General features: G+C 53.5%; 62 protein-coding genes (1 of these 62 cut by a window edge). 41 read left to right on the top strand and 21 right to left on the bottom strand.

Features of this window, described 5'->3' with window-relative positions:
- From GOX61_RS15070 to GOX61_RS15060, 3 genes are all read right to left on the bottom strand, one after another.
- On the bottom strand, positions 1-421 hold the 5' portion of the coding sequence (locus GOX61_RS15070) for a hypothetical protein (protein ID WP_170335045.1). 365 nt of this gene lie to the left of the window's left edge; 421 of the gene's 786 nt are visible here — the first part of the coding sequence; it begins with the start codon at positions 419-421; its stop codon lies beyond the left edge, outside the window.
- Positions 422-531: 110 nt separating this feature from the next.
- Complete coding sequence (locus tag GOX61_RS22550; protein WP_302478301.1) at positions 532-990, bottom strand: putative quinol monooxygenase; 459 nt, start codon at positions 988-990, stop codon at positions 532-534.
- 31 nt (positions 991-1,021) lie between these two features.
- A complete protein-coding gene (locus tag GOX61_RS15060; protein WP_170335042.1) occupies positions 1,022-2,764 on the bottom strand; it encodes an amidohydrolase in 1,743 nt (580 codons plus the stop codon).
- A 158-nt stretch (positions 2,765-2,922) separates the two neighbouring features.
- On the opposite strand from GOX61_RS15060, the gene GOX61_RS15055 reads away from it, so the two are divergent.
- From GOX61_RS15055 to GOX61_RS15035, 5 genes are all read left to right on the top strand, one after another.
- Complete coding sequence (locus GOX61_RS15055) at positions 2,923-3,867, top strand: helix-turn-helix domain-containing protein (RefSeq protein ID WP_170335040.1); 945 nt, start codon at positions 2,923-2,925, stop codon at positions 3,865-3,867.
- Positions 3,868-4,172: 305 nt separating this feature from the next.
- Complete coding sequence (locus tag GOX61_RS15050) at positions 4,173-4,724, top strand: GNAT family N-acetyltransferase (RefSeq protein WP_254436888.1); 552 nt, start codon at positions 4,173-4,175, stop codon at positions 4,722-4,724.
- A 1,654-nt stretch (positions 4,725-6,378) separates the two neighbouring features.
- Positions 6,379-6,516, top strand: coding sequence for a hypothetical protein (locus GOX61_RS15045; protein ID WP_170335038.1), 138 nt, complete (start codon positions 6,379-6,381; stop codon positions 6,514-6,516).
- Positions 6,516-7,205, top strand: a complete 690-nt coding sequence (locus GOX61_RS15040; protein ID WP_170335036.1) for a hypothetical protein — start codon at positions 6,516-6,518, stop codon at positions 7,203-7,205. The genes GOX61_RS15045 and GOX61_RS15040 overlap by 1 nt, the downstream gene beginning before the upstream one ends.
- Before the next feature lie 74 nt (positions 7,206-7,279).
- Positions 7,280-7,528 carry a ParB N-terminal domain-containing protein gene (locus tag GOX61_RS15035; RefSeq protein WP_170335034.1) on the top strand — a complete coding sequence of 83 codons (249 nt, stop codon included), beginning with the start codon at positions 7,280-7,282 and terminating at the stop codon, positions 7,526-7,528.
- Here the strand turns inward: GOX61_RS15035 and GOX61_RS15030 are convergent.
- From GOX61_RS15030 to GOX61_RS14995, 8 genes are all read right to left on the bottom strand, one after another.
- A complete protein-coding gene (locus tag GOX61_RS15030; protein WP_367646975.1) occupies positions 7,520-8,509 on the bottom strand; it encodes a fatty acid desaturase in 990 nt (329 codons plus the stop codon). The genes GOX61_RS15035 and GOX61_RS15030 overlap by 9 nt on opposite strands.
- Positions 8,510-8,605: 96 nt before the next feature.
- Positions 8,606-8,812 carry a cold-shock protein gene (locus GOX61_RS15025; protein ID WP_170335032.1) on the bottom strand — a complete coding sequence of 69 codons (207 nt, stop codon included), beginning with the start codon at positions 8,810-8,812 and terminating at the stop codon, positions 8,606-8,608.
- 438 nt (positions 8,813-9,250) lie between these two features.
- A complete protein-coding gene (locus tag GOX61_RS15020; RefSeq protein WP_170335030.1) occupies positions 9,251-9,490 on the bottom strand; it encodes a hypothetical protein in 240 nt (79 codons plus the stop codon).
- Positions 9,487-10,167 carry a hypothetical protein gene (locus GOX61_RS15015; protein ID WP_170335028.1) on the bottom strand — a complete coding sequence of 227 codons (681 nt, stop codon included), beginning with the start codon at positions 10,165-10,167 and terminating at the stop codon, positions 9,487-9,489. Before GOX61_RS15015 ends, GOX61_RS15020 begins: the two co-directional genes overlap by 4 nt.
- Positions 10,167-10,454, bottom strand: coding sequence for a hypothetical protein (locus GOX61_RS15010; RefSeq protein ID WP_170335026.1), 288 nt, complete (start codon positions 10,452-10,454; stop codon positions 10,167-10,169). Before GOX61_RS15010 ends, GOX61_RS15015 begins: the two co-directional genes overlap by 1 nt.
- A gap of 373 nt (positions 10,455-10,827) precedes the next feature.
- Positions 10,828-11,130 (bottom strand): hypothetical protein, encoded by a 303-nt coding sequence (locus GOX61_RS15005; protein WP_170335024.1) that lies wholly within the window; start codon positions 11,128-11,130, stop codon positions 10,828-10,830.
- Positions 11,131-12,021: 891 nt separating this feature from the next.
- Entirely contained in the window at positions 12,022-12,687 is a 666-nt protein-coding gene (locus tag GOX61_RS15000; RefSeq protein WP_170335022.1) for a helix-turn-helix domain-containing protein, read from the bottom strand.
- Positions 12,688-13,017: 330 nt separating this feature from the next.
- Positions 13,018-13,278: a helix-turn-helix transcriptional regulator gene (locus tag GOX61_RS14995; protein WP_254436886.1), complete on the bottom strand. Its 261-nt coding sequence runs from the start codon at positions 13,276-13,278 to the stop codon at positions 13,018-13,020.
- An 86-nt stretch (positions 13,279-13,364) separates the two neighbouring features.
- Here GOX61_RS14995 and GOX61_RS14990 point away from each other — a divergent pair, with 86 nt between their 5' ends.
- The 8 genes from GOX61_RS14990 (at position 13,365) to nusG (ending at position 17,579) form a co-directional block, all read left to right on the top strand.
- On the top strand, positions 13,365-13,604 hold the full coding sequence (locus GOX61_RS14990; protein WP_170335018.1) for a hypothetical protein: 240 nt from the start codon (positions 13,365-13,367) through the stop codon (positions 13,602-13,604).
- Positions 13,605-13,713: 109 nt separating this feature from the next.
- Positions 13,714-14,178: a hypothetical protein gene (locus GOX61_RS14985; protein ID WP_170335016.1), complete on the top strand. Its 465-nt coding sequence runs from the start codon at positions 13,714-13,716 to the stop codon at positions 14,176-14,178.
- Between the two features lie 33 nt (positions 14,179-14,211).
- Complete coding sequence (locus tag GOX61_RS14980) at positions 14,212-14,739, top strand: DUF1937 family protein (protein WP_170335014.1); 528 nt, start codon at positions 14,212-14,214, stop codon at positions 14,737-14,739.
- Positions 14,736-15,023 carry a hypothetical protein gene (locus tag GOX61_RS14975; RefSeq protein WP_170335012.1) on the top strand — a complete coding sequence of 96 codons (288 nt, stop codon included), beginning with the start codon at positions 14,736-14,738 and terminating at the stop codon, positions 15,021-15,023. Before GOX61_RS14980 ends, GOX61_RS14975 begins: the two co-directional genes overlap by 4 nt.
- The gene (locus GOX61_RS14970; RefSeq protein WP_170335010.1) at positions 15,023-15,505 is read left to right on the top strand and encodes a hypothetical protein; all 483 of its coding nucleotides are present in this window, start codon (positions 15,023-15,025) and stop codon (positions 15,503-15,505) included. The genes GOX61_RS14975 and GOX61_RS14970 overlap by 1 nt, the downstream gene beginning before the upstream one ends.
- Positions 15,502-16,119, top strand: coding sequence for a hypothetical protein (locus tag GOX61_RS14965; RefSeq protein WP_170335008.1), 618 nt, complete (start codon positions 15,502-15,504; stop codon positions 16,117-16,119). The genes GOX61_RS14970 and GOX61_RS14965 overlap by 4 nt, the downstream gene beginning before the upstream one ends.
- 219 nt (positions 16,120-16,338) lie before the next feature.
- Positions 16,339-16,932: a hypothetical protein gene (locus tag GOX61_RS14960; protein ID WP_170335006.1), complete on the top strand. Its 594-nt coding sequence runs from the start codon at positions 16,339-16,341 to the stop codon at positions 16,930-16,932.
- Entirely contained in the window at positions 16,932-17,579 is a 648-nt protein-coding gene (gene nusG, locus GOX61_RS14955; protein ID WP_170335004.1) for a transcription termination/antitermination protein NusG, read from the top strand. The genes GOX61_RS14960 and nusG overlap by 1 nt, the downstream gene beginning before the upstream one ends.
- Before the next feature lie 247 nt (positions 17,580-17,826).
- On the opposite strand, the gene GOX61_RS14950 is transcribed toward nusG, so the two are convergent.
- Positions 17,827-18,507, bottom strand: coding sequence for a hypothetical protein (locus GOX61_RS14950; RefSeq protein WP_170335002.1), 681 nt, complete (start codon positions 18,505-18,507; stop codon positions 17,827-17,829).
- A 191-nt stretch (positions 18,508-18,698) separates the two neighbouring features.
- On the opposite strand from GOX61_RS14950, the gene GOX61_RS14945 reads away from it, so the two are divergent.
- From GOX61_RS14945 to GOX61_RS14825, 25 genes are all read left to right on the top strand, one after another.
- Positions 18,699-19,316 carry a hypothetical protein gene (locus tag GOX61_RS14945; protein WP_170335001.1) on the top strand — a complete coding sequence of 206 codons (618 nt, stop codon included), beginning with the start codon at positions 18,699-18,701 and terminating at the stop codon, positions 19,314-19,316.
- A complete protein-coding gene (locus GOX61_RS14940; protein ID WP_170334999.1) occupies positions 19,316-21,343 on the top strand; it encodes a phage terminase large subunit family protein in 2,028 nt (675 codons plus the stop codon). The genes GOX61_RS14945 and GOX61_RS14940 overlap by 1 nt, the downstream gene beginning before the upstream one ends.
- A complete protein-coding gene (gene gpW / locus GOX61_RS14935) occupies positions 21,333-21,545 on the top strand; it encodes a gpW family head-tail joining protein (protein ID WP_170334997.1) in 213 nt (70 codons plus the stop codon). The genes GOX61_RS14940 and gpW overlap by 11 nt, the downstream gene beginning before the upstream one ends.
- Positions 21,542-23,140, top strand: a complete 1,599-nt coding sequence (locus GOX61_RS14930) for a phage portal protein (protein WP_254436885.1) — start codon at positions 21,542-21,544, stop codon at positions 23,138-23,140. Before gpW ends, GOX61_RS14930 begins: the two co-directional genes overlap by 4 nt.
- A 4-nt stretch (positions 23,141-23,144) precedes the next feature.
- On the top strand, positions 23,145-24,536 hold the full coding sequence (locus tag GOX61_RS14925; protein WP_170334995.1) for a S49 family peptidase: 1,392 nt from the start codon (positions 23,145-23,147) through the stop codon (positions 24,534-24,536).
- Between the two features lie 56 nt (positions 24,537-24,592).
- Positions 24,593-24,961 (top strand): head decoration protein, encoded by a 369-nt coding sequence (locus GOX61_RS14920; protein ID WP_170334993.1) that lies wholly within the window; start codon positions 24,593-24,595, stop codon positions 24,959-24,961.
- Between the two features lie 61 nt (positions 24,962-25,022).
- The gene (locus GOX61_RS14915; RefSeq protein WP_170334991.1) at positions 25,023-26,051 is read left to right on the top strand and encodes a major capsid protein; all 1,029 of its coding nucleotides are present in this window, start codon (positions 25,023-25,025) and stop codon (positions 26,049-26,051) included.
- 87 nt (positions 26,052-26,138) lie between these two features.
- Positions 26,139-26,330: a hypothetical protein gene (locus GOX61_RS14910; RefSeq protein WP_170334989.1), complete on the top strand. Its 192-nt coding sequence runs from the start codon at positions 26,139-26,141 to the stop codon at positions 26,328-26,330.
- On the top strand, positions 26,330-26,632 hold the full coding sequence (locus GOX61_RS14905; RefSeq protein WP_170334987.1) for a head-tail joining protein: 303 nt from the start codon (positions 26,330-26,332) through the stop codon (positions 26,630-26,632). Before GOX61_RS14910 ends, GOX61_RS14905 begins: the two co-directional genes overlap by 1 nt.
- A gap of 1 nt (position 26,633) precedes the next feature.
- The gene (locus GOX61_RS14900; protein WP_170334985.1) at positions 26,634-27,272 is read left to right on the top strand and encodes a DUF6441 family protein; all 639 of its coding nucleotides are present in this window, start codon (positions 26,634-26,636) and stop codon (positions 27,270-27,272) included.
- Position 27,273: 1 nt separating this feature from the next.
- Positions 27,274-27,714, top strand: coding sequence for an acyl-CoA transferase (locus GOX61_RS14895; protein WP_170334983.1), 441 nt, complete (start codon positions 27,274-27,276; stop codon positions 27,712-27,714).
- A gap of 23 nt (positions 27,715-27,737) precedes the next feature.
- Positions 27,738-28,694 carry a phage tail tube protein gene (locus GOX61_RS14890; RefSeq protein ID WP_170334981.1) on the top strand — a complete coding sequence of 319 codons (957 nt, stop codon included), beginning with the start codon at positions 27,738-27,740 and terminating at the stop codon, positions 28,692-28,694.
- 9 nt (positions 28,695-28,703) lie between these two features.
- Entirely contained in the window at positions 28,704-29,213 is a 510-nt protein-coding gene (locus GOX61_RS14885) for a hypothetical protein (protein WP_170334979.1), read from the top strand.
- Between the two features lie 32 nt (positions 29,214-29,245).
- Entirely contained in the window at positions 29,246-29,428 is a 183-nt protein-coding gene (locus GOX61_RS14880) for a DUF7697 family protein (RefSeq protein WP_170334939.1), read from the top strand.
- Between the two features lies 1 nt (position 29,429).
- Positions 29,430-31,517, top strand: a complete 2,088-nt coding sequence (locus GOX61_RS14875; protein ID WP_170334977.1) for a phage tail tape measure C-terminal domain-containing protein — start codon at positions 29,430-29,432, stop codon at positions 31,515-31,517.
- On the top strand, positions 31,514-32,104 hold the full coding sequence (locus GOX61_RS14870; RefSeq protein ID WP_217353882.1) for a hypothetical protein: 591 nt from the start codon (positions 31,514-31,516) through the stop codon (positions 32,102-32,104). Before GOX61_RS14875 ends, GOX61_RS14870 begins: the two co-directional genes overlap by 4 nt.
- Complete coding sequence (locus GOX61_RS14865; RefSeq protein ID WP_170334976.1) at positions 32,101-32,658, top strand: hypothetical protein; 558 nt, start codon at positions 32,101-32,103, stop codon at positions 32,656-32,658. The genes GOX61_RS14870 and GOX61_RS14865 overlap by 4 nt, the downstream gene beginning before the upstream one ends.
- The gene (locus tag GOX61_RS14860; RefSeq protein WP_170334974.1) at positions 32,646-33,050 is read left to right on the top strand and encodes a DUF6950 family protein; all 405 of its coding nucleotides are present in this window, start codon (positions 32,646-32,648) and stop codon (positions 33,048-33,050) included. The genes GOX61_RS14865 and GOX61_RS14860 overlap by 13 nt, the downstream gene beginning before the upstream one ends.
- A gap of 1 nt (position 33,051) precedes the next feature.
- Positions 33,052-36,168 carry a phage head spike fiber domain-containing protein gene (locus GOX61_RS14855; RefSeq protein WP_170334972.1) on the top strand — a complete coding sequence of 1,039 codons (3,117 nt, stop codon included), beginning with the start codon at positions 33,052-33,054 and terminating at the stop codon, positions 36,166-36,168.
- The gene (locus GOX61_RS14850) at positions 36,168-36,878 is read left to right on the top strand and encodes a hypothetical protein (protein ID WP_170334970.1); all 711 of its coding nucleotides are present in this window, start codon (positions 36,168-36,170) and stop codon (positions 36,876-36,878) included. Before GOX61_RS14855 ends, GOX61_RS14850 begins: the two co-directional genes overlap by 1 nt.
- A complete protein-coding gene (locus tag GOX61_RS14845; RefSeq protein ID WP_170334969.1) occupies positions 36,879-37,238 on the top strand; it encodes a hypothetical protein in 360 nt (119 codons plus the stop codon).
- Positions 37,235-37,822, top strand: a complete 588-nt coding sequence (locus GOX61_RS14840; RefSeq protein WP_170334967.1) for a hypothetical protein — start codon at positions 37,235-37,237, stop codon at positions 37,820-37,822. Before GOX61_RS14845 ends, GOX61_RS14840 begins: the two co-directional genes overlap by 4 nt.
- Positions 37,823-37,883: 61 nt before the next feature.
- Positions 37,884-38,564, top strand: a complete 681-nt coding sequence (locus tag GOX61_RS14835; RefSeq protein WP_170334965.1) for an NlpC/P60 family protein — start codon at positions 37,884-37,886, stop codon at positions 38,562-38,564.
- 23 nt (positions 38,565-38,587) lie between these two features.
- Positions 38,588-38,788 carry a hypothetical protein gene (locus tag GOX61_RS14830; protein ID WP_170334963.1) on the top strand — a complete coding sequence of 67 codons (201 nt, stop codon included), beginning with the start codon at positions 38,588-38,590 and terminating at the stop codon, positions 38,786-38,788.
- The gene (locus GOX61_RS14825) at positions 38,785-39,015 is read left to right on the top strand and encodes a hypothetical protein (RefSeq protein ID WP_170334961.1); all 231 of its coding nucleotides are present in this window, start codon (positions 38,785-38,787) and stop codon (positions 39,013-39,015) included. Before GOX61_RS14830 ends, GOX61_RS14825 begins: the two co-directional genes overlap by 4 nt.
- A 228-nt stretch (positions 39,016-39,243) precedes the next feature.
- On the opposite strand, the gene GOX61_RS14820 is transcribed toward GOX61_RS14825, so the two are convergent.
- From GOX61_RS14820 to GOX61_RS14795, 6 genes are all read right to left on the bottom strand, one after another.
- Positions 39,244-43,920, bottom strand: coding sequence for a calcium-binding protein (locus tag GOX61_RS14820; protein WP_170334959.1), 4,677 nt, complete (start codon positions 43,918-43,920; stop codon positions 39,244-39,246).
- Positions 43,917-44,438, bottom strand: coding sequence for a hypothetical protein (locus tag GOX61_RS14815; protein WP_170334957.1), 522 nt, complete (start codon positions 44,436-44,438; stop codon positions 43,917-43,919). Before GOX61_RS14815 ends, GOX61_RS14820 begins: the two co-directional genes overlap by 4 nt.
- A 6-nt stretch (positions 44,439-44,444) precedes the next feature.
- Entirely contained in the window at positions 44,445-44,789 is a 345-nt protein-coding gene (locus tag GOX61_RS14810) for a hypothetical protein (protein WP_170334955.1), read from the bottom strand.
- A gap of 1,292 nt (positions 44,790-46,081) precedes the next feature.
- Complete coding sequence (locus GOX61_RS14805; protein WP_170334953.1) at positions 46,082-46,447, bottom strand: hypothetical protein; 366 nt, start codon at positions 46,445-46,447, stop codon at positions 46,082-46,084.
- Between the two features lie 77 nt (positions 46,448-46,524).
- Complete coding sequence (locus GOX61_RS14800; RefSeq protein WP_170334951.1) at positions 46,525-47,187, bottom strand: SOS response-associated peptidase; 663 nt, start codon at positions 47,185-47,187, stop codon at positions 46,525-46,527.
- Between the two features lie 539 nt (positions 47,188-47,726).
- Positions 47,727-48,158: a hypothetical protein gene (locus GOX61_RS14795; RefSeq protein ID WP_217353881.1), complete on the bottom strand. Its 432-nt coding sequence runs from the start codon at positions 48,156-48,158 to the stop codon at positions 47,727-47,729.
- A gap of 399 nt (positions 48,159-48,557) precedes the next feature.
- On the opposite strand from GOX61_RS14795, the gene GOX61_RS14790 reads away from it, so the two are divergent.
- A complete protein-coding gene (locus tag GOX61_RS14790) occupies positions 48,558-49,880 on the top strand; it encodes a tyrosine-type recombinase/integrase (RefSeq protein WP_170334947.1) in 1,323 nt (440 codons plus the stop codon).
- A gap of 50 nt (positions 49,881-49,930) precedes the next feature.
- Here the strand turns inward: GOX61_RS14790 and GOX61_RS14785 are convergent, their stop codons facing one another.
- The 3 genes from GOX61_RS14785 to GOX61_RS14775 all read right to left on the bottom strand — a co-directional run bounded on the left by GOX61_RS14785 (position 49,931) and on the right by GOX61_RS14775 (position 54,186).
- Positions 49,931-51,952: an ATP-binding protein gene (locus GOX61_RS14785; RefSeq protein WP_367646970.1), complete on the bottom strand. Its 2,022-nt coding sequence runs from the start codon at positions 51,950-51,952 to the stop codon at positions 49,931-49,933.
- A 494-nt stretch (positions 51,953-52,446) separates the two neighbouring features.
- Positions 52,447-53,142 (bottom strand): hypothetical protein, encoded by a 696-nt coding sequence (locus GOX61_RS14780; protein WP_170334945.1) that lies wholly within the window; start codon positions 53,140-53,142, stop codon positions 52,447-52,449.
- A gap of 399 nt (positions 53,143-53,541) precedes the next feature.
- A complete protein-coding gene (locus GOX61_RS14775; RefSeq protein ID WP_170334943.1) occupies positions 53,542-54,186 on the bottom strand; it encodes a recombinase family protein in 645 nt (214 codons plus the stop codon).
- A gap of 972 nt (positions 54,187-55,158) precedes the next feature.
- Here GOX61_RS14775 and GOX61_RS14770 point away from each other — a divergent pair.
- Both GOX61_RS14770 and GOX61_RS14765 read left to right on the top strand, forming a co-directional pair.
- Positions 55,159-55,752: a hypothetical protein gene (locus GOX61_RS14770; RefSeq protein ID WP_170334941.1), complete on the top strand. Its 594-nt coding sequence runs from the start codon at positions 55,159-55,161 to the stop codon at positions 55,750-55,752.
- Positions 55,753-56,088: 336 nt separating this feature from the next.
- Positions 56,089-56,773 (top strand): M12 family metallopeptidase (locus GOX61_RS14765; RefSeq protein ID WP_217353880.1); only part of this gene is annotated, 685 nt, incomplete at its 3' end.

Below are 56,773 nucleotides of genomic sequence, written 5' to 3'. Positions count from 1 at the left end.
CTGCACCTTGCAAGGCGTCATTCGTGTGCGTTGGCAAGGAAACTTGCAGGCCGTAGCCCAGTGCGATTCCGCTTTCTCCCGGCGTAGGTGAATAAAATGCCTGAACCGTGGAATCACCGATGCCCCAAGTCAGATCATTTTCTTCCGAAGGATCGACAATTCCAGGCGGCAATACGGCGCCCGGCTGGACACCCTGAATCGGCACAATCCCCCGAAGCACCAATGTCGCGTCTGTCAGTGGAACTGAATAGACGGGCTGTAGCTGAAAGTTGTAGCTGTCGTCGTCGTTCGTCCCGGTTCTGAAGGCGATTGTATTGTCGGTGATCAGCGCTTTTGTGTCCGCAAGCGGGTTCGCGGCCTTCCGCGCTGCCTGACAAGCCGCGTCACAAGCTTGAGCTTCATTGGGTTGAAAACTCAGCATCCCAACGAAGAAGACAGCACAAGTGCAAAGTCGGCATTTCATCATATGCTCCCGGATTCCGCTTAGAATTATCTGTAGGCTTTTTTTAAACCTTCCTTGCCATTGCGCATTCATTTGGATGGTCCTTGCGCTGCCGCGGCAATTGGTTGGCCAATCTCTGCCCCAATGCTTTGGAACAATTCCTGATGATCATCTGTAAGCTGCGATAGGGTGACAATCTTCTTGAACTGCGCCAACTCAACCAACTGCGGAATGAAGGGCTCGATCAACGCTTCGTGCCGGGCGTGGGCAGCCGCATCCACATAGCGTTCATAGCCGTACACCGTCTCGCCGACCCGGGCGAACTCGTAAATCAAAAGCCCGTCATCGGTGGCAGATGCCTCAACCATGTCTCTGGCCAAAGCATCAAAAGCCTGTGCGTTTCCAGCCGGAACGTTCAATATCGCAATGAATGCGACTTCCTCCGCGTGCGCATACGCCGGCGCAAAAAGGGATGTCGCTATCAAAGCGGCTTTGCAACAGATCAGTCGTTTCAATTCTGGTTTCCTTCCTGAAGCGGCGAGGGGCATTGTGTGCCCCCAGCCGAAACGGCCTCTGAAGTCAAATACCGTCCCGATGCGTGAAGCGCCCATCCATAAGCGTGCCCAACACCCTTATGTCCGAGATTTCACGCGGTTCGACGGCAGTTATGTCCTGATCGAGAACAACAAGGTCGGCATATTTTCCCACTTCGATGGAGCCTATTTTGTCCTCCATCGCTTGCTGCGCGGCAGGATAGATCGTGACTGCTTTCAAAGACTCTTCCAATGAGGCCGGTTTGCGGGACAACGGGAACGGCTTGCTGTCCGGATTCAGTGGGTCCTGCAAAGTCATCGCAATCTCAACATTTAGTAGCGGACCAATCAGATCAATCGGCGAGGATGGCACGTCCGAAGATATCGATACGTTGTGTCCGAGTGCCATCAGCGAGGAATAGCGGGCAAAAATCGCCTCGACCTTTGCACGACCCAACAAGTCCAATGCGTTAACATCTTGGTTTTCCCAATCAACGTGGAAAATAGGCGTCGTATTTACCATGATGTCATTCTCAATGACTGTTTCATGGTCTTGATCTGATACCCAAAAGTAGTGATGCAATAGATTGTTGGGAACGTCATAACCAGCGCCGCGCGCGGTCATGATCGCGTCCACCGTATTACGCACTGTTTGTGATCCATCCACGTGAGTGCCCACCGGAAGCCCGTTCTGATTAGCATGCAGATAGACCGAAGTTATCATTGGGCCTTCAATGGCAGCCGCACCGCGCGTTGCAGACCCATCGGCGTAATCGTCCAGCATCCAGGCCGTCTTTGAACTCCAGTTCCCTTCTGGATGGATTTTGATGCCCCAGATGCGCAGCATGTCGCTGTCGTATTGCTCGCGTAACTCAAGTGTGTGTTCTACTATTTCGTCAGCAGTGGCGGTCGGGTCCTTGAACCCCGTCGCAACAAAGGTTCGGATCGTTAGCTCACCGTTCTTTTCCAGTTCATGTAGGTGGGCCAGCGCGAGTTTCTCGTCATCTTTCACAAGAGACAGATCGGTAACTGTCGGCATAGCCATCAGAGGCACGTGTACCGCTGTGATTCCGGTTTTAACGGCCTGATCGTAGAGATTTTTCTGGATGTCAGGAATTTCACCTGCTGGATCCCATGCGCCTGCATTTCGAAAGGCCGCAGCCCACTGGAACTCAATCCCGATTCCGGTCTGATTGCCTTCCGAGTCACGCTGCCAGAACATAACGCCCGGCACCTGATCCTCTTCGTCGGGGCTGACCTGACCCGCTTCAAAGGCTTTGGAGTTCATCCAAACATCGTGGATTGTGAAGTCGAGGATAAAGGCCGGACGGTCAGAAACCACCGAATCCAAATCTTCTTTTGTAGGCCAACCACCATAAGCCACTTGATTGAACCCATATCCAAGGATCAACTCCTCGTCAGGGTTTGCATCGGCGTACTCCTTGATTGCCGCCAAGGCCTCATCAAGCGTTTCTATTCCGAACAGACTTACACCGCGCGACGTCCAACCCGATGCAACGATGTGATCGTGACCTGACACAAAGCCCGGCAACAGGGTATCCCCGCCCAAGTCCAGAACTTCGGTATTGTCACCTATCAGAGGCTCTGCTCCCGCGACATCGCCAACATAGGTTATCTGGTTGCCCGTGACGGCAACGGCCTGCGCGGTCGGCGCATCGTCATTCATGGTAAGAACAGAAGCGTTGGTAAAGACCAGATCGGCGGCCTGCGCGTACAGAGCAGTTGACGATACCAATAGCGCAGCAAGGGAAAGTGTCAGTTTTTTCATGAGGCACTCCGAGGACATTGACAGGTTTTCTGTGTTCGAGATCGATAGTGTAACCTGAGTTTGTGACTGGCTATCCGAATCGTGCAAACTATTATGAATAATTGAAGTTCAATGTGCTGCTGCCAGAGCCGGTCGCAGTAAGGGTTAACTGAGGCGCTATGTTACTGTCCAAGAAAATACGTTCAGTGGATCACCTGCCTGATTACACTGGCGTCCAACTCGAAGCGCTCGCTCTCTCTCCACAAGGTCCGAAGCTGAATTGGCGCATGGCCCAACACAATGGTTTTAGCCTTTATTGCGAGGAATATTTTTCGCGTATTCGTTTCCAAGAAGTTCAACACGGCGACACAGTCTTCCTCGGTTTAGTCTTGCCCAACGGCGAACCGGTTCGATTTCAGGGAACTCTATATGAGGATCCGTTTCTTGTGTTCTGGCAAGGGCAAGAGCCAACAGAGTATGACTACGTGGCCGAAGCTGGCACTCAGATATACCTGCTGGAAGTTCCGTGGCTACAGGTCGAGAAGCGTGGATGGGCAACATTTGAAACACCCATCCGCATTACTAGATCTGGCCGTCTGAATGCTTTTGTTCAGCGCATTGAAATGTGTCTTTGCCACAAACAAACTACCGTGGATGCGGAAGATGCTTGGATGTTGAATGACGTTCTCGAGAACCTCGAAAACTTGGCAGGTGAATTTCTTTACTGTGCCGAACCACAAATGCCCGCAGAAAAAGCGAGCCATAGTCAGTGGAAGATCGTTTTGGCGGCAGAAGAGTTTTTTTCAGAAAACCCGGCTGGCACAAAACTAACGGTTCAAGAACTGTGTCGCGAACTCGTGGTATCCAGGCGTTCACTCTTTCTGGCCTTTGAAAAACAGCTTGGTGTTGGCCCAAGCAAGTTCCAATCGATTGTCCAGCTACACCGGCTAAGGTCGCTTCTGCTGGGATGCACCTATGAGAAAGGTGTCGTTTCGAAACTCATCGGCGAAGCCGGTTTTAGTCATCTGGGCCGGACGTCAGTTGCCTACCGTCAATTCTTCGGTGAGACGCCGATGGAAACGGCGAGTCGACCAAAAAACGGTTCGGCTGCAGGGGATTCGTAAGACGAGAGTCCGCTTGGGCTCATGGCGGCCATTCGCCGCGTCCTAGCTTAGTGTCTATTATGGGCTCACTGCAGCCGTTCTCTGCGGTGAGACAGAACAGTCCTTTGAGCCCGGAGCTGCCGTTGATCCTCTTTCCGCCTTTCGCACATGCAGCGGACCGCAAACGCGCGAAAGCGGACGTTCAAGTTCAAGTATCTGATTGTTGGTGAGCGGACAAACTGACCTTTCGCCGTAAATGCGCAAGCATCCGCTTCCGATTTGCCTTCATCAATGCCCAAACATAGGATAGTGCAGCCACTATCAAGATGAGGCTGATGAAGGTGAGAAATCACAGTTCTCTGGTCGAACTTCGCGACCCTGTAGATGCAGATGCATTGGTACATTTCTCCTATGCTCCAAGCGCCGAAATTGTTCGCATGTATGGCGGTGAAACAGACAACCTGCCGAAACCCGATATGGAACGATCAAAACGTTGGCTTGAGTGGCTGCGTGACCACCCGTATTCCAAGATTATCGTCAATGGGGGTGAGCCAGTCGGGCAAGTTAGGCTGCACAGTTTAGACAAACCGGACAAACGTGCGCGCCTTGCAATAGGGCTTCTTGGTGAAGCCCATCTTGGGCGCGGCATTGGGCGCGAAGCTATTACCCAAACCCTCGACCATGCCTTTGCAGAAATGGGACTACATCGCGTAGACTTGCGAGTCTTATCGTACAACAAGCGCGCAATTCGCTGTTATCTGTCATGTGGTTTTGTTCATGAAGGAACAGAACGAGAAGCAGCTTGGGTAAGCGGTGCGTGGCATGATGATTGGATAATGGGGATTCTTGCGCACGAGCATAGTGAGCGTAGCAATTGAACAAGTCTTGGTTTGCGCTCTGACATTGTAAGCGGCCATTCGTTCGAACCACGGCACCTCGCACTATGGGCTCAAAACGGTCGTTTTCTGCGGCAAGCATAGACAGGCAGGATGAGCCCTTAGCGGTCATTGCCTCGCAATTGGGCTGCTGCAGTTGCATTGGGCAGCTCGCAGCCCAAAACGGACATTCACAATTAGACTTTGCAATTCCCGAGAAGCGTAACAGATCAACCATTTGCTCGCGCTGCTAGTGCTTGCACAGCATCAGTTCGCAGGAGCGGCACGAATGTCTCTGCGTTGCTGCTGATGGCGTCAGGCCAGTCATTCATAGCCACGAGGAAACCTTGATCACGTACCGCTCTTTCGCCGCACCCAGGCCTGACAAGAGCGATGCGGAATAAAGCTGGTATTCGCTGCTGGTCCGGCCTCAAAATCTCTATAACGACAGATTAATGCCAGATAATTTCTTTCGGTGGTTCACCAGGCAACTTGGTCACCGGCAGTTTCAAATACTACTAGCCTTAGCGGTGCTACCATTGCGACGAGGGAAACTTCCTTGACTCTATGCTGGCTAAGAACCACAAAAGTGTATTGGTGAAATTTACTCGTCGCCGCGATGCTGCCGGTTACGATAATCCAATAGCCTTCAGACTAACTGTAGCATGTGCCCCAGCATAGGAACGGGTTTCGCTGGGGTCTTCGCTATGAGCTCGTTCCTCGCAAGCATTTGAAACTGTCACCCGACATGCACCAGTCATCGCGTGACCCATGAAAGAAGGCGCCGTATGAACAGCACATGGCTCATAAATTGCGTGCTTGATGACTGATAGATCAGGTCTCAGGCTCCGTTTCAATCAGTCATTCATCGTGTTTACGCGCTGCATTCTTTGTTTGATCCCGGCACTCTTGGTGTTGCTCTCAGGAACGCAGCTTCCTGCTCAAATCGCAGGCACTGTCGATGGATCGGTTTGTGACGAAGGTTTCGAAAACAAGAACGGATCCTGCCAAAGAACAGACTTTCCAGAAAACGCATATTTGACGGGTAGCTCCTTTGGTAGCGGCTGGGAATGCAATCACGGTTTTCAGAATGTCGGAGAACTCTGTGAGGAAATAAGGGTTCCTGAAAATGCCTATCTTGCATCAACCGGAGATAAGTGGGAGTGCAATCGGCTGTTCCAGCGTGTCGGGGAAGAGTGCCAAGAACTGATTGCACCTCAAAATGGATACGTCGAATCTCGGTTTGGCGTGCAGGAAATACACTGCAACTGGGGATTTCGTAAAGAGAACCAGGATTGTATTGCAATACAAGTCCCAAAAAACGGTCGTCTGAGCGACAAAAAAAGCTCGGATGGTTGGGTATGCCTAAGGGGTTACAGGGCAGCGGAGAGCGGCTGCGAGCCCGTGGCTGTTCCGAAGCATGCATATCTTGCCCCTGAGACTTATTCCGGGTGGAAATGCGAACGTGGTTTTCGCGCCAACCGGCACAGGTGCGTTGCGATCCTTGTCCCTTCAAATGCTCACTTAAATCGTAGGGGTGATGGTTGGGAATGCAATCGGCCGTTCACACGACAGAACGATACGTGCACCGAAAATGTGCCGCGACAATAGGTTGGTGGAAATCAATAGTGCCCGACATATCCAGAAGGACTAAGCCGTGAACCATAACTCGATTGATGAAAACCTGGGTAAAAGCATCAAAGCCGAAAAGGCTCGTCGCCGGTCCTACGGGATTAAAGTATCTGTGGCGTCGGCGGTGTTTGTTGCGGTGATTATTGTAGTGGTGTTTCTCTGATGCGTAAAAATACCCCTCAAGTAACCCTCCCGGACTCAAAGATGTCAGCTCATGGTCTGGAACAAAGAGCATTTCAGGACCGCAGCGTTCGTAAGACGCGGAACGCTGACGTATCAGGTGTGGTTGAAGTGGAGTTTGGGAAGTACTTGATTAAAGCTGGCATTCTGAGCGGTAACAGCGTTGCGCGCGCATTCCCCAAGCCACCAGCGAAAACGCAGGCAATGATTGCCGATGCAGTCGGCGAAACACCGGCATTGGCCATTGAAGCCTTAAAAGAAATTCTCGAAGAACGAGACAGGAAGCGTAGCGGTCAACGCCGCTTGGAGGGAAACTCCGGCACCCTCATTCCCAGTGAAAGAGAATATGCCGAGGCATTGCGCCAGATCAGGTTCTCCCCTGCGCAGCTCACAATGCTCAAAGCACTTACAATTGCTGGCAAGGAGGGTCTGACTATTGGCCACCTGTCTCAGGCGGCCGGGTACAAATCACGCGAAGCGTCCATCAAGGTCTTTAAGAAAATCGGACTATTGATTGCGGAGTATCTAGAGCTCGAACTTCCCGAAGCCGGATCGGCACAGAATGATGGAGCCGCGCAGGTCCTGGCATTTTCTCACATCGAAAGTGACGATGAGCCAGCAACTTGGATTATGCATAAGGAATTGCGCGACGCTGTTCGTTCGGTTCTATGACGTGCGTTATAGCGCCTGCTTTTGAAGCGAACTCCAAACCGAGATAAATGCAAGAAAGGTTGCACACATAGCTTATGTTGGAAAAACGATCATATCCGCTAGAATTGATCTATGTACCTGTTAAACGTGCAAAAACACTTGATCAGCAAAAAGTCCTGACGTTGGCCGAAGATATCCTGAAGAACGGCCAGAAGACCCCGATCCAGATACGCACTGACAACAAAAGGTTCGTGCTGATTGAAGGCCTTCACCGATTAGAGGCCATTCGCGCCTTAGGTGGTGATACTGTCGAAGCCTTTTTGGTGCGCGCTAGATTACACTAAACTTTTGTTGGGATTGGCGTTCGACAAAGCCTGAGAAAACGTCATCAAGCGCTGACTTTCTTCATCCCAAAGATGCAATCGTGCGCAATGAAAGCTCTCATATAGAGTAATACGCTGGCAATTTTCCAACTCGGAATGGTCACGCAAAACCTCGTTTAGCCGATAAAACGGTATGCGGCTGGCAAGGTGATGAACATGGTGCACACCAATATTGGCAGAGAACCACCGAAGGATGCCTGGCAGGGCATAGTGAGAACTTCCATAGAATGCGGCGTTCTGAAGATTCCACACTTCTTCCCGCTCCCAGGTCGTGTGTTCAAACTGGTGTTGAATATAGAATAGCCAAATACCAATCGAGGCGGCGACGATCATGGTTGGCAGGAATACAAAAACCAGTACATCTAGGCCTCCGGTCCAAAAAATCAGAGCCAGGACCACCGCAATCGCGGCGTTTGTTCCCATTGCACTTACCCAATACAGCCAGCCTGACCGCATGAAACCAAAGGGCAAGCGATTTTGAAGAAAGAACGTGTAGACCGGTACGATACAGAACAGGAAGAAGGGGTTCCGGATTAATTTGTAAGCGGCACGACCGGCCCACTTTCGTTTCAGGTATTCCTCTACAGTCAACGTAGGGATATCGCCCATCCCGCGCCGATCAAGGTTGCCGGTTGAGGCGTGGTGAAACGCATGGCTTTGCCGCCAGACGTCATAAGGTGTGAGGGCGAGAACACCCAGGACCCGGCCTGTCCAATTGCAAACGGCGCGATTTCTAAAGAAAGATCCGTGACCACAATCATGCATGATGATGAAGAGACGCACCAGAAATGCGGCGTTCAGGATGGCCAGTAGAACAGCGACCCAGACACTAAAAGATAACGCAAACCACGCTGCGCCCCATAGCGCGAAAAAGGGGATGACAGTGACTGTCAGTTCAAAAACGCTACGCTTCGTATCGGGCACACGGTATTGCGCGAGCACCCGGGTCAATTCCTGCTGTTGCAACTGACTTGTTCTCCAACGGCTCTTAGGAACCCTCTGAGCAAACGGGCACCCCAGAAGGGTGCCCAAAAGAGGTCAAGCGAGTGCTAGGTTGGCGGCGCTGTCGCGTCCGTCACGGCCAGCTTCGATGTCGAAGGTAACCTTCTGGCCATCCTTCAATTCGCTGATGCCGGAACGTTCAAGTGCTGAGATATGCACGAACACATCGCGCTTGCCATCTTCAGGCTCGATAAAGCCAAAACCTTTGGTCGAATTGAACCATTTTACTGTGCCATTTGCCATGGTGAAGGTCTCCTAATACTTGCCGCCCGCATCATTGCGGCGACTCGGCGTGGTCGGTCTGAATCGAAAGACTGAACGCCGAATTGAGGAGACAGCAGGTCGAAAAAGAAAAACGTAAGCCTTGTGTATATGGGCTTCGAATACCCACGATACAAGCCTTGGTGCTTTGGAGGACAACAGTGGATCAGAGGCTGTCCGGCTTAGAAGCAGGCAAGTAGAGGTGAGAATGTTGCTATTCGATCCAAACTTAAAGGCGGCTTGGGTCAGTGGCTCAGAAGACTAACGACCACTTTTAGGAATTTATCCTGCTACATACGAGATAGCGATAAGCGTCCGTTTTGGCGCCTTAGCGAGACTTTGCAAAGTCCGGTTTCTGCGCAAAACGGCCGTTTGTGGCCACTGGTACTGCGCATGCAGCGAAAGTCCGGAAGGTGGCCGTTATAGTCTCACCATTCGGGTTTTACCTTCTGTTTTGGTTTCAACTGTACCGTTAGCGATCCAGCGGTTGATTGTGGATTCAGATTTCCCGTGTCGAGCGGCGTAGTCCTTGATGGTTACCCATTCCTGCTCAGGCTGAATGCGGGCGCAACGGACTTCGCGGCGGAGTTCCTGCACTTCAGCTATGAGGGTTTGGAGCGCCGTGGCATCGACTGCGATCAATTGCTGCGTGTTGCTCATACCGCCAGCCTCTTCATTGCATAGTCGCCCCATTGCTGCGCGGCTGCCTCGGCAAAGCCGTCGAACGTTTCGCTGCGGATTTTGGCGCGGTTGGGGCCGGGTGGCGTTCGCCAGATTGAACCCCATTGTTTGTATTCGTCGGTGCCGCGTTTCGGCGGTGTCAGCATGTTGGTAGGCGTCAGTTCAGGCAGGCCCCGCAAATGCAGACCGGTCTTTTTGAAAGCGGGATCTCCAAACCAGTATGGCTGCACGAACTGTGGGACTGGAATGTCCGGCATCCGTTCTTTGGCCCACTTGTGCATTTCCGGGTTTTCGATAGCTACATGGGGGCAGGGAGCGTTCATGCAGTCTACGAACAGATCGCATGCTTCTTCGAACTCTTTGATCAAGTCAGCCCACGTCCGTCCCTTTGGCAGCACCTTAGGGTGTGTTTTGTCGGGACCGTACAGCCAACGCTGACCGGCGCGACACAGGCGCGTGCAAGGCGGGTGGCAAACAATCATCAAATCCCAGCCCATGTACATCACATCGCGCACATCGCCGATGATGTGATTGTTGGCGTTGTCGTCGGCTGGTTCGAGGTCGCAGGACCATGCGTCAAAGCCACGGCGGATCAATGCGCGGCGTAGCTTTCCGCTGCGTTCACATGCTGCTAATGCGCGCGGGCTTCTGAACATCAGCCGCACTCCGTTTCGAATTGAGAACGTAAATTTGCGATTTCCTCGTTCTCGTCGCGATGCACGATGATGAACACCCATGGTTCGTTGCGAGACAGGGTGGCCTGCCTTAGCGCTTCTGCCTGGCGTCGGAAACCGAGCCAGGACCAATCAATGCCAAAGACCGTTCCGGTACCGGACGCGTGCAGATACTCACCGGTTTCGGGGTTGCGGAGCCGGACCATGTCGCGAGCCAACATCTGATCAAGCGCGCGCCGGCGTATGTCTGCGTAACCGACAATGTTCATGTTCCACCTTTGATCAACTTGAGTGCAGGAATTGGGTGCGGGCGAGGGTCATGGGATGGGGAGGAGCCTCGCCCGCTATCTGCGCCATGGGGTGTGGCGCGAGATCTGTCTCCGTGGAGGATGGAAATGCCGGGGCAGTCCGGCCGGGTGGTGCCATCTGGGCAACCACAGGTGGGCCAGCGTGGGCAGAAGAATGAATCCGGTTTCAGTTCAGCCATTCGTATTCCCCCAGAAAAGCGGGGCGCGCAGGTGGATTGGTGTTCCGTGAGTGTGACCTGCGCGCCCCGGCGGCCTGCTCGGTAGGCCACTTGTGTTCGGGTGCCCGAAAAAGGCGGCCGGGGAAGGCGGTACGCTCCCCGGCCAGTTGCCGCCATTATCGAGGCAGGCGGTTCGGGAATGTCGGGTTCTTCAAGATGAGAGGGTCGGGTCCAGTGTGGCCAAGTTCGGACGCGCGCTGCCTTACTGCGTCGCGAATACGTTTCAGGCGACATTCGCTCGCGGTGTTGGATGGGTTTTCGTGTGCCACACCGACGCGGTCCATGCGTTCCAGGGACAAAGGTCGCCCCGTGAATTCCTTGGCGGTGATCCAAACGCTGCTTGTCAGCGCAGGTGGGTGTTCTGGTTTTGGGTTGGCAATGACTTTCGCCAGAGTTTTGAACTGATCAGCCTTGGTCATAACCCTCTCCGTATGCAGTGATTGTAGAAACGATAAGTACGCAAATTGCATAGGTCAAGAAATAAAATACGCAAATTGCATATCATGCTAATGAATGCTCCACCCTGATCAACGCAGTTCTTTGGAATCACAGCCCTAGAGCTAGTAGCGATGGGGGATGGCTATTCGATTGCGATGCGATACGATACGGCTGGGCAGTGATTGAATAAGCCTAAGAGCACCACGGACCACAGGGCTTTATTAAGTGTCGAAAGATCAATTCGATATCGCGCGGGCGCTAGCGCTCCGTTCCGATCGTTTGGCAGAAAAAGGCTTTTGCCTGGACGTCACTCACGACTTTGATCACGTTTCCGGGTTCCTAAGGGCATTGGGCAAGGGTTACCAGACGCCAACGCTTTCGCATCAATGGAATGACTACACACCAGAAACTAGTTTTTGGATGACAATATCGTGTGGTCAGCAGCCTTTAGGCGCTATCGGTGTAAAAAGAGAAATCCTTGGTCGTGAGCCAGTCTCCAAGTATTGGAAGCGCGTTTTTCAAAGGCACTATGGATCAAGTTCCAAAGGTGATGTCATAGTCAGCGTTTCCAATTTGGTAGATCAGAAGTTGGGTGGTGATCTTGCATACTTTGGGGACTTACATATCAGCAATGATGTACGCAGAGCCAAGGTGATAGATCATTTTGGACATGCGGCCCTCTTTCATTCAGCGATCGCCTGGGGCTGCGCGTCCTACTACGCATTCATAAAAGAAAGAGACCTCGTACGAGGTTTGGGAGTCCGTCTCGGTTTGATGTCTTGCATAAAGAACGCTCAGGTCTGGTCAGATCCGCCTCCGGAAACGCGAGGAAACCATGAAGCGTGCTGCCACTCGTCTCTTTTAGACGTTGTTCACTTGGCTCGCTTGGATACTGGGCAGGCATAGATTCCAACGGCAGGTTCGCCAAGAAAATCGTTAACGGGAAACAACACTCTTTTGTATTTTAACAAGCTGTACTCAGGTTGACCGTGGATCTTAGCCGACAATTCCTCAATTGAGATTAAGCAAGTTCCCCTCGCGGCAACGCCATACGATGCGATTAGCTTTCTGCGCGCATTCTCGGGGAAATTGTCCACCGCGTTTTGTAACGCATCTGGATTTGCAACGGATAACACAGAAGCGGCGAAACTCTGATCTCCCATGTGTAGTAGAGACAGAGAGGTGGCGTCATCGGGTGGAACCGCATAGATAAGTATATGTTCTTTCAAAGCTTCAAAGCCATCCTCGTCTAGTCCGCCTGCAACATAATCCGTAATCTCGTCTATTGTTGGAGTAGAACTAAAAGACATCTGAGACAGCACATCTGTGGGTGCAATGTTCAAAAAGGAACACAACCGTTGAAGCCTAGAGTACCCGATATCGTTTTTATCCCGGAATAGTCTTGATAGGTAGCCGCGACTGTTTCCGGTCTCAACAGAAGCTTGACCAAGACTTATTCCGCGCTCTTCGCATCGCGTCATAACTTCTCTTTCCAGCCAATTTATTAGCCGTACTGTCTGACCGTCAGATTTCGGCATAGTAAATTTTCGACAGTTTTTGGATCATTTTGACATAAGCCATATTGCTGGTGTTGAAATCTACTAAGGGTTGAATGGGTTTTGTGTTTCGGTGCCTGATCGGCTCCACTTTATCGAGTTTGCTCATTCGCCCGGTTACATTAGTAACTTTGCTTACAGGATGTCGGGGATAGCATTATGATATTGAATGATAGGCATCATCGTGAACGACAAAAAAAGAGCAGTCCGCGTGGGGTCGGGCCGACGTAGTAAACTTGATCTTTTGAAAGAGGCGAGGCTGCAATCTGGTCTGCCTTTAGATTTTTGGGCAGATCTAACAGAAGGGTTAGATCAAAGCTCTCTGGAGATTCTGGTAGGAAGGTCTTCGATCTTTCCGAAATACATAAATTCTAGAGGTAGATCGTAGGTCTTCCTGAGTTTCTTGGCTGCAATCAGTGAGAGTTCACGTTTTGCGTTCTCAAACGGGCCATAGGTCTGCTCAGACATGCCTGCTCTCTCTGCAAACTCCTTTTTGCTGAGGTCAAGTATCTCACGCACTCGGCGCAATCGCGCGGCGACCGCTTCCATCTTATCTTCTTCTTCCTGAAGCATACGCAAAAGGTACATAAATCCTTTATTCTCCACACTGAGCAAATTGCGTATTTACTGACTACGCAATTTGCGTATTATCGCGACCCATGGCACAGGATCAAAGCTTCACAGATGTTGACGAGTTTCTGGCTCATGTGGGCCGGAAAGAATTTCAAAACGAGACGGGAAAAAGCACCCAATTAGTTCAGCGGGCCAAAGTTGATGGCGTATTTCCGGACAGTTGGTTTTGGTTGGTCAAGCCATTCTGCGATAGTCGTTCTATTGGAGTTCCCGAGCATCTTTTTCGCGGCAAAGCGAAGTTGTTGAAGACTGAGACTGCTGAATGATGGCCGCTTTGCAAATTCTCTGGTGCTCAAAGTTCCTGTCTCAAACATGTGGCCAATCCTGCAACACTAAGCGCGTCGGCACACGGAAAATCCCTGGAAAGATTTTGACATGAGAAACATGCGGCCTGACTCGATACAGGAGGCTGTGCGTGCCTCAATAACTGCCGCCGGTGGGTTGGAAGCGGCCAGCAATGATCTCGGCTTGTCGGTCACCACGCTATCACGTGCCTCCGGCACCGACGATGACCGTCCGGGTGGGTTGGGTGTAAACTATCTGCATACGCTCGGGCGTGTTGTTCCGGCGTCAGCAGCTTCGATAGCCCAGCATTTCGCGCGATTGCACGGTGGTGTCTATGTGCCTCCGTTCAAAGACGGTCCCATGTCGTCGAACATCAACACGCTGACGCGTGAGTTTTCCGACGTGCTGAACGCATACACCAAGGCCCATTCAGAGGAATCCGAAAACCCAAACGATTTCACCCCCGCAGAGGCCAGAACGACAGCGCGGGAGGCGATTGAGCTGGCGCAGCACGCGTTAGCGTTCGCCTCGGCGTTGGAAGAGAAGTTCAAATGAGTGCGTTGCCCATATCTGAAGGGCGGGCAACGTATGCTTGAAACAACGCCTCCAATTCGCCGCAACTGGAAATCAGCCGCGTTGGCTGAGTTTGAAGATTCCGCGCTGTTGCGGCGCGATGCGACCATGGCTGATCTGGTGTCGCGTAGCCGGTCCCGGCTTTGCTATCTTGCCACTCCCTACACAAAGCTCGCTCAGCATTCAGATGGCGGGTTTTGCCCTACAAAATCTGTCGAGGCATCGGTCAAAGCCGCGCGTTGGTCGCGCCTTTTGGCTTTGGAGGGCGTCACAGCAGTGTCCCCGATCGTCCAAGCCGTCGAGATGATCAATGCCGACATCATCAATCAGCAGTTGGACCCTTTAGATGAAAAGTTCTGGGAGTTGTGGTGTCGCCCGTTGTTGCGCGCCTCGGCGGTTGTGATCGTGCCGCCCATTCCCGGCTGGGATCAGAGCGAAGGTGTCTGGCATGAGGTCCGGCAAGCGTTGCTATCGCAAGTCCAGGTCATTCTGATCAAGCCGGGTCAGGACCGGGATTCCTCTATCTATTTGGGGGTGTCATGAGTTCACATAGCCCGAAGTCCCGAAACCGGCATCCGGATCCAGTCACCTTTGAGCGCGAGCAGTTTCGGGTCGGTCATGTCCTGTTCGAGATCTGTGATCATCCCAGCGGCGGTGCGACCTTCGCGCTGATTGCCGGGGCGGCGACCGAAGAGAAGTTCAAGCGGCCCTTGTTCACTGGTTTTGTTCATCGCGGCATGGGAACCGCCTTGCGGCGTCTGGCGCATCGCTTTGATGAGATTGAGGCAGGCCTTCCGCTTGCTGATCATCAGCGGGAGGCAAGCTGATGGGGCGGCGGATTTATCGTGATATCGAGATCGATGGCGTCATCTACCCAAATGTGAATGCAGTCGCCAAAGCCAAGGGCGTGAAGCCTGACACAGTTCGGGTCGCGCTGCGTAAGGGCACCGCGCATCGGATCGGCGTTGGGACTGGTGGCGTTGAGCCGATGTCGGTTCGCATTCACGGGCGTGTCTTTGCAGATGCCAAGGCTGCTGCAAAGCACTGCGGAATAACCGTCGGGGGCATCTATGAAGCCATCCGGTGCGGTCGGGAAGATCGAGTAGGCTTGCCGCTATTCCAGACCTCTGCAAACGCCAAGCCTTTTACCATCGGCACTCTCACGTTTCCCAGTATGCGGGCCGCGAGCCTGGCGCTGGGATTCGAGCGCGGCGAATACATCTCGAAGGTTCTCAAGCAGAAGTCCGTGCGCGGTCAGCAGCGTATTTTGAAGGCGGCCATGGAGTATGCCGAAAGGAAATCCCCATGAGCGAAACAGCAAGATCGGTTCAGCTGGTTGATACTGATGAGTTGGATATCTATCCGATTTCAGCCTGCGACCGGCTGGATTCTCATTACTTCTTTCAATGGAACCTGAAACGCTGGCGGGCAAGTACGTTTCGACGCAAGGCTGACCCTGATGTGGGATGGTACGGCTTCCAACTGTTCTGCATCGCGCAGGATGAGACGCCTATCGGCACCCTACCTGATGATGATGAGCAATTGGCCTACGAGCTGCGCTTGCCGCTGGAAGAGTGGCGCAAGCTGATGAAGCGGGCCATCACGCCCCTGCACAACTGGCATCGCGTCAAGTGTGACAATGGAGAAATCCGATTGGCTCATCCTGTGGTTACAGAGGTTGCTGAAAAGGCACTTGAGTCCAAGCGCACCAATTTGGCGAAGAACGCCGACGAACGCATGCGCAAGCGGCTGGATACGATCAGTCGCAACCTGGCAGCGAACATTCCGGGCGGTGCGCGAGTGGCCAAAAATGATGAGTTGGTCAACCGTATCAGCGACTGGATAGCGCAAGCCTATCCGGGAGGCAGCGCCACCGTGAAGCGCATTCAAGAGGCTTGGGAAGCGCTTTCCCAGTCCTCTTAGAAACCGTGTGAAAAGTTCCAGCGGAAGATTTGAAAAAAACTGCGGAGGATTTGGGAAGTTTTGCGGAAGGTTTTGGAAGTTTTGATTTTTACCAAAAACCGAGCCGCTGAAAGGAGAAGAGAAAGAAATGAAAAAGAAAAGAAATTGCCGATCCGCGCCCAAAACCAAGCGCTGAGGTTGTGGATAATTGGGGATTTGCTGAGAAAAGGAGCAGGGGCGATGGATGCAAAAGAACAGGCAGCAGGCGAGAAACGAGTAAGGCAGTTGCTAATTGAGCCCCTGACCGCGAGGGGTTTGAAGAAGCCAAAGGGGTTCACAAGTCAGGCAGACTTTGACGCGATGGTGAACAAGACGCTGTGCCCGAAGCTGGCATATATGTCTGACCTTAATCTGGGGGCTTTGGAGGATCAGATCGCTGCGCATCCGGAGGGCAGGGACCGGGATCAGATGCCTATCCCCAACAAGATACTGGCCTTTGCGGCTGACATTCAGGAACCAGGTGATGAGGCCTCACCTTTAATGTTGGCAGTCTTTGCCGCGCAATTGGGTCAGGATGCATTGGCCTCGGATTGGGCACCCGAACTGCGGCGTTTCCTCAAGAAGAAGAGGAAGTGGCCCAAAGCTGACGAAGTTGCCTTGATCAAGCAGGAGGCACAATCTGCTCTTCGCCGTTTGCATGACATTCAGCAGCGGGAGGCGTCTGATCGGGTGGTGATGACTGAGGAGCTGAATTGGCGTGATATGCGCTCGGCGGCAAAGCACAAATGCGAAGAAATCAGGGCATTGGCTCTAGCTGAGAGGTCGGAGGCATGATGCAGGTACAGGTCAAACCGCGTTTGGTCGACTGGTACGCTGTCCGGGTAAAGCCACCTCACAATACCGGACGGCGGACAGTGGTGCTGGGTGCCGAATATGAACAGTATCGCAGCCGATCGGGGCATATCTGCAAACGCCGCATCAAGGGCACGGGGCATCGAGAACATTTGCCTAAATTGTTACTGGAGCGGGCCGGTTTCGAAGTGTTCCTGCCACTTCGTAAGGAATGGCGGCGTGTGAATCGGGTTACGCAAGAGAAGCACCTGGTTACCTTTCCGCTGTTGGCCGATTGGGTCTTTGTAGGGTGGAACCCGGATCAACCGCGTTGGGCTGATTTGATGGCATTGGATATCGTGGTCGGTGCGCTTGGTACCAACGGCATTCCTGCCCGGATACCTGATCGCAGGATCATGCAGATGATGCGGGCGTGGGGCGGCGGCAAAGTAGCTCCAGAACATCAAAGATGGATGCGAACCCACGCTGAGTTTGATGTGGGTGATTTGGTACGCGTAGCCGCTGGATCATGGGAAGGGTTCGAGATGAATGTGGTTGAGATGTCTGGCTCTGTTGCCAAAGGTATCATCTCGCTTTTGGGTCGGGAAACAGAGCTTGAAATGCCTGCGGATTGGCTTGAGCGGGTGTAGCTGTGGTTGCGGCCTGTCTCTGCCAGATGTTGACAGGTCGCAAATACTGCTGATACCGAGTCGAATTAGGATGATCCAAAGCGGTCCCTGCCAATGAGGTAACACGAAGCCAGTGCTTCGGAAGGGCAACACCGCGGACCCGTAGACCGGCGATCAGGCAAGAGCCACCACGCCAGTCACAGTGCTACGCATATATGAAATACTAGGTCGACATACCTTCAGGGCGTGAACTTGGATTTGTATGGCATCACCAAATGCGAATGGTTTCCCGAGTAACATCAGGGTGGTCTACCAGAGCGACATGGATGAGGGGAAACTCAATAGGCACGTAGTTACCGTGCATCGCGCCTAGCACTGTGTGCACCTCATCCACGTTGCACTTAAAACCAAGATACATCGAGTTGACAGTCTTTGCGTACCGGTTGCGCGGTTCTAGATCTTGCGCGCCATTCTGGTGGAGTTTCTTTAGCAGTTTTCCACTCGGGCGCGTCGGATCAGGTGTTGCGCCTGGGTGCGCATTTAGGAGCAGGAGAACCGCGCGATACAGTTCTTTGTTCCAAGCTGACATGGCTGGTGCTTGCTGAGCATGGTTCTGTTGCCCTCCCGGCGCTCCTGCGTTGTCAGCAACACCATGATGGTCGTTGTTTTCGAATGGGTCAAAGCAAGGCCCCAGTATTGGAGGCAGCCCAGCCTGGTTCAGAAGCGATGTCGCTCCACCGCAGCCCATCGTCCGTACGATCGAATATTGGGGATCGTCATGTGAGGTCAATTCTATGCCGACTATTTCGTCGGTGAGCTCTCCATAGACTCCCTGCTCATTGGTTCCGATGACTTTGGTGCGATAAAGTACGGACGGCTGAAAGTCCCGCAGTACATCATCTCTGTAGGCGTCGCCGCGTTTCCATCTCTTCTTTTCACCGGGTTTCATTGCGACCTCTGATTTCTGCTTTTCCTGCGCATATCAAGGTGATGGATTGATGAATGCAAGACGAAACTCTGCGTCGACGGACAGAACAGAACTAAAGGGTCCTTCCCAGCCGTTGGTAAGTATACGGGGCGGCGAGGGGCATACGTTTTGATCTCCTTAACCTTTACGAAAGCCTTAACAACCGACTTAACATGGACCATGTGACAGGCGCCGAACTTGCCAGACAGCTTAACCTTTCGCGCGTTCGCATCACTCAGTACGTCAAAGAGGGCAAGCTGGATGGATGTTATGAGGGTGCGGGCCGACAGCGTCGGTTCGATCTCAGAAAGTCGGCTGCAGCGCTGGGAAAGAACCTTGATCTTGGGCAAAGTCTGGGCAACGGGGCAAAGACGCAGGAAGCGCTTACGAGCATCGGCGAGGCAGGTCCTGCAAAACTCAATTCCGGGGCAGGGGCCGAACGACTGCCACCGAACGATGATGATGGCTACAGACTGGCCCGGGCGCAGAAGGCGGTTGAGGAAGCCCGCAAGATGCGTCGGCAGAACGCTGAGGAAGAAGGTACTTTCGTTCTCGCCTCTGACGTAGCGCTCGAAACAAAGAAGCTGCTTCGCAAAGAGATCGCGGAGTTCGAAAGCGTCCTGAAGGATGGGGCGCGACAGATTGCTGATGAACTGGGTGTGGACTTTAAACAGGTTCGGGCGATCCTGCGTAAGAAGTGGCGCGAACACCAAGGCCGGCGCAGCAAGATACTGAGCCAGCAGGCCGATCAGGCCGAAATGTCAGAAGCCGAACTGAAGGCTGATGTCTGATGGGGTTCCTGACTTCTTCCGAGGCGGTCGTGGCCTCGGCATTGTCCGAAGCGATCGCTCCGGCACCACCGCCCGACATTACGCGTTGGTGCGAGGAAAATATTGAATTTGACGAACGGTCTCCGATGCCGGGTCCGTTCAATATCGATCGGTTTCCCTTTCTGAGGGAGATTCATGAGGTTCTGTCTCCGGAGCATCCATGCCGCGAAGTCTCGCTGCTCGGATCTGCGCAGTGGGGCAAGACTGTGTCGGTCATCAATCCGACGCTGGGTGCCTGGCATGAATACACGGCACTGGACAGTCTTGTGGTTCATCCAACTTCATCCGCAAAGGACGAGTGGGTAAACACCAAGTGGAACCCGATGCGGCGGCAAGCGCCCAGCCTGCGAAAGATTTTCGGTGTCGGAACCAACGGAAACAACAGGGACAACACAAAAGACCAGGACACGCTGGACCTGAGTGGTTCCCTTCGGATCGTTTCGGCTGGATCTCCGGCGGATCTGACGGGAACGACGCGACGATTGGTCATCATGGACGACCTCGCCAAGTTCGACATGACGGACAAGGGCGATCCGGAAGAACTGGCGGAAAGCCGGGCGGAAGGATTCGAAGACGCCAAAATACTTCGGGTCTCCACACCGCTGATCAAAGGCACCTGCCGGATTACGCGCGCATATGATCGCAGCGACCAGCGGCTTTACGATGTGCCTTGCCCGCATTGCGGCAACATGGCGCCACTGACATGGGAGAACTTCCGGGAGAACATCGATCCCGAGCGATTGGCGGCGGCGTGTTTTCGGTGTGATGCATGCCACGAGCTGATCAAGCACAGCTACAAGGAGCAAATCGTTCTCAAAGGCCGTTGGAGGGCGACCAATCCGAATGGCGATCACCCCGGGTTTTTTCTGTGGCGAGCCTATGCGCCACAGCGAGACTGGGCCTCGATCGCGTATCGGTATGCCAGGGTCATGGGTTGGACCCGGATCAAAACCAGCAATACCACGGCCGAGGAAGTTCAGAAGTCGGTTGAAGCGGAAACCGAACAGACGTTCCACAACGATGTTCTTGGTCTGGCCTATGAACAGGCCAACGATGCGCCGGATTGGGAAGCGCTTCGGGATCGAACCGAAAAAGCGGATGAAGGGGCAGACAGCGGCGAGTTCGGCATTCGGCCACTGTCTCCGGGTGTCCTTCCTGCATCAGGTGTTCTGTTTACCGCCGGCGTCGATTGTCAGGATGACCGGACAGAGGTGCACCTGAAGGCCTTTGGCAGAAACCGGAAGCGGTGGACTGTCGACTACAAGATCATTCCTCACCACATCGGGTCAGAGGAATGCCGGGCGGCGCTCAATGCCATGCTCAAACAGGAATGGCGGACGGAGCTGGGCTACGGCATCAAACTGGATGCGCTTGCCATCGATGGTGGCACCTATACCGATGATGTCTGGAGTTGGGCCAAAACCCATCCATGGTCCCGGGTGATCATCATGAAAGGGGGCTCGACTCAGAACGGACCTCTGATGGTGCCGATGAAGTTCGAGCGTCGGAATGACGGAAAGGCAAAACGGCGTCAGAAGCGGGCGTTCATTCTGAATGTCTCACTAATGAAAGGTCAGTTCTATACCTGGGTTCGCCAGGAGGACCCTGAAGAGCGGGGTTATTGCCAGTTCGCGCGTGGGCTTGGTGATGAATACTATCGCCAGATCACCTCCGAGGTTCGGATTCTGACACGCCAAAGATCCGGGGTGATGACGGCGAAATGGGACCTGGTTGAGCCGACCCGAAGAAACGAAGCTCTTGATACGGAGCTGTATGCCGAAGCCGCGGCCCGCCGAAAGGGTTGGGCGTCACTGACTGATGATCAATGGGATGAGTTGGAGGCCGAACGCGGTCAACCTGCGCCGGATATGCAGGGTGATTTGTTCGATGCTGCTGTCAGTGTTGTGCCGCCCGCCGATGAACACGCCGACGATGATGAACTCCCCAAACGCAAACTTTCGCAGGTGATTGCTGGCCATGCCGACTGAAACCGAAACACGGATTGCTGAAGCAGAGGCAGCTCTGCACAAGCTGCTGCTTGGAACGAAGGTGGTGAAGGTTGAATATGACGGGGCCACGACCGAATTCCAGCGGGCAAACATCACTGAACTACGCCGGTACATCAGGAGCCTGAAGCGCAGCCTGCCTGATGCTGCATCCGGTGCCGCCTCCAGGAAAGTGACATTTTGAAACAATCCTATCCAAAGGTTCGCCCCGGATCTGTCCGCCTGAAGACCTCAGCAATGCGGGACGCGGGTTTTAACGGAACTGCGCCCTACATCGCTGGTGACGCTGGCGTTGATACCATGCAAGGGTTTCAGCCATCTGTTCTTGCCCCAGACGCAGAGATTGGTCCAGGCCGGGAGCGCATCACGGCCCGCACTCGGGATCTGGTCCGTAACAATGGCTGGGCAGCGGGGGCGGTTTCCAAAGAGGTTGACGCCATCATCGGTGCCAATTTCCGTCCGCTTTGCAAGCCCGACTGGCGCGCTCTTGGTCTGGATCCGGATTGGGCGAAGGAATTCAAAGAGGTGCTTGAGGCGCGCTGGAGAAACTATGCAGATGATCCGCGGAAGCTGGCTGATACGACGCGAGCGCAGACAGTATCCCAGATGTTCGGGACCGCATACCGGGGCTATATGCTGGAAGGTGAAGCGCTCGGTGTCATTAACTGGCGGGTTCGTCGGCAAACCCATACAACGCTGCGTCTCGTTGATCCGGATCTGTTATCGAATCCGCAAAATGTTGGGGACACGCATCGTCGGCGCGGCGGTGTTGATCTGACGTCATACGGGGCAGCGTCGGCCTATAATTTCAGGCAAGGTCATCCCAACACCACCTGGTCGGATATTGATGGGTTTCGTTGGAAACGAATTCGCCGGGAAGGGCGGAATGGTCGCCCACAAGTGATCCATTTCTTTGATAAGTTGCGGGACGGTCAGACCCGGGGCGTATCGCGGCTGGCTCCAATCGTAGAGAAACTGCGGATGGAGGACCACTATTCGAAGGTTGAGTTGCAGGCAGCGGTGATCAATGCGGTTCTGGCCGCTTTCATCAAATCGCCGATGGGCCCCGATGCTGTTGATGAAATCTTCGGGGACGGGGATTCCAAGAACATTCTTGCGATGCAGTCGGATCGGGCTGACTTCTACAACGAGAACAAGATCCGTCTGGGTGGTTCTCGGGTCACGATGCTCTATCCCAATGATGAAATCGGGATGGTGCAGACCTCGCGGCCCGCGGCACAATTCGCAGATTTCGAGGCGGCCGTGCTCCGGCATATCGCAAGCGGTCTCGGGATCTCGTATGAGCAGTTGGCGAGCGATTGGTCGAAAACCAATTATTCCAGCGCGCGTGCTGCCATGATTGAGATATGGCGTGGCTGGACGGCTCGGCGGATTTCTTTCGCTCAGGGCTTTTGCCAGTTGTACTTCATGGCCTGGCTGGAAGAGCAGATCATGGATGGGCATGTGCCGTTGCCATCGTCTGCACCTGATTTCTATGAGAACTGGACCGCCTATGCGCGGGCGAAGTGGATCGGACCCGGGAAAGGGTTTGTTGATCCGGTCAAAGAGGCTCAGGCTGCGGCCATGCGCGTGGCACTGGGAATGTCCACGCTGGAAGAAGAGGCCGCCGAGCTTACCGGCACGGATTTTGCCGACAATATCGAACAGATCAAACGCGAAATCAGCGTTCTACCAGAAGGTACGTTGCACCCCATGCAGGAGAGCTTTGCCAAACTCATCGGGCATAACGGTGGTCCTGACCTGAACCCTGAGGACTGACTCCATGAATTATCCGGAAATTGTGCAGCGTGTGTTTCACGCGCCGCTTCTTGCTGCGCCGGCGAAAGCTGCGGCCTTTGTAAAGGGATTGGGCCCACGCCTGTTGAGCGCGGACCAGGTTCAGATCGGGGGCGTGGATGCAGGCAGTGATCCGAAACCATCAGCCAAGCCTTATGCATCTTTGCTCGATGAACGGCTGGGAGGTGAGATCCGGGCAGGGCGCCGGGATGCCTTCCGAATGCTCGACGGTGTCGCTGTAATCCCAATTACAGGAACACTGATCCATCGGGGTGCTTGGATTGGCAGCTACTCCGGCGAAACGTCTTATGAAGGGATCGCGGCCCAGATCGACGCTGCGCTGGAAAACCGTTCGGTACGGGCGATTGCATTGGAGATCGACAGCCATGGCGGTGAGGTCGCCGGGTGTTTTGACCTGGCTGATCGAATCCGAAAGGCCAATGAGCAAAAGCCTGTTTGGTCCTTTGTTTGTGATTATGCATTCTCGGCCGCATATGCACTGGCATCACAGGCTGAGCATGTGGTCATGCCGCGCGCCGGTGGCGTCGGTTCGATCGGCGTCATTTGCCTGCATGCAGACTTCAGCACCCAGCTTAAAGAGATGGGTGTGCAGGTGACGGTGATTTCGGCCGGCGAACATAAGGCCGATGGCAACCCTTACGAACCACTCCCGGATGATGTGCGCGACAGCCTGAAAGCGGAAATGGAAACGCTGCGCCAGATCTTTGCAGACACTGTCGGCGAGGGTCGCGGGGAGGCATTTGATGCGCAGGCAGCTCTGGATACGCAGGCTCGCTGTTTCATCGGCGCGGATGCGGTGGAGCAGGGTCTTGCAGATGAAGTCGCCAACCCTCGGGAGGCGTTCGAGCGTTTCGTCGCTCAAATCAATGGGCAGCAATTCAACCTGCCTGGCATGGAAGCCAATAGAGGAAAGTACCCCATGAACACGAAATCCAAGAAAGACCAGAACGCAGAAACAGAAGACACCACACCTGAAGACGAAAATCAGGAAACCGAAGAGCAGCAAGCTGAAGTGCAGGGTAACGAACAGGAACCTGACAAAGACAAAGAAATGGCTTCGGCGTCGAAGTCGAATTCCAGCCCGGCACCCAGCGCTTCGGACGAGCGCAAACGCATCGCCGCCATCATGAACTGTGATGAGGCTGCGGGGCGCGAAGATCTGGCCAAAAGCCTGGCCTTTAACAGCGACATGAGCGCGGAGGAGGCCAAGGTGCATCTCGCCGCCGCGCCGAAGACGTCCTCCAAAGGGTCGCTGAGCGAAAACATGGATCAGGATGAAACAGACCTGGACATGCCAGCCGGTGCGAATGCTCCGGAAAACCCGGTCAAGGCGGCGCAAAAAAAGCGCTGGAACTGACCACCGGGACGGAGCGTCCCAAACCCTTTAACTGAACCCTGAATGGGAGAAACCCCATGACTACTTTGACAGAAGGCAAAACGCCTGGCGACTTCCTGTTGTTCGAAGAGAACAGCCAGTATAGCCGGGATCTTGTCACCATCGGATCAGGCGCCAATCTGGAACCCGGTACGGTTCTCGGCCAGATCACCGCAACCAAGAAGTTCGTGGCGAGTGTTGAGACAGCCAATGACGGATCGGAAGTAGCCGTCGCCGTGCTGCGGACACCTGCACCTGCAGAAAACCAGGACGTTGAGGCCGTTATTCAGGCGCGTCACACCACGGTTCGTCGCGGCGGCCTGACGTGGCACTCGTCCTACGACAATGAAGCCAAGCGGGATGCAGCCGTCGCTGAACTGAAACAGCAAGGCATCATCGCCAACTGATCACCCCCAATCCAACCCAACGTCTGACTGACGTTGAGCTAACTTTAGAAGGAGCCGTTTCATGGCCCATATGAGTATTTTCCAGAACGACGCGTTTCGGGCCATGGAGTTGTCCGAAGCCGTGCGCGAAATCCCCAACCAGTGGGGAGACCTGGGCGAGGAAGGCCTGTTTGCACCGAAGTCTATCCGCGGTGTCAGCTTCTCGATCGAAAAGCATCACGGGCATCTGCAGTTGGTTGAATCTTCTGCGCGGGGCACATCGTTGCCGGGGCAGGCGCGCGGGAAACGCAAGCTGCGTGATTTCCGTACCGAGCGTTTTGGCCTTAAGTCTCGGATCACTGCCGATGACGTGGACGGCATTCGCGCTTTTGGTTCCGAAACCGAGCTGAAACAGGTTGCGGGTGAGGTTGCCGAACGTCAGGGCGAGCTGCGCGGCAGCACCGATGTGACCCGCGAATATCTACGTGCCGGCGCGATCCAGGGACAGGTCAAAGATGCGGACGGTTCGGTCCTGGTAGATCTGTTTACTGAATTCGGGATCACTCAGAAAGTTGTAGACTTTGCGCTTGCTACATCAAGTACTGATCTCATGGCAAAATGCCGCGAAGTGACACGCCACATCAAAACCAACCTGAAGGGCGATGTCTCCCGCGGGGTGAGGGCGCGCATGCATCCGACATTCACTGACAAGTTGATGGGGCATGACGATTTTAAGGAGCGCTACAAGTTCTTCCAGAACACAAACGGTGGTGATCCGTTGCGTGACGACACATCCGATGGCTTCTCATTTGGCGGCATCCTCTGGAAAGAATACCTGGCAGAGGCGGATGTCCCACAGGAAGATGGATCGAGCGTGACCCGCTCGTTCATTCCGGATGGCGATGTGCGGTTTTATCCGATGGGAACGCGGACCACGTTCCGTCAGTTCAACGGATCGGCCGACTATATGGGCATGGTCAACCAGCCCGGGCAGGAGTTCTATTCGAACGTGTTCCCGGATCGTCAGGAAGACCGGTTTGTTGATGTTGAAGTCATGATGCAGACCATTCCGATGAGCATGCGACCCGGAGTTCTGGTTCGCGGCCATTAACCCCAACTGACTGTACGGGATGAACCCGTTCTGAACACCGGCGCCACCAGCAGGTGGCGCCATTTCTTCTTTCAGGAGTATTGAAACATGGGTCAGAAATCTGGCGTTCTTGTAAAAGTGACCGAAGAATTCTCGTACCGGATTGACCGCAGCAGCATCCGCACTCTGCCAGCGGGTTGGAGTGGTTCGATCCCGGCAGATGCAGCGAAGAAGCTGAAATCCGAGAAAAAGGGCACGATCGTATCTGAAAAGAACTCGGCCAATACCTCGGACGACTGATGTTTGAGGCTCAACTCTGCATCGACGCCACCTTTGAGGCACTTGGCGTCGAAGCAATTCTGAACCCGTATTCCAAACCTACGCCCGTCCTGATGTTGCCATCGGAAGGGGATGAGGTGCGCGAATTCAATGGTTCGGGTTTTATCGAAGAAACCGGTATCTACGAGATCCGGGCAAAAGATTTTGAAGGCTGGTCAGACGGTCTGACGTTTGAGGTCGGGGGAGTGATGCGCGAGGTCACGTCTCATGAATACCGGGACCCACGCAGACTGAAGGTCGTTCTGAAGACTGTGCCGGTGTGATATGAAATTCGACTTCGGGGTCATAGAAGACCCGGAAACGGTCCTGCTCAAGGAGTTGCGGAAAGGCGAACGCGCCGTCACCAAAGGGGTACGGGCCGCGGGCCGGGGTCTCAAGACCGACTGGCGAAGCCAAATCAAAGGGGCAGGGCTCGGCACCCGGTTGGGCAAGACAATCCGCCAGGTGACCTTTCCGGGCCACACAGACAGCCTGTCCGCGGCTTCTCTGGTCTTCAGTAGGGCGGCAAAGATTGTGGACGCGCATGATCGCGGCGCATTGGTTCGCTCTAGAGATGGGTTCTGGCTGGCCATCCCGATTGCAGAAGTTGCGCGTATGCGCGGACCCCGGAACAAGCCGATCACGCCACATATGTGGGAGCAGAGAACCGGCAAGAAGCTGCGGTTTGTGTATCGTCGCGGGAAACCCGGCCTGTTGGTAACAGACGGCGAATTGCTGGACCGCAAGCAATACGACCCGGTGTCCTGGCGAGGGTCGAAGCGGAAACGTCGGTCTAAAGTGACCAAACCGATCTTTGTGCTGATCCCGCAGGTGAAACTGAGAAAACGCCTCGACCTCGATCGAGCGGCACGGAAGTGGCACAACCAGTTGCCAGAGCTGATTGTCGCCAATTGGAGAAACTAGGATGGCCGACAGCAAATCAGAACAAGTCCTGAAGGCGCTGACGACAGCCATCAAAACGGCTCTGCCTTCGGGTGCTTCGTTTGAGCGAAATGAATTCTACCCGGATCGGATTCCTTCGCTGGGTTCCGTCGTGCTCCAGGATGGTGATCCCGGAGTGCCGGAAATTACACTATCGCCAACCGAGTACATTTATGATCACCGCGCTGAGGTGGATATCATCGTCAATGGTTCCAGTTCGACGGCACGTGATGCAAAGTTTGATGTTCTCAAGCAGGCGATCGGCACGGCAATCTCATCTGATCGAACTCTTGGCGGTCTGTGTGACTACGTTGTCGGCGAAGCGCCGGCGCCGCTGGAATTGCCTGTCGAAGGCGCACAAGGGCTGAAAGCCGCAACCATCGGTGTGATCCTGACTTACGGCACGCCGGACCCTCTTATCTGAGACACTCCTGAAAGGACGTTAATATGGCACGCGCTCAAGGCGCGCGGTCGCAGTTTGCGCTCGCGTTTGAATCTGTCTACGGCACCCCGCCCGCCGCGGGATCATATTGGAAGATGCCTTTTTCCCGGTCGACACTGGGCAGCGAACAAGGGCTGATCGAGGATGATCTGCTCGGGCTCGGACGAGATGCCCAGCCGCCAACCCGGGACGCAATCACGGCGGATGGTGAAGTCGCGATCCCGATCGATGTCCGGTATATCGGTGTCTGGCTCAAGGCCCTATTCGGAAATCCCGTCACGACAGGAACGGGGCCTTACACCCATGTGTTCTCAAGCGGGTCCTGGGCCATTCCCAGCTTCTCCGCTGAAACCGGTCTGCCCGAGGTTCCGCACTATGCAATGGTTTCGGGTTGCATGGCAGATTCCATTTCGTTTCAAATGCAACGTTCCGGGCTTGTGACAGCGACGGTGAATGTCATCGCTCAGGGCGAAAATAAAGGGTCAGTTTCGGCTGTTGGCACAATGCAGCAGGAAGTGATCAGCCGATTTGGATCTTTCACCGGTTCAATCAGCCGCGACGGTGCGCAGTTGGGTAATGTGGTTCAGGGCCAGGTGACCTACAACAACAGTCTCGATCGGGTCGAAACCATCCGAGCGGATGGCAAGATTGATGGGGCCGATCCCGGGAAAGCGATGATGTCGGGAACAATCGACATTCGTTATGGCGATGCGACGCTGATGGATCAGGCCACAAGCGGTGCGGCTTGTGAACTGAGTTTCAAGTACCAGATCGATGCCGAGAAGAGCCTCGAATTTGTTGCGCATGAGGTATTCCTGCCAAAACCCAAAGTGCCGATCGAGGGGCCCGGCGGTGTGCAGGCCTCATTCGCGTGGCAGGCAGCCTTTGACGATGGGACAGGGAAGATGGCCACTGTCACGCTGATCAACGACATCGCCGATTACGACAATCCAACCAACTAAGGAGCGCTGATGCGTATTTCTCTCAATCCGAAAGCGGAGTGGTATGATCTTGTTCCGGGTCATATCCGGGTGCTGGCTGAACCCGCTCTGGACCTGGTCTTTGAACAGGCGGCGCAGGACGATCGGATCGTTGCGCTGAACCTTGAGATCGATGAGGCCACAGCCGCCGATGACATCGACAGGATGGCGGAACTTCAGCGTCTGCTGGGTAAGACCATGAACCTTGTTGTTGCGGAGCTGGTGATCACCGACTGGGAAGGCATCGAGGATGACAAAGGAAATCCTGCGCCTGTGGATGCAGATTACATCAACGCCACGCTGCGGATGCCGGCGCTCGCGAGTGCCTGGGATCAGGGATACATGGCGCGCTGGTTGGGGCTGAGCGATGTGCTCAGCGCGGAAAAAAACGCCTCTGCGCCCTCGCCGACTGGCACTTCGGCGGCGGCGCCCAGTACTGCGAAGCGTGCCCGTCCGTCTGCCAAGAGTGCCCGAAGAAAGAAAACCGCCCGCAAACCCTAGAGGGAAAGCGGGTCTGGGATCTGGTTCTGAGATTGGAGAGCCAGATTCAATTCATTGCCACGTCACAGGGCACATCCGCTCTCGGGTTTAATCAGGCAGCAGCGCTGCGTCTGGCTGAAGCCCTGGGTGTGAACACAACCGTTGTGGCGCTGATCCTGCCGGATGTCGAAGCCATTGCCTGCGGGAAAATCAACGAACAAATGAGAGAGTCCTGATATGGCGGAAAAGCGTGTTTCTGTCCGCCTCGCGGCTGTGGGTGGACAGCAGCTCAAAGGCGAGTTTGTCGCAATCGGCAGTGCTGGCAAGGAGGCGCTTGTTGGTATTGCGGCGAATGCAGATCCTGCTGAAGCGGGAATGCAGTCCGTCGAGGTTGCGGCGGCTCGCGCCAGGCAGTCCTTTGAGGAACTCTCAGTAAAAGCGGAAAACAGTGCCTCGGCGATGCGAACATCGGCTGCTGCTGCGTCACCCATGGTTGACCAGATCAACCGTCTGACAGGTGTCACACCGGCAATCGGCAAAACAACGGCTGAGTATCTTCAACAGGGACAAGCGCTCGATCAGCTGCGTGCCAAGTACAATCCGGTATATGCCGAGATCCAGCGTTACCGAACCGCAGTTTCCGAGGTCAAGGCGGCTCAGTTGCAGGGTGCCCTGACCGCGGATGAAATGGCGGCCGCCATTCAACGGGAGAGGCGGGCTTCGCTGGAGAGTATCGCTGCACTCAAGGGGCGAACCGTTGCGATTAATGGCATGTCAGCAGCGACCCGGGTTGGCATGCTGCGGACGCAGCAGATGTTCTATCAGGCTAATGATATTGGCGTTTCGTTGATCAGTGGCATGAACCCGTTTGTGGTCATGGCACAGCAGGGCACCCAGATTGCCCAGATTTACGGCTTTGGAAACGGTGGGGTTGGCGCTGCGCTACAGGACATCGGAAACCTTGTCGGCGGGCTGGTTCGCAAGTTCTGGCCTGTCTTGGCGGTTGCCGGAGCCTTCAGTGCTGTTATCGGCAGCATGACCGGGGAGATCAACAAGACCTCTGATGTCACTGTCACGTTCGGAGACACCGCGCTGGCGGTGTGGCAAACCATACGCGACGGGCTCTATTCGGTCCTTCGGCCCGCGATCGAGCAGATATCCGGGTGGTTCTCAACGGTCTGGGGTTGGGTGGTTGATGGCGCCATTGCGGCTGGCAATCTCATCCTCAACACCATGAAAATCACTGCGCTGGGGATAAAGACTGCAGCGGATACGATCCCGGAATACTTCAGGGCCGCATTCTCCCTCGCCGTGTCCTATGTGGTCACAAAGATGCACGACATGGTCTGGTATGTAAGCCGGGCGGTGAACGGAGTTGCCGAAGGTCTCAACAGTGTTTTTGACACGAACCTGAGCACCGACAACTTCTCCGGCATTCTGGATACGCTGAGCAAGAAGAGCGGCGACGCATTTGAAGCCAGCCAGGAAGCCGCGGGTCGGGCTTCGACAGCGTGGAGCAACTTCGGAAAAACCGTAAAAGATACCGTGAATGAGAATCCGCTGGGTGATCTCTTTGAGAGCATCAAGGAAAGAGCCACCAGCAACGCTTTGAACCGGTTGTCTGAGGACCAGAAAAAGGCAGGCGGAGCAGGGCGCAAGGCTGGCGAACAGGCCAAAGAGGGCTGGGACGCAGCCAGAGACGCCTTGAGTGAATATGCTCGCAACGCAAGCGATTGGGGCAAAGGTGTCGGCGATGCCATGGTCAACGGGTTTCAGTCTGCTGAAAGCGCTTTTCGGAAATTTGCAGAGGGCGGGAAGGTTGATTTCCGTGGCCTGATCCGGTCGATGATCGCCGATTTTGCCTTGCTGCAGTTCAAGTCGGGCGTATTGGGCCCGCTGGCTCAGGCCTTGTCAGGGTTGGGTGGCGGTTCGGGCGGTGGATTCTTCGGCAAGCTGCTGGGGAGTATCATGCACGTTGGCGGAACAGTTGGTGCTGGCGGAATGACGCGTCAGGTACCGGCCGTTGCCTTTGCCGGGGCACAGCGGTTCCATGGTGGCGGTTGGCCGGGATTGAAGCCGGATGAAGTTCCCGTGATTGCCCAGCGGTATGAGCGCATCTGGTCCAAGCAGGAGGTTGCGCAGGGACACGCAAATGGAGCATCACCGGGGCGCGGTGACGGCATGAGCATTTCGATTGACGCCCGCGGAGCCCAGATGGGTGTAGCGGAGCAGATCGAGCAGAAGCTGGCTGCGATGCTGCCAAGTATCTACAAGGGTAGTTTCGCATATGGGCAACAGATGAGACGTCGTGGGGTGCGGGCTTGACTGTTCCCGTATTCCCGACTGGTATTGTACGTGATGCAGACCGAACCCTCGCTGTCGCCGCTACGCCCGTCACATCCCCCTTTACCGGTAGTCAGGACGTACAGGACTGGGGCGGTGAATGGTGGGACTATAATATCGAGGTGGCACTGCGTCTCGGGCAACGAGACGGCAGATCCCTGTCCTCGTTCTTTGCAAGGCTACGGGGTCCCGTCACACCATTTCTGTTCGTAGATCCATCCATAGATCAGACCGGCAACTATGGCTCGCCACTGGTCAGGGGAGCGGGGCAATCCGGAAACACTCTGGACACGGACGGGTGGAGTGCAGCTGGTCTGAGAGACGGTGACTTCTTCTCTCTGGGAAGCGGATTGGCGACCGAATTCTACCAACTGACTGCTGATGTCCAACCCAGCAGCGGGGCTGCGACACTGGAGTTTGTTCCGGCTCTGAGATCTTCTCCGGCTGATGATGCGTCGCTTGAAGTTGTGAACCCGAAGGTTCTGCTTCGGTTGACCTCTCCGGTGCCGACCCGGATCCGGCCATACGACAAGTATCAGTTCAGTTTCACGGCTCGGGAGGCAATATGACTCGCAACATGTCCGCGGCTTTTGAAGCTGCTCTGGATGATCCGAACCTGAAGCCCTGTGCTTTCTTCGAAGGACAGTTTCCGAGCGGCACTATCTATCTTTGGACCGGTAAGCGTGAGGTCACGTGGAATGGGCAGATCTGGCTGGGCGCCGGGAGCCTTATAAGTGCAAGCGAGATTGAAGAAACGACGGACGTCATAGCGAGCGGCCTGGAGTTAACCATCTCAGGTGTGCCGTCTTCCATGGTGTCACTGGTAATCGATGATGCGCGACAAGGGATGCCGGGAAAGGTTTATATCGGTCTTCTTGCCACCGATGGTTCAGTCATTGCGGATCCGGTTCAGTCCTTCGCGGGTCGTCTTGATGTTCCCAATATCGAAGATGGCGAACAAACATGTCACATAACCATCACTTACGAAAGCCGCCTGATTGATCTGCAGCGGCCACGTGAGTTCCGGTACACCCATGAAAGCCAGAGGTTGTTTGATCCGTCCGACCGAGGTTTCGAGGCTGTGACCTGGCTGCAGGACAGGTCAATCTCATGGGGACAGTGAGGTTCGAGGATTGGCCGCTGCGTTTGCAGGCTGAGATCGAAAGCGCGCGTGCACGGCCATTCAAATGGGGCAGCCATGATTGTGGAACATGGGCAGCGGATATCGTGCAGACCCTGACCGGAAACACGCTTGATCTGCCGAAGGGGTATCGGACGGCAAACGGATCGCTCGTCGCGATGTGCCGAAAGACCGGGGCGAACACAATGGAGGGCGCGGTGACTTACTTTCTCGGCGAGCCGCTTCAAACCCCTTTGTTCGCCCAACGCGGTGACATTGTGTTGCACAGTTCGCAGGCGCTGGGGGTGTGTGTCGGCTCTGAGGTTTTTTGCCTGTCAGAGACCGGGTTGTCTGCGATTCCACTGACGGAATGTCAGGTCGCATGGAGGGTTTGATTTGCCACCAGTAGGCGCGGCCATTGCCGCATTTGCCGCAAAGAGCGCTTTTGCAGCGGCACTTGTGAAACTGGGCGGATCACTGTTGTTGTCAGCGGCTGCAAGAGCATTGATGCCGAAACCGGAAAACCCTGTTCGTGGCCGTCAGGTAACGTCCAGACAACCGGTCGCACCGCGTGAGATTGTGTATGGTCAGTCGCGCAAAGGCGGAACCGTGGTGTTCATGCATACAACGCCCGGGCACTGGCACAAAGCTCCGCCCAATGCGGTGCTTGAGATGATCATTGTTCTCGCCGGGCATCAGGTCAGGAAAATCGGGAATATTTATTTCGACGGCGAGCTGGTCATTCCTGAGGGTCAGGATAGAGCCATTGGAAGATTTAATGAGCGGGCTTATTGCATTCGGCGCCTCGGCACTCCGGGTCAGACTGCCATTCCGGATCTGCTCGCAAAGTTGAAGGGGTGGTGGACGGACCTGCATCGCTTTACCGGCTGCGCCTATATCTATGTTTCGCTGTCCTATGATCCACATGTATACCCGAACGGCATCCCGAACATCACCTGCGATATCGAGGGCAAGGATGACATCTATGATCCCCGAACCCAGCAGCGCGGTTATACGGACAATGCCGCGCTCTGCGTCGCAGATTATATGTCGCTCACCCACTATGGAATCGGTGCCGGGATAGGCGCGGAAGACGGGATTAGCACGGCTTCCCTGATTGCGGCGGCCAATGTCTGTTATGAGACCGTTCAGGAAGTCGGTGGCGGAACAGATGTCCGGTATCGGTGCAACGGTGTTCTGACACTGGATCAGTCGCCCAAGACGAACATCGAGGCCATGCTCACAGCCATGGCCGGGCAGGTGGCCTGGCAAGCGGGGCAGTGGCATATCTACGCCGGTGCCTACCGCATTCCCACTCGGACATTTGGCCCGGATGATTTCTCCGGCAACATTCAGTTGCAGACCCGGGTTACGAGAGAGGAGAATTTCAACGGAGTGCGCGGGCAGTTCATCTCGCCCATCAATCACTGGCAGCCTGACGATTTCCCGGCCTATCAGTCAGCGACCTATGTGGCTGAGGACGGGGGAGAGGCATCCTGGACTGACATTTCTCTGCCGTTCACGATCTCGGCGGCAGCGGCTCAACGCCTCGCCAAGATACACCTTGAGCGTCAGCGGCGACAGCAAACCGTATCGGTGCCGGGTAAGCTGCGCATGTGGAAGGCCACAACCGGAAGTGTGATCAATCTCGATTACGCGCGTTTTGGATTTGCCACAAAGCCGTTCGAAGTACGGGCCATGTCACTGGGTATTGAAGATAACGCCCTGGTCCCCAGCCTCGTTGTGCGGGAAACCTCTCCGCTGGTCTATGACCATCATGCAAGCGAGTTTCAGATCTATCAGGCCGCCCCGAAAACCAATCTGCCGAGCGCGTTTGACATCGTGGCGCCGACAAACCTTGAGGTTTTCGAAAACCTCTATCAGACCCGCACGGGCGGCGGCCTGAAGGTTCAGGTGAAAATCGCTTGGGAACCAGCCGCTTCCGCTTTTGTAAAGCTGTATCAGGTCGAAGCCAGCAACGATAACGGAGCGACCTGGCAGGTATTGAGGCAGACCCCGGATACATCGCTTGAGGTAAAGGACTGGCAGCCGGGCGTGTGGGATTGGCGGGTTATGGCGATCTCTCAACTGGGCGTCCCGTCCGATTACGTAAGCGTCAAGAGGGAGATCTTCGGGCTTGGTGTAAAACCGGGCGCGCTGACAGGGGTAAACCTGCAATCAGCGGGAGGGCTTGCCCTCATCAAATGGGATATTCATCCGGAACTGGATGTCCGGATTGGTGGCAATATCGTCATTCGACACTCAATCGCTGCCAACCCCCTCTGGTCCTCCAGCTACTCCATGGACCGGGTGCCGGGGAATGGTTCGCTTGCGGCTGTTCCGCTCAAACCCGGCACCTACTTACTGCGGGCGGAGGATTTGACGGGCAACCTGTCAGATCCAGTAAAGGTGAAGGCCTCGGGAGCGCAGTCCATCGCATTTGCACCCGTTGATGTCCTTGTGGCCGAGCCACAGTTCTCAGGACAAAAAAACGGGGTCTATAAAGGTGAGGCAGGGTTCCTGCGACTGGGCGGCTCGATCAAGATCGATGATTGGCCTGAGATCGATACCATCTCGAAGATTGACACCTACGGAGGCATACGGACCTCACCGACAGTGAACCTGTTGACCCATACCGAAGTGTTCACAGAAAGCGATTGGATCAAGTCACAGGTTTCGGTGACGCCAGATGCCACGGATGCACCGAACGGGGTCAACAGGGCAGAGAAGGTCATCCCATCTGTTTCGAACGCAAAACACAGCGTTCATCAGGCCACTGAACTGGATGCATCCACGACCTATACCGCAAGTGTTTACGCAAAGCAGAGCGGGTACGACTGGATCGCGATCGAGGTGTTTGACGGTACTGCGACGGGAACCGCGTGGTTTAACCTCGCTGATGGGGAAGCCGGGTCTGTAGTTGGTGGCGGAGCGGTGTCGATCATCGTTGCCGGCAATGGCTGGTATCGCTGTGCCTTCACCCGAACCGTTGCCGATACGGGTGCGCCGGTCGTTCGTTTCAATGTTTGCTCATCCGATGCTGAAGCGACATTTACCGGCGACGGAACCTCGGGCGTCTTTCTCTGGGGCGCTCAGGTCGAAAGCGGGCCTATTGCCACCGACTATCTGAAGAACAGCGCATCCGTAGAGGTCTATGGCCTCTATGAGTTCGCATCCGGGCTTGATTTCGGGGCTGCGAAGAATGTGCGGCTGAGAAGCGAGATCGATCTTACCGCGTCAAACATCTTCGACACGATCGATGAGCGCCCCGGAAAGATTGATGACTGGGCCGATTTTGACGGCGCAGCCGGTGCTGAAGTGGACGTTGTGATGGAAGTGCGTTCGACCACGGATGATCCAACCGGCTCACCGGACTGGACCGAGTGGGGAAGGCTGGACAATTCGGAAATTCACGCGCGCGCCATCCAAGCCCGGGCGCGGCTGCAAACACTCGACGCTGGCATAACGCCGCTTGTGTCAAAGCTTCAATTACATGCAGATGAGGTAGTTTGATGACCCAGGTTAATGACTGGACAACCGACAACCAGGAAGGTGGTCCGTTCAGGCAGCAGCTCAATGGAATTCTTGGAGCCATCCAAAGCAGCAGCTCGGGCCCGGTTGAACCATCTCCGAAGGTGCCGGGCATGTTCTGGTTCGATACCAGCGTGGATCCGGCAGTGCTGCGACAGCGGAATGCAGCCAACACGGGCTGGACGCCGCTGATGAACAAGATCAAGGAAACCATCGTCAGTTCTGCATCTCCGGTTGCTTCGGTAGACTTCTCGTTGCCAACCTCTGAGTTCACCCATTTCGAAATCATCGCAAATGACCTCGTATTTTCGAATACGGACCGCTTCATGCAGATGCGGACATCGGGAAGCGGATTAGGCGCCTTTGATGAGGGGGCTGCCGACTACCATTACGAGGCGCTCTACGGTGATGCCGCTGTTCCTCAGGCTGCCGGGGCGGCCTATAGTTCGGTCATCGTGACCGCTGGATCCAACAATACCATTCCGGCCCGAGCGCGGATCGATATCTTTGACCCCGGCGATGCAAGCCCAACCGGCATTCAGAGCCAGTTTACTTGCATGTCCCCCGCCAATGACCTTCGGTCGGGAGTATTTGGCGGCTATCGCGTGTCTTCAACCGCGGTCAATGCTGTGCGGCTCATGCCGAACGCCGACACCTTCTCTGGCAAATTCAGCTTGTATGGGAGAGTCTAATTGAAACGCATCGTTGATGGCAAAGAGGTCGAGCTCACCAAGGCAGAGGCCAAGAAGCTCAAGGCGGAATGGGCGGCAACGCAGGATGCAGCCGCAAGCGTAACGGCAGATCAGGTGAAGCAGGAAGCGGAACGCCGCATTCTGAGCTTTGTTCCGGAGTGGAAGCAGCGCAACCTGATCGCTCAGGCCTCAATCCTCGCAGAGAAGGGGCGGGACAACTGGTCGGCGGAGGAGCTGACGGCATGGGATGCAGGTCACGCCATTTGGGCGCAAGTCGCCGTCATCCGAGCGAAGTCAGATCAGATCGAGGCAATGGACCCGATCCCGGCTGACTATCAGAGCGACACATATTGGTCATGACCAAGCAGGAAATGGGGAACCGGGCAGTGCGGTTCGGTGAGAGCCTCGACTATTGGCGCAAGATCCTGAGCGCCGTGGTGATGTTGGGGAGCCTGCTTTGGGCGGGGTGGGTTCAGTTTCTGGGCCCTGGCATCAAGGCAGCGGTGCAAGACTTTGTCGGGATCACCGAGATTGCCCATCGGCTGGAAGAGGTTGAACGCAACATGCCACCGCCAAGCGTGGTGGAGTGGAATGAGAGGATCGCGCGCCAGATTGGGAACTGCACTCCGGATCGGTGCACCTACGTTCTAAACGGGGCCCGGACAGACTACGGGGAAAACTGTGGTTCACCATCCTCGATCACGCCTTATGTCAGAACCTCGGCCGGGCAGAACATCGCGGTTTCGTTTGATCCATCAACTGGCGGCAACATCGAACTGACGCGCACCCCTTTGAGCTTTACGGTTCATCTCAGCATTCCCAGCCACCTCGGGCCAGGGGATCACAGTTGGCGCGCGCGGGTGATCTACCCCGATTGCCCGGGCCGGGGTGAGCCCATACCCCGCTGGACGCCCTGGTTCCCGCTAAAAGTCACCGAAGAGTAAGCACCCCCAGACTCACCCCCTCATGCCCCGCCTGCGGGGTCTTTTGTGTTGGAGATTTCCCATGAGCGTTGACTATCGCTGGGTACAGACCCGGCTCTTCGATCTCGGATTCAATCCGGGTCCGATTGATGGCGTCCGCGGTCCTCGCACCGATGCGGCTGTGGTGGCGTTCAAGCGATCAATCGGCCTGAGGGCTCGGCCATATGTCGGGCCGCTGACGCTTGAGGCGTTGCGTTCGGCTCCTGACGCTAAGGCTTCATCAATTCCATGGATGGATGAGGCTGTTCGGGTCCGTGGTCTGCACGAGCAGCGGAATACCTCGGCACTGTCTCGTTGGTTTGATGCTTCAGTCAGTTGGATTGACCCGCGCGAGATCCCGTGGTGTGGGGCCTTCGTTGCGACCTGTTTTCGGAAGTGGCAGCCAGAGATCGAATTGCCCGAAAACCCGCTTGGTGCTCGTAACTGGAAACACTTCGGTCAGCCGACACATCCGGTGTTCGGGTCGTGCCTGATTTTCTGGCGCGGTTCACCAAGTGGCTGGAAAGGGCATGTCGGGTTCTATCACGGTGAAGACCCGTCATATTTTCACGTCCTGGGCGGTAATCAGCGCAATGCTGTTACCATTACGCGCATCGCCAAAGAGCGCCTTTTGTCATCGCGTTGGCCCAGTGACACACCGATCAGCGGCAAGCCCGTCTACGTGACGCCTGACGGTATCCCCACAACCTCAAACGAAGCCTGAAACCACCACGTAGGAGAATTAACATGTGGCTGACTATTCGAATGCTCGTTCTCTACCCGGCGTTTGCCATGCTGGCCAAAGAGGGACTGATCCTCTTCGACCCTGAAGCGGGCACCATCACCATCCAGATTGAAAACATGAAAGCGCTCGTGATGGGTGTTGTCGGCTATGCCGCCACATTCGCCGGCAGTCGTTGGGCCAAGCTGAAAGGCGGTCTGACGTGATTGATCTCCTTATGGGATCGGGGGCCGTCCAATGGGTACTGGGCGTGCTCGCCGCCGTCATAGGGGTTTTTGCCTATGGCAAGGTGCAAAAGCGCAAAGGCAAAAGGGAAGTCCTGCGCGAGGTACAGGAGGCAGACTATGAGAATGCTGCTGAAATCTACGATCGCGTTGAGCGTAATCTTGATAAGCGGGTGCGAGACATGGAAAGTCGAGGCTACCGCGACTGAGGATGCGCTCTGCACCCAGTGGGGCAAGAGCCTTGCGACCCGATCTCGATCAGACACAAAGCAGACACAAGATGAGATCCAGGAGTCTTACGCTGTGTTCTCGCTGTCATGTCCTGACCACCGGTACTTGATACCTACATAGGGCAGGCTGAATCTCAGCCAGTAGGACTAGTGGGGACACAGATTACTGCCTGCCGACAAAATGGTGGTCGGCAGGCTGTTGCGTAGTTAAACAAACACGAAATCATCTTCCGTAAGTATGGACGCATTTAGGTTGCTCACGGTAATGGTTCCGTGATTGGCAATCGCTATCCCGACGTCTCCGTTGTTGTCCGTGATTGTGAGATCCGCAAACGTCAGGCCATCGATGTCGATCCTGATCAGATCCGAGCCGTCCTCAAAATCGGTGATCTCGTCGTCTCCGAAGTTGTCGGCGAAGATAAACGTATCAGCACCGGTCCACCCTGTCAGAGTATCATTGCCTTCCCCACCACTCAGCGTGTCATTATACCTTGAGCCCCGCAGTACGTCATTACTATCGGTTGCCCGGTCGTTAATTGAGCGCTCACGGATGTCGAGCTCAGTCAATTGCTTGTCAGAGAACGAAACCACTTCGATGTTGCCCCGCCCGAGGCCGATCTCAAACTTGTTCTGGTACCGAAGTGTAATCGTGCCATCTGGGGTTTCAATCACCACGTGATCTTCGAGATTCTTGAAGGTTACCTGATCTGAGCTGTACTTCGTTAGGTCGAGCGTGTCATTCCCGCCATTGGCTTTCAACCCGTTGATCACATCGTTTCCTGAGTGATAAATGATCGTGTCATCACCCCCCGAGACCGTGATGGTATCGTTGCCGCTGCCAGCCGAAATCACGTCATCGAAATTTGTGCCAACAATCTGATCATTCCCAGCGGTCTGCTGATCCGCTAGTGCACGACCCCGAATGCCAATTTCATCGAGACTGGTATCCGAAAACAGAATGTTCTCGATGTTCGTGGCTGTGCTGCCGATGTCGTATTCGTTCTGATACGCCAACGTAATCACGCCATCCGGGGTGCGGATCAGAACATTTGCCCCCGAATTCTCAAACGTGACTTGATTTGAGCTGTATTTTCTCAGATCCAGTGTATCGTTACCGGTGTTGTGGCTGCGGCCATGGATGATGAGGTCTCCGGTCTGATAAAGTATCGTATCATCACCGCCTTTGGCATAGACTTCATCGTTACCGGATCCCGCTGTAATCTGTTCGCCGGTGTTGGTGCCGTTGATTGTGTCGTCTCCATCCGTTGCCTGATCTTCTATGGCACGCTGACGAGTACCAGCCTCATCCATAGTGCCATCAGAAAACACTAGGCTTTCGATGTTAGAACGAGCGTGGCCCACTTCATATGCAATCTGGCCTGTCAGTTTGATTTCGCCATCAGGGGTTTTAATGTACACATCAGACCCCGATACACGGAAAGTCACCTGATCAGAGCTGTATTTGGCCAGGATGAGCGTATCGACCCCTCCGCGACCTCCGTCAATGCTATCATCACCGGATTGGTAGATGATCGTGTCATCACCACCACCGCCTGACAAAAGGTCGTTTCCGGAAGGGCCAAATGGGGTATCGTTTCCATCGAACAGGACATCATTCCCGTCACCCCCAAACAGTGTGTCGTTCCCGTCACCTCCATCCAAAAAGTCAGATCCATTGCCACCATTCAGAGTGTCGTCTCCCGCACCACCATTGAGGTCATCATTGCCATCCTGGCCGAGCAGTGTGTCGTTCCCATCACCTCCATAAAGCCGGTCTGTGCCGGAACCTCCGTCGAGTGTATCCGCACCACCACCGCCATAAAGCGTGTCATCCCCTGCTTGGCCGTAAAGGAAATCAACACTGTCGTCGGCAGACAGACCGCCTGCACCAAACATCGTGTCGTTTCCGTCGCCGCCGTAGAGTGTGTCTGAGCCCAAACTACCGTAGAGTTTGTCATTGCCGGCTCCCCCGTTCAGGGTATCGTTTCCGTCACCACCATCGAGAAAGTCATCATCTGCGCCGCCATCGATGTCATCCACTCCGTTCCCGCCAAGCAGGACATCTTCACCGGCACCACCCTCAAGCGTATCGTTTCCGTCACCGCCCTGAAGGTCGTCTTTGCCCTCTCCACCGCGGAGCACATCGTTGCCACTTCCGCCGGCTACTACGTCATCACCTCCGCCAGCATCAATCTCGTCATCCCCGTCCGCGCCGGAAAAGAGCTCTGCCTGATCAGTTCCCGTGAAGGTGTCGTTAGCAGACGTGCCAAGAAATTGTTGGCCTGCTGCGCTTTGCCAATCGGCCAGTGAGACACCGAGCAGGGTGATCGTATCGCCATTCCCGTATGTGATCAGAACATCATCACCTTGCTGAGAAATGGAAACACCCGCTTGTTGCAAGGTGGGATTGATACTTGTGCCAGCTATCGAGATTGCGTTCTTGAAGATGTCAAAGTTCGTATAGGTCTTCTGACCATCTCCAACGTTGGCGCTGACAAAGATCTCTTCGCCGATCTTCTCGCGCCCGCTGCTATTCGGCATAATGGCGGTGATATCGTTGTTCGTTACAAGCGAAGTTCCAACAAATGATCCACCAGCGACATACCATGAGCTCAAGTTGGCAGTACTTTGGATCTCGACATCATCTCGGTCATAATATCGGGTTCCATCGTTGCGCACGCCATAGGTCATGACATACTCATAGTCTCGCTCGTGACTAGTTTCGCCATCTTCACCAACAGTATACTTGGTGAACGTCGCAACCACTCCGGGGCCACCCGGCACATAGCCCCCAATGGGAGCATCGATCCTATAACCCCGGGCGCTGCCACTATAAACAGTTTGGACCCAGGATATTTCAGACCCCAGAAAGGAAACATTAAAGGTGCCAACGAGATCAGCACTATGAGTTTTAGGATCGTTTGAATCGTAGCTTTCGCTCAACGTTTGATAACTCGGCAGATCCACATCAAGGTTTTTGACGGTACCCATTTTGATCGCGGGAAGATCATAGGCTGACACCCCTCCTTCAGGAGGGGTGTAACTCTGAGATCCCGGTGAATCCCAAATTTCATAATCGATCCTCTTAACGCCAATCGGGACAAGTTCTTCCCGTGTTGGCTCACCTACTCCACCTTTGAATACGGTTCTGTGAAACTCGTCGGTCGCGTCTGGGTTGATGATGACGGCATCGAAAAGTGACCAGTCAAAATTGGCTCCCAAGCCCAGCAGGCTTAAGTCAAAATCCGCAAAGTTCTCTTCCGTCAGTCCTTCAACGTTAACAGTCAAAATACCCGCACGGCTGTCAAAATAGAACTTGTCAGCTCCTTTTCCGCCAAAGAGTATTGCCGGACCCTTTCCGTCAGGGTCCAATTGGCTACCCGCGCCATCCCCCGTCAGGTCTATGTGGAACGTGTCGATTCCGGCTCCACCCGCCGCCATCTCTCCGCTCGCCATGTGAAACACATCCTCACCGACACCGCCGATGGCAACTTCAAAATTCGTGGCATTCAGGTCCAGTTCAACTGCATCCGTCCCTTCGACAATCGCAATGTCACGCCCTTCACCACCGTCGACCTCGGTATCTTGAGCATCGAAGTAGATGGTATCGTTCCCACCTTCTCCACGAAGAACATCAGCGCCGCCGCCTCCCTTGAGGATGTTGTTTTCGGAGTTGCCCGTAATTTGATCGTTATGATCGGTGCCTGTAACGTTCTCGAAGCCTTTGATTGCAAGAGAGCTGTCGCCCGAAACGATGGATCCATTTCCGTCATCCGGATCAGCGAGCGTTACCTCAATCGCCGCATCCATGTCCGAGGCATCCAACAGATCGCCTTTTTCAGAGGAAAGACCGGCGTCAATGCCACCGTTTCCGTCGACATTCAGATCAAACAGTGCGGGATTGAAGTTAACGACATCGTCGTGCGCCGTAAGCGTAAGGTTCTCAAAGTTTGTAAATAGGTCTCGCCAAGCATTAGGGGAATTCACATCTGTAGCGCTAAACACTGCAGCAGAACTTGAGGTTGCTCCCTGGTGGAGGCTGATTTCGATCCCTGATGCAAACTCACCATAACTAAGTGTATCATTGTCAACGCTGCCGTCGGCGTTCTCGCCGCCATCAAGATAGTCACTGCCCAGCGACCCTATTGCTCTATCGTCGCCCCCTCCAAAATGCAAAAAATCTCTGTTTGAACTACCCGTGACTGTATGTCCATCATCGCCTAAAACGAGGAGGTAGGTGTAGCTCTGATTGAACTCAGACAGATCTATATGAGTGATTGCGAAAAATACTTCGGAGAAAACTACATCCACCTTCTCAATTCCAGGTGCATATATTTTGTTTTCCTCAAGCTGGACTATCGATTGGTAAACGGGAGAGGCACCGGAAGCTGCTGAAATAGTCGTTCTTGGGTCGAGTCCAAGGTCTATGGCAACTAAGTTTTCCTGCTTTACCATGTTACCCTGACTCTTCTCAGGGTCCATATATTCTGAAAACTCGGTGGGGTCATCTTCATCCAGTAGATTATGCGTTAACTCATGTACTAGAATCTGCTCCGCACTAAACTTATTCACTTGCCCATTTGCAGTGAGATAAAAGGTGTTGTTTCGTACCCACTCGTAGTCGATGTAGACATTGTATTCCAACCCGTCTGCGGTGCTGGTCACATCAGCATAGGCCGTGTCGTTTTCGAAAATAATTCGAAAGTTTCGTTGATCGGAAACAAATTTCTCTAAGAAAACTTTACCAGATTTGGTGTCGTAAATGTTCTGAAGTACTGTCTTCGTTTCAAGTTCGAATTCAGTTAAAGAATTGGAGTTAAGTCCAAATTTGGAAAGGACATCATTGAATGACATATTCTGACTTTCTAAGTTATTTAAAATCAATCGCAAGTGCCATACCAGCCCAGTGTTTCGGCGCAGAATTCACTTAAGCTGTGTATATTTATTAGTATCTTGGAAACGTCTTCTTTCGTGCCATCAATGCCCGTGGCTATATCACACTGAGCAACATCAACCCGTCGCCTGTGGCTAGTAGTTTGCCCTGATGCTTCACATGACAGATCAACGCCGACTAATAGAGATTTCATTGCCGCCTGATCTGGCACTATACCCCACAACCTGAAAGAGCGATTATTTGTGGTTGTCAATATTCCAAGTTTATTAATATTGGTAATTTTTACATTGAAGCGCTTAGTGGTTCGAAAGCTCGCCTCTATAGGATCGGTAGGAAAATGGGGCCTATTAAATTTTGAAGGCTCTATTGTTTTCAGCGATGCGAAATTGCTTAAGAGTGTTTCTATTTTCTGATTTCCTATTTGGTTCGCAAAAAGACTATCACCAAAAGCGGAAAAAAATAATAGTACAGGTAAGCAATATAATACTCTATTCATCTTGTGTCGCATGTTCATCTAGATCCTCTTGATGTTGTCCAAGCACAATTTAACACCGACTGATCCGACGCCGGTACGACCAGGCAATCCAATTTCTTTCTGAAGTGTCTCCGTCCACCTGTTCCGCTCCAACACTGTAGCGTCCAGGTTAAAACTGTGGTTGCGGTTGAGCCATATTCCGAGTTCTGCTGGAGCATCCTTTTTAGGAATCTGACAAGCAGTTGGGTCATAGCTCTCAGCCAGCGTTGGCTGTTGCATTATCCCGAGACATAGACAGGTTCCAAGGAACATGCTTGCTAAGGATTTTTTCTGCAAACTCTTGCTCATATACCCAAATTTGAAATTTGTATAAGTTTTGCTCATGCATGCATAGATTGTGGTTGGGGTCAATGCTCACCCTTCCGATTGTGTGGTTGGTCTGACGACTAAAAGCCCAGCAATTCAACGCCTTGTCTGATGCGTTTGCGAAGTTGCTAAGACGGACTTACCACTGCGTAAATCCGATGCCAGATACCCGATCGTGTTGTCACGAGTTAGGAGGCTGCATTGAAGACTATAACAAGAACTAACCACAAAGCTGCCTTTGTGGCTCTTTGCTTGGTTTCGGCCAATTAACGAACCAGATGCTGAGAATAGCAAACAAGTCCAGAACCCCATGATAGGCTACCTATTCCCAGAACTTTCTTGGCCTTAGATCTTCAGCTATCTCGTCATATGGCTGCGGAAGTTTGCCCATCAGCTCCTCAGCTACTGATTAGGTAACAGTCGATCCGATATCTTCCAAAGAGTGCCTGTGACTCTGTAGCTGGTAGTGCCAGATGTCATTGAATGCCACCCAACCTCAATGTCTTCACCCTCTAAGAAGACACAGTTGCCAGTCCGAAGTTCAAGCGCCTTGCCAAACCCTTGGACCGGTTGTCCGTCCACCAAAACCTGTGCGGTGACATAACGTTCAACATTGGCAGGCTCTGGGAACTGCTTAGTTTTGTGAATACAAAGTTCGTAGAACCCTGGAACGCCGGATATAAGGACCGAGGAAGGTTTACTGTCCGTCGCGATAGAGTACCAATCCATAGTCCAGTCCGAAGATACCGGCGTCATGTGAAAGCCTTGCAGTGTTTCGTTGTCTAGCGGTGCAACGCTTCCCTCAAAATAGTGTCCGTGATAAGGGTTGGCGATCCTGGGTTGTCTGCTCCATAGGACTACTTTTTTGCCTGTCACTACCGCGCACGAACCGGGCGGCAAGCTTGCGTTGTTAACACCAACTCGCTCATTGTCGGTGTAGATTTCAAGCTCCTCCGACTCTGAGGTGGTATCCATAATCTGACCGTCCCTACACAATATGTACGTCCGAAGTTCGCTTGTGTTGGCAATTAGCGTGCCGTACCCAGTCTCGTTTCCAGACGGCTGTTGCGCCCAGACGTGAGTGAGTTTCCATTGGTTGTGAATCCTGTTGGCAGTTTCATCCGTTTCAGTTTCCGCATGCGCGATTGTTCCGGATGACAATATGGCGGCCAAGAGTTGAATGGATCTAAGCATATGCAATTCCTACTAAAACCTTTCTGTTTCACCTAAGATCAATAGATCGCAAAATGAAAGAAAAAGTTGATTTTGTAGCCAATCATTTTTGGGTAAGCTGCTTTGCTGGTTGTAACTTAGCCTTGCCTGTCACTCGCGCAGCATGAAGCTGGTGCTACTTCTTCAACAGGCTGGATGAACTTAAACGATCCCTCGCCACACAACTCAGGATCGGCAGTGGCGAGTGTCAGGCCGAACCTTTCGATCAGCGTGACGGCCACATCGATGTCCAGCAGATAGAATGACATGGCGTCTCGGGATCCGCGTGACAGGATCATGTCTCCGTTCCAGCCCCAATGACCGATGCCAGCGCATTCATTCAGCCAGTTCTGGATTTCGTTCATCTTCTGCCCAAATCCTTCCTCTGGGACGCACACCCGAACCTTGATCGGGAAGTACTTCTCGTCAGCGGCCTTCTTTCGGGATCTGCTATTGGTCGGCATCTATCAGTGGCTTCCTGTGCAGCGTTTTGAACGACACAGCCCGCTAAGGATGTTCGACTGACGCTTCAGCTCGCGATCTACGCTGACCCATCTTGCGGTGCGCTGCGTGCGACGATTTCCAGAACGCCATCGGGCAGGGGGCGTTGCAGAGCTTGCGCCTCCTCCCAAGGGGCGGTTAGCCATATTTCGATCTCGTTTTGACCGGTGAGTATGACCGGCATCGCCTTGGGGTGAATCGCACCCACGACATCATTTGGCTCAGTCGTCAGGAACCCAAATAGGTCGGTTGTTACTTCACCTTCCTTGAGCTTTCGAACGCTTGTCCAGTTCGTCCATATCCCGGCAAAGAAAGCCAGCGGTCGATCTTGGTTAAGCGCAAACCAAACCGGCTCGGATTTACCTTCGGCGTTTCGCCCGGGTTCGGAGAATGAGGTAAACGGCACCACACATCTGTTTTCCACACCCAACCAGCGCCGCCAGTGCGGGCTCTTTGTGTTCCGGACGTTGGTGACACCCCGATCCACTTTTTTGCCTTTCAAGGCGAACACAGGGCTCGGCATGCCCCATCTGGCCATGGTGAGTTGCCGCTCGCCTTTATGAATCCGCGTGATCGGTGCTGAGTAGTCCGGATAGATGCCAGGCTGAGGCGCAAGGTTGCCCACGGCCTCGGCCACCGTCATGGCTTCGGTGATATCGATGATTGCCTGTCGGCTGGTTGTGTTGGAATACAGATTGCACATCTGGTCAGGCTAGGGATGAAATTTGGATTGGACAAGTTAGAAATGTTCCCTAAGTGTTCTCATTATGCCCGCCGCGAATCCCCCGATACATCCGCACCCCGGAAAGCCCGTCCGCAAGATGAAGGATGCGGCGCGGGACAAACAGGTTATAACACTGCGCTGTAATTTGTGTCAGCGGAAGGTAAATTTCCTCGCTGAAGATCTGGTCAAAGTTGTTGGTCCGGATTGGCCGGTCCATCAAGCCCCGTTCCCGTGTCACAAGCACGGTCGTGAGTTCGTTGATACGCGGGCGTGGCGTCCTAAACCCGAACATTTGGGTCGCGTGGCAATCCGGCGACCGTCCCGATTGATTCAGACTTGGACTACGATGATGCTGGGGGATTGATAATGTGCCATAGGGCACTGCATTGAAAATACTGTATTTACTCAAACAGCGATAGGCGAAGTGAGACACGCCATAATGCGTATTCACCGTGTGAACACCAATCCGCGCTCGTTAGTCGAAGTCTGATTGGTGATCACTACGGTTGTATGTCGACCTAAAGCACAATGGGTTCCTTGATGCTTTCGCCCATTGGGACGACGATTTCATTATTTGCAGCGTGAATTCTGAAACCTGTTAACGGTTTCCCTGGCCCCCAGTAGTTCTCAAGATCAACATCGATTAGAACGCATTGGCCAGCAATGGGCGAAATAACTTGAAGAACAAGGCCAGATGGCCTCTCGGCGACAAAATCTAGATCAAGTATTCCATCCTCTGGGGGGGTGACATAGACCCATGATGTCAGCTCTCCATTTTTCCAGCCGCTGGTTGTGACAGTACCCTCTGCGCTCACGACGACATTGGGTGGGAGCTTCTTTTGTAGAGCGAAGGTTCCGGATTCGACTGAAGCGACTCTGACGTAAGACATAGCAATTCCTTTCTCAAAAACATCAAAAGTGCCAATATGTGCACGTTTCTTCCATAACACACATCGACAAAGAAATCTCTGAGGTCTTCATACTTACGGGGGAAAGCAATCTTACCGGCAACTTGGGACTGGTATATTCGATTCATCAAGAAGCTTACATCATACATCGGCTATCGAGTATGAGCGTTGTCGCGCAAAAAAAGCCGCCGCTGTAACCGCTTATGTGAGCCGATCAGATATTATGGATATCCAAAGCCAAAAGTTAACGCTAGGTACGCAAAAATTACGCAGATGCTGTTCTAATATATTAATTCTAGAAGAAAACCGTAGTCCTCTCGACCGCACCAGAACTAACTTGATCAGTTGGTTCTTGGCCTTATAAACAAGGGCAATCAGCATTTTTCGAGTGTGTCGCATAACGCAAACAGCACACACGGACAGCACACAATGGCCCTTAGAATGACGATCAAGTACATCGACTGTATCAGCGACTCCCAATGGCGTTTCCGCAGAAGGTGGCCGAAACGGGTGCGTGAAATCCGTGGTGAGGACGCTTACCAAAAACACATACAGGCACGAGAAGGGGCTGCTTTTCAACGCGAGTACCAATTTCACCTCAGAAATTTTGACACCATTGTTGAGGATACGCTTAGGCGGAACCCAACGGTTGATACTCGGTCAGCAACACAGAAGTTCATCGACGCCCAGCGCATAGCCGAACACTACATGTCAAGCATCCAGGGTCTTGAAGATGACAGTTGGACACGCGGTGTCTTGGCCGATGGTTTGGCAAAGCAAGGGGAAGCGCCGGAGGTGGTGGCCGCTGTATTGAACCCAGATGCGGAGCCCCCGAAACCGACCTTGGCTGACATGCGGGATACTTACGCTCAAGACAAAGGTCTTGCTGATGACCGGAAGGCCATGGTGAGAATAGATCGCACGTTTGGTCGCCTGAGTGATGCCCTGAAGAAACCTCTGGAAGATGTGACTATTGAGAGCATCGACCGCCAGACTGCTCGCAGCTTTATGGATCATTTGTTGCGTCTCAAGAAAGCCAACGGCCAGCCACTCGCGCTTAAGTCATGTCAACGTGAAGTGATCATTGTGGCAGCGGCTTACAACCATTCTGTCAGGGAATTGGAGATACCATCGGAGCGTAACCACTTCGAGCGCCTTCCGTGGCCCAAGGAACAGATTAGCTCACTAGACAAGAACGTCCCGTTGCCAGATAGCGTCGTAGATGCTGTTCAGGAGACCCTTTCGGGTGGGCGCAGCAAAGACCTACCTGATATGTGGCGGGTACTGAAAGGGACGGGGATGCGACTAGGGGAAGCCTGCGGTCTTCGCGTAAGCGATGTGGACCTGATGGGGGAAACACCATCCATCCTTGTCACCCCCAACGAAATCAACGGTATCAAGAACAGCAACAGCGACAGATACGTCCCGATTGCTTCAGATACGCTCAGGGAGACTCTCAGGAAGCGTTTAGAGGGGCGCACCGGCAGTGAGCCGCTGTTTCCTTCTTATGGACGCGACGGTGGCCCTACGGCTGCCTCTGCTGCGCTGATGAAAGCGGTCAGAAAGATCACCGACGATAAGCGCATGAAGGTCCACGGGCTGCGCCACAGGGCAAGCGACAAGCTTAGGGATGTAGGGGCACCTGTAGAGGTGCGTCACGGGTATCTCGGTCATTCTGCGCAGTCGGTCGCTGAAAACACCTACGGTGGACGTGATGCGCGTTTGAGAGAGTTCGCCAGTTGGGGTAAAAAAGCTGATCTGTAGGCGCAGATAGAGTGCGTAACTCTCGCGATCAGGTTCCTTCGGCTTGTACGCTAGTCTGTGCTGAAGAAGCTTTTCGAACTGATGCCTGCTTTGTCGAAGAAAGCTTGGTTTCTAGTACGCGCATCGCCAATCAATTGGTCCCAACCCATTAATTCGATAGACCCATGAAATCCGCTATTTGGACGGTAAATCCGACCGCGCCCGTCAGCCGTTCGTTGCCAAGAATACGTCCAAGTATCCATATTTCCCACGATATCAGCTACAATGAAGCAGTAAAATATAGTGTTTTGATCAAGCTTAATTGGTCGCCCACGAACGTCCGACAGTCCGCCAGACTGTAGGCGCTGTACGTAACGCTCTACTTGGAACTGCGGGTTCTCGTCATTAGCATAGTTTTTCCGTCCTGGGCGCTTGAACTCAACAAGCAAGACCTTAGAGGGTTCTTCGGTTTGCCGCAGGCCATGGACGTGATCAAAAATCAATACATCGGGCCGTTCGTCGCTTTTTATGGCTGAGGACATTTTGCTGAATTCCACATCCGAGCTAAAATATTGCGCGAACGTTAGCCTTTCATCGACAATCCACAAATCGTGAGATGCGGCTGGCTCCACTTTGCTGTCGCCGCTTTCTATTGTTTTTACCTTTAGTGGGCAAATAAACGAGTGAAGCAGGTCTTCTCGCTGATAGGAACTGTCTCGCGTGTCGTCACGGACTTTTTCAAGTAGGATTTCGATGAAGTCTAGAACTACCTTTCTACGGACAACATACTCTGCGAGGCTGCGTTGTTCAGCATCTTCGATTGCTTTTCCTGCATCCGCGATAGCTGCGCTGAAAGAGTTTATGTCAGCGGCACTTTCTTTTAAGCGCTCTAAGACTGTTCTGATTTTCTCCGCTTGGCGCTCGTCGCGCCGAAATCGCTCGCGGGCGAGATGACCGTAAATTGCATCCTCTTTCAATTCCCCTGAGGGGACTCTGTCTTGCAGTTCGTGCACATCTCCAAAAGCGACAGAGGGGTAGGTGGCTGTAATACGTTCGATTTTTCCCCTCTGTTCGTTCCGCAGTAGCGCCAAAGGTTCCTTCAAAAATTCCTCAAATTTCTCCGCACAGACATCATTAATTATTCGCTCTATGATGACATCTTCGAATGTAAATGCAGTGCGCTCTTGATTTACGTTTTTGTCCAAGAACTCACCAGTGACAATGGAATGGAAGACACGGTCGGAGCCTTTTCCAAAGAAGCCGAGCCCCAACTTTCCGTCGATACACTGTGAATGAACTGTGCGGTCGTGGGCAATGAAATGGACAAAATGTTTCCCCTTCAAGTCCGCACTCGCTACTCTATCGCATTCCATTAGAGTTAGCTTCAAGTCCCCGTATTCGGCGGTCGGGATGGTTTCCTGCGGAGTTCTGCGGTGGACAATATCAGATATTGCATCTGGGTAGTTGCGGGTCTCATCACCAACTCGGACAGTAACGAGCGGACTGCGCCCATCTATGAATGTTGGCAAAAAATGTGACGTAAGATGCTGGAAAATGAAACTGTCTCTGCCGGGGAACTTCGCCCTATATCCGTTGTCTCTCAGATCTTCGAAGCGAACGTAAAACCCGGTATCGCCTGCATCTGTCGCGGGTCCTTCGGAAAGCTCTTTTATCTGGTCATCTAGTGTTAACTCAAAGCTAAACGAACGGCGCTGCAGTTCAGGGCTGCCGTTGTTGAAAACTGATGATACCTTGATCTTCTCGAAGCAGTCGAGCCACATCAGCCTTCCTACGCCTTTGCCACCAATCGCTATTTTGTTGTCCGTGTCAGTCGTTGTAAACGCTTCCCAATTCTTTTCATCCAACCCCCTGCCGTTGTCTTCGACGGTTGCCCAGACGCCATTTTTTGTTCGGTTGGTGCTTACCTCGACAATGACCCGGCCACTTTTTGATACTGCCCCATCAAATTTACTCTGTGTCGAGTGGATTGCGTTACTTACAGCCTCGAACAGTGGCTGCATAGCACCTGCAACATTGGTTGGTTTCGGTAATCTTTCAATGCGTTTTACCAAATTGGGTCGAAGTGATGGCACTGCGAATATCCTCAAAGTTGTTTTCTTTTAATAGCAATCACCTAGCATCATCTAGTTGATTTCGTCGATGGTTGATTTCGAAAAAAAAGCGGCCACCCGAAGGTGACCGCCAGTGTTTTAATATGATTACCTCGGTAGTTCCGAACCCATCATGTGCAGCCCATTCCGAACGATGAAGGCGTTCTGGAAGAAAAGCGTCGATGATAATGCTCTCCAATCCCGCTGACTGAAGTCATAATCAGGGTTCAGGAATGATGCTGTGACGCCCTGTCCTACCTGCTGCGCCTTCTGAATGAGGTCGGCAGTGGGGTTACTCGTCGGGAGTTGTCATTTGTAGCCTCATGGAAGCAGTGCTTGAAGACCCACAGTAGATACTCACCGTGTCCCTTTTCTGCCTTCACCGCTATCAGTTCTTCACCAATCTCCGCAGCGATGTCCTTAGCGGTGCGTCCTAAGGAATGCCGAGGGAATTGAAGTAATCGGGTCCCACTCCTTCACGGGCAACTTTTGCCCAAACAACCGGCCACGAGGTCTCGGGTAAAAATATCGTCACCATGGTCAATCCAATCGTCAGTTTCCGGTGGGTGATTTGGCTTGATGTACCGAAGCTCACATTTGCATGTGTGACCGCATAAACAGAACTGCACTTCATCTGAATTGATGGGCGTTCCATCGTTGAGCCTTGGGTTTGGCCCTACAGGTGCCAGAGGGTCACGCTCAGTTTCATCGTAGGTGGAACGCGAAGAAGACCTGAAAACCGGTTGCAGCTTTATCATCTCCTTGCGCGCGGGAGACCAGAAGTCTGCGTCTTTGCCGTCGGTGAACAGGTTCCGTTCAAGCCACTCGGTAAACCATCCCGCCATGATGGGGTTATACCCTTTGCGAGAGCTTTCGACCAACTCAATGAACCCACGAGGGCTGATAAGGCTGCCCCTGTTACGATGGCCATCAGGGAACCTGAACGGGGTATCTTTGATCTTGATTATGTCAGGTGGGGACACACGCTTTAGAGTCCGTCCAAATCCGCCTTTTACATGTTCCGTGAACCGGGCAAAGCGCAATACATCCGACCCATGGAACCAGATGTTTCCATTAGAGACCAGTATATCTATTTCCTCTCCATCATGGCTGAAGACATGACGGGCGGAGACCTCGGTGAACAAGGGTTCATTGTTAATATCTGTGAACATGATGAGCCTGTTCCTTAGGGTCAGCCTTAAGCTGTCCTTGGGGTTGGTTTAAGGGTGATGGGTAATCTTGGTCTCCTTCGAAGAAGTCGATCATGGTCTTCCTGATAGAAGGAGATGATGGAGATGCCTGACCTTTAAACTACTTAAAGGGTTATGGGTGGGTATTTCAGGGTGGGTATCCCCAATAACTACTCAGCAAAGCCGGTTAACTTGGGTCCAACTTGCGAAAGTAACTGATCAAACACCCCACCTAACAGACGGGTTTCAAAGATTTGGAGGCTGCCAGAAGGCCCCTGTGAGGGCTGCTTGAAGAAGCGGTCAGAGGTGAGATGCGGTTCTGTTAGGGCAACTATGGGGGTTAATTGGTGTCTGAGGTCACTTAACCCGGACCCGTTCGGTTTACATACCCCACCGTGAGAGGGCGACATCTGCGGCAGACTTGTCACGAGCGATGCGAATAACCGTGTTGCGATGCACACCTGTTTCCTTCGCAATGGATGAGTGCCCCAGACCTGCATCCAGTAACGCTGCAATTTGGTCAAACTGCACCCGCGTAAATCCCGGTTTGCGTCCCTTGAATTTCTCGGGAGCGGTCGCCTTGTGATGGGCGATACCGGCTGCCTGTGCTTCCTTGGTGGCCTGTGCTTGGGCCTCGGCTTGTGCCGCCATGAAACCGATAAGGGCGTCCCTCACGGCTTCGTCGGTTGCGCTCTTGGGGTGCGCTTCAAAGGTCTGCTTATTGATCACCGTCTTGATGGTAACACCGCGTCTCAGGAGTTCCCTGAGCGTGTCGGTGACATCCCGATAGTTTCGACCCAAACGGTCCAACCAACGGACAACTAGCGTGTCCCCCTCCCGGAGTTTGTAAAGGAGTTCCTTACCGCCTTCCCTGTCGGCTAGCCGAGTACTGACCCCTGAGGTGCCGTGGTCGGTGATTACATCTTCGTCGAGAATGTCAAAGCCAGCGTCGCGGGCCTGCACAAGTTGGTGTTCACTGGTCTGTTCTGATGTAGAGACGCGGGCGTAAAGGAATGTCTTGGTCATGGGATGCCTGTTCATTTGACTTCTGTTCACAGACATGATGTGTTCACATGGAAAGGTCAACCCTATTGAACGCCCGTGCGGCCAATGCTCGACTTGTTCGTAAGAGCATACCTTACTGAACAACAAAGCCCCGCCGTGAGGCAGGGCCGTTTCGCTAATGTCAAATTGTGCCTTTGATATGTGTAGATAACGCGGCTCGTATTGAAGCGGCTTTAATTGGACGTAAGCGACCTAAGCGCCATCGTTCTTGGGCGGTGGTTCGTAAACGTCCAATAGTAACGACCAGCATCGACAATGACTTCTCACGGTCCCTCGCGGGTTACCTTGAAGGCCACCGAATGGATTTCGCTTTGAACGAGGATATCGAAGGGACCGAAGCAGAAGTTAAAGATGATCATGAAGTTATTCCTATTGTGGTAGTGCCGCATCACGGTGATGCAATGCCTGGATGAATCACCTAAGGGGATGCTTCAACCCTTTATTTTTGCTGTATTTTTAGGACTTTCCCGCAGGTGGAGATAAGGCGGGTGAGGGTGCCCCTAGTGGGGGGTGATGCGCGGCATCCTATTTTATCTCGGGGTCTCGGATTTTTGCGCCCCAACTTTTTTGCGGCATGATCTATTTAATCGTACCGCAATACTTCCTACTTGATCGCGCATGAAACCAAGTAAGTCGTGCCGTTCTTAGCATTCTGCAGTAACCTTTGAACGTGTTCATTGACGTGACTAATAAGGTACCCCCTTGCAGCTAGCGTTTGTCCAATAGCGAGCATCTAGACGGCTTTCTTATCGAAATTATCAAGGCACAAAAGACCGTCGCCAGCGATGAATTCAAATGCGCTCGCCTTGTTCACTCTTAGGCTGTGTTTCTGATTTCAAAAGGAAATAAATGGCACTTGGCAAACGCGCGGAAGTAAGGCAGCGTTGCTATAGGGGATAAATTGTTAGGGAGTTTGGTTTGTCAGGAGTTACCTTGACCGATGTGACCGGCTCAGATCAATTCATACGTGTCGCCTATTTTTCGGCAACTATTGAAAGCGATGTTCACGAAACGGATATCAAATTTGGAAATTGGTACCTTAGCCAAGTTCAATTAAAGATATTCGAGCATCTGAACGGGACCATTCGACACGCGGCTAGAAGAAGATCAAGATTGCCGAGAGAACAAGGCGAGTCTACCCGTGACCATTTAGCCCGCGTCCGCAAAGCAGAAGCATCAAGAGCCTCGCAACTTATTAGTAGCGTTGGCGGCTTTGCAAACTACTCAGATGTTGTGGTCGGAGCAAAAATTGTGCTCGGTTCAATTAAGATCGAGGATGGCGAGGTTAAGATCAAGAGTAAGTCGCTTGTGGTAATGTTGGCCGTTCTTGGGGTAATATCCGGTGGGGTGCTGAACTACAGCGAAGCAAAAGCGGAAATTCGTGCGCTGCAAACCGATTTAGCAAAGATTTTTTTTGGCGTTGAGGGTGCCGAAGTACGAACATACACCTGTGAGTTGCCATCCGAGGATGTGATTTTGTTTAAGATAGAGGAATTGATTAGCGAGCAACGGAATAAATCCAAATGACTTAGTTGCCAGCTACAATGTGCTCAAGAAAACCGAATTGCCTACATTGCTTTTGATTTTTAGCTTACATTTTTATTGGTCGTATGTAGCCTTCCCCCTTAGTCAATACGACTTTGTTGACAGACACGGACAGCACACGCTAATCGTCCATACAGCACACATTCGGGGGAACCTGATGGCTGCCCTAGGGTGTTTTCCCTATAAAAATAAGGGGTCATAGGAGCTGGTTCGAAATCACCGGATGTAGCGGGCAATGCTGAAGGGTAGCCAGGTTTTAAGTGGACATTTTGGGGAGATCAGATAGCGTTTCTAGTTATTTCAAGAGGAGTGTATTTTATGAGACACTATTGCAATGTATTGGCACTGTTTTTTGGAACGCTTATTTTAGCTGGTCCGCTTTGTGCAAGGCAAGATGGCTACGTTTTGGCACCTTCGGTGTGGCCGAACTTGGAAATTCCAGTTTGTTGGGAAAACCCGTCTGCAGCAAACCAAACAGAACGTCAGTGGGTCCGTGACGCCGTAGAAAGAAGCTGGGAAACTCACTCTGAGGTCGACTTTAACGGTTGGGGCAGTTGCCCCAATGGAACCTTTGCGGGTGTAAGAATCCGGGTTGCCGACGAAGGCGCACACGTTAAGCGACTTGGGCGCTATCTTGCCGGCGTACGAGACGGTATGGTTCTAAATTTCACTTTTAACTATTGGAACTCAGGATGTAGTCCAACGCGAGAACAGTGCATTCGTTCCATCGCTGTTCATGAGTTTGGCCATGCACTTGGTTTCGCACATGAGCAAAACCGACCAGATACCCCAGCTTGGTGCAATCAAGAGCAAGGCTCTGATGGAAACGTCCTTGTTGGTAACTGGGACAGTGCTTCAGTGATGAACTACTGTAATGCTGTGTACAATAACAATGGTGTTTTGAGCCCGACCGACATTGCAACTGTTCAACTCTTCTATGGAGCGCGCTTCAGTTCACCGAAAATCTGGGTGAATAGCTATGGGATTGGAGCCGGCGGTTGGG

The organism is Ruegeria arenilitoris, assembly GCF_013030265.1.
GTDB classification, from domain to species: Bacteria; Pseudomonadota; Alphaproteobacteria; order Rhodobacterales; family Rhodobacteraceae; genus Ruegeria; species Ruegeria arenilitoris_E.
This window is presented reverse-complemented; position numbering and strand designations above follow the sequence as displayed.

Bases quoted from the DNA above. Each gene is read 5' to 3' on its own strand.
- GOX61_RS14905 (WP_170334987.1), top strand. From the start codon at position 26,330: ATGTTTGAGGCTCAACTCTGCATCGACGCCACCTTTGAGGCACTTGGC.
- GOX61_RS14875 (WP_170334977.1), top strand. From the start codon at position 29,430: ATGGCGGAAAAGCGTGTTTCTGTCCGCCTCGCGGCTGTGGGTGGACAG.
- GOX61_RS14835 (WP_170334965.1), top strand. From the start codon at position 37,884: ATGAGCGTTGACTATCGCTGGGTACAGACCCGGCTCTTCGATCTCGGA.
- GOX61_RS14780 (WP_170334945.1), bottom strand. From the start codon at position 53,142: ATGTTCACAGATATTAACAATGAACCCTTGTTCACCGAGGTCTCCGCC.
- GOX61_RS15035 (WP_170335034.1), top strand. From the start codon at position 7,280: ATGTTGGAAAAACGATCATATCCGCTAGAATTGATCTATGTACCTGTT.
- GOX61_RS14790 (WP_170334947.1), top strand. From the start codon at position 48,558: ATGACGATCAAGTACATCGACTGTATCAGCGACTCCCAATGGCGTTTC.
- GOX61_RS14890 (WP_170334981.1), top strand. From the start codon at position 27,738: ATGGCACGCGCTCAAGGCGCGCGGTCGCAGTTTGCGCTCGCGTTTGAA.
- GOX61_RS14975 (WP_170335012.1), top strand. From the start codon at position 14,736: ATGAGTTCACATAGCCCGAAGTCCCGAAACCGGCATCCGGATCCAGTC.
- GOX61_RS14945 (WP_170335001.1), top strand. From the start codon at position 18,699: ATGGACCATGTGACAGGCGCCGAACTTGCCAGACAGCTTAACCTTTCG.
- GOX61_RS14840 (WP_170334967.1), top strand. From the start codon at position 37,235: ATGACCAAGCAGGAAATGGGGAACCGGGCAGTGCGGTTCGGTGAGAGC.
- GOX61_RS14805 (WP_170334953.1), bottom strand. From the start codon at position 46,447: ATGCCGACCAATAGCAGATCCCGAAAGAAGGCCGCTGACGAGAAGTAC.
- GOX61_RS14995 (WP_254436886.1), bottom strand. From the start codon at position 13,278: ATGCTTCAGGAAGAAGAAGATAAGATGGAAGCGGTCGCCGCGCGATTG.
- GOX61_RS15015 (WP_170335028.1), bottom strand. From the start codon at position 10,167: ATGTTCAGAAGCCCGCGCGCATTAGCAGCATGTGAACGCAGCGGAAAG.
- GOX61_RS14885 (WP_170334979.1), top strand. From the start codon at position 28,704: ATGCGTATTTCTCTCAATCCGAAAGCGGAGTGGTATGATCTTGTTCCG.
- GOX61_RS15050 (WP_254436888.1), top strand. From the start codon at position 4,173: ATGAGGCTGATGAAGGTGAGAAATCACAGTTCTCTGGTCGAACTTCGC.
- GOX61_RS14800 (WP_170334951.1), bottom strand. From the start codon at position 47,187: ATGTGCAATCTGTATTCCAACACAACCAGCCGACAGGCAATCATCGAT.
- GOX61_RS14815 (WP_170334957.1), bottom strand. From the start codon at position 44,438: ATGCGACACAAGATGAATAGAGTATTATATTGCTTACCTGTACTATTA.
- GOX61_RS14985 (WP_170335016.1), top strand. From the start codon at position 13,714: ATGAGAAACATGCGGCCTGACTCGATACAGGAGGCTGTGCGTGCCTCA.
- GOX61_RS14970 (WP_170335010.1), top strand. From the start codon at position 15,023: ATGGGGCGGCGGATTTATCGTGATATCGAGATCGATGGCGTCATCTAC.
- GOX61_RS15025 (WP_170335032.1), bottom strand. From the start codon at position 8,812: ATGGCAAATGGCACAGTAAAATGGTTCAATTCGACCAAAGGTTTTGGC.
- GOX61_RS14965 (WP_170335008.1), top strand. From the start codon at position 15,502: ATGAGCGAAACAGCAAGATCGGTTCAGCTGGTTGATACTGATGAGTTG.
- GOX61_RS14960 (WP_170335006.1), top strand. From the start codon at position 16,339: ATGGATGCAAAAGAACAGGCAGCAGGCGAGAAACGAGTAAGGCAGTTG.
- GOX61_RS15055 (WP_170335040.1), top strand. From the start codon at position 2,923: ATGTTACTGTCCAAGAAAATACGTTCAGTGGATCACCTGCCTGATTAC.
- GOX61_RS14810 (WP_170334955.1), bottom strand. From the start codon at position 44,789: ATGAGCAAAACTTATACAAATTTCAAATTTGGGTATATGAGCAAGAGT.
- GOX61_RS14910 (WP_170334989.1), top strand. From the start codon at position 26,139: ATGGGTCAGAAATCTGGCGTTCTTGTAAAAGTGACCGAAGAATTCTCG.
- GOX61_RS14860 (WP_170334974.1), top strand. From the start codon at position 32,646: ATGGGGACAGTGAGGTTCGAGGATTGGCCGCTGCGTTTGCAGGCTGAG.
- nusG (WP_170335004.1), top strand. From the start codon at position 16,932: ATGCAGGTACAGGTCAAACCGCGTTTGGTCGACTGGTACGCTGTCCGG.
- GOX61_RS14775 (WP_170334943.1), bottom strand. From the start codon at position 54,186: ATGACCAAGACATTCCTTTACGCCCGCGTCTCTACATCAGAACAGACC.
- GOX61_RS14915 (WP_170334991.1), top strand. From the start codon at position 25,023: ATGGCCCATATGAGTATTTTCCAGAACGACGCGTTTCGGGCCATGGAG.
- GOX61_RS14900 (WP_170334985.1), top strand. From the start codon at position 26,634: ATGAAATTCGACTTCGGGGTCATAGAAGACCCGGAAACGGTCCTGCTC.
- GOX61_RS14925 (WP_170334995.1), top strand. From the start codon at position 23,145: ATGAATTATCCGGAAATTGTGCAGCGTGTGTTTCACGCGCCGCTTCTT.
- GOX61_RS22550 (WP_302478301.1), bottom strand. From the start codon at position 990: ATGCCCCTCGCCGCTTCAGGAAGGAAACCAGAATTGAAACGACTGATC.
- GOX61_RS15040 (WP_170335036.1), top strand. From the start codon at position 6,516: ATGCGTAAAAATACCCCTCAAGTAACCCTCCCGGACTCAAAGATGTCA.
- GOX61_RS15020 (WP_170335030.1), bottom strand. From the start codon at position 9,490: ATGAGCAACACGCAGCAATTGATCGCAGTCGATGCCACGGCGCTCCAA.
- GOX61_RS14850 (WP_170334970.1), top strand. From the start codon at position 36,168: ATGACCCAGGTTAATGACTGGACAACCGACAACCAGGAAGGTGGTCCG.
- GOX61_RS15060 (WP_170335042.1), bottom strand. From the start codon at position 2,764: ATGAAAAAACTGACACTTTCCCTTGCTGCGCTATTGGTATCGTCAACT.
- GOX61_RS14920 (WP_170334993.1), top strand. From the start codon at position 24,593: ATGACTACTTTGACAGAAGGCAAAACGCCTGGCGACTTCCTGTTGTTC.
- GOX61_RS15005 (WP_170335024.1), bottom strand. From the start codon at position 11,130: ATGACCAAGGCTGATCAGTTCAAAACTCTGGCGAAAGTCATTGCCAAC.
- GOX61_RS14830 (WP_170334963.1), top strand. From the start codon at position 38,588: ATGTGGCTGACTATTCGAATGCTCGTTCTCTACCCGGCGTTTGCCATG.
- GOX61_RS15010 (WP_170335026.1), bottom strand. From the start codon at position 10,454: ATGAACATTGTCGGTTACGCAGACATACGCCGGCGCGCGCTTGATCAG.
- GOX61_RS14950 (WP_170335002.1), bottom strand. From the start codon at position 18,507: ATGAAACCCGGTGAAAAGAAGAGATGGAAACGCGGCGACGCCTACAGA.
- GOX61_RS14940 (WP_170334999.1), top strand. From the start codon at position 19,316: ATGGGGTTCCTGACTTCTTCCGAGGCGGTCGTGGCCTCGGCATTGTCC.
- GOX61_RS14865 (WP_170334976.1), top strand. From the start codon at position 32,101: ATGACTCGCAACATGTCCGCGGCTTTTGAAGCTGCTCTGGATGATCCG.
- gpW (WP_170334997.1), top strand. From the start codon at position 21,333: ATGCCGACTGAAACCGAAACACGGATTGCTGAAGCAGAGGCAGCTCTG.
- GOX61_RS14895 (WP_170334983.1), top strand. From the start codon at position 27,274: ATGGCCGACAGCAAATCAGAACAAGTCCTGAAGGCGCTGACGACAGCC.
- GOX61_RS14980 (WP_170335014.1), top strand. From the start codon at position 14,212: ATGCTTGAAACAACGCCTCCAATTCGCCGCAACTGGAAATCAGCCGCG.
- GOX61_RS14990 (WP_170335018.1), top strand. From the start codon at position 13,365: ATGGCACAGGATCAAAGCTTCACAGATGTTGACGAGTTTCTGGCTCAT.
- GOX61_RS15000 (WP_170335022.1), bottom strand. From the start codon at position 12,687: ATGCCGAAATCTGACGGTCAGACAGTACGGCTAATAAATTGGCTGGAA.